The 56565-nt window shown below is 63.5% G+C and carries 50 protein-coding genes, 3 pseudogenes, 1 CRISPR repeat array and 1 riboswitch (2 of these 55 cut by a window edge); of the genes and pseudogenes, 22 read left to right on the forward strand and 31 right to left on the reverse strand.

Annotated elements, in window-relative coordinates:
• The 10 genes from G4D77_RS07345 to G4D77_RS07390 form a co-directional block, all read right to left on the reverse strand.
• Positions 1-973 carry the 5' portion of a porin gene (locus G4D77_RS07345; protein ID WP_154834983.1) on the reverse strand. It extends 83 nt beyond the left edge of the window, so 973 of the gene's 1056 nt are visible here — the first part of the coding sequence; the start codon lies at positions 971-973; its stop codon lies off the left edge, out of view.
• Between the two features lie 323 nt (positions 974-1296).
• Positions 1297-1644 (reverse strand): L-rhamnose mutarotase, encoded by a 348-nt coding sequence (locus G4D77_RS07350; protein WP_016453836.1) that lies wholly within the window; start codon positions 1642-1644, stop codon positions 1297-1299.
• Between the two features lie 16 nt (positions 1645-1660).
• The gene (locus G4D77_RS07355; RefSeq protein ID WP_154834985.1) at positions 1661-2437 is read right to left on the reverse strand and encodes an SDR family oxidoreductase; all 777 of its coding nucleotides are present in this window, start codon (positions 2435-2437) and stop codon (positions 1661-1663) included.
• Between the two features lie 16 nt (positions 2438-2453).
• The gene (locus G4D77_RS07360; RefSeq protein WP_046241208.1) at positions 2454-3365 is read right to left on the reverse strand and encodes an L-fucono-1,5-lactonase; all 912 of its coding nucleotides are present in this window, start codon (positions 3363-3365) and stop codon (positions 2454-2456) included.
• Positions 3366-3368: 3 nt separating this feature from the next.
• Entirely contained in the window at positions 3369-4646 is a 1278-nt protein-coding gene (locus G4D77_RS07365) for an L-fuconate dehydratase (RefSeq protein WP_154834987.1), read from the reverse strand.
• 7 nt (positions 4647-4653) lie between these two features.
• Positions 4654-5544: a fumarylacetoacetate hydrolase family protein gene (locus tag G4D77_RS07370; protein ID WP_026062466.1), complete on the reverse strand. Its 891-nt coding sequence runs from the start codon at positions 5542-5544 to the stop codon at positions 4654-4656.
• Between the two features lie 18 nt (positions 5545-5562).
• Positions 5563-6312 (reverse strand): SDR family oxidoreductase, encoded by a 750-nt coding sequence (locus G4D77_RS07375; RefSeq protein WP_026062467.1) that lies wholly within the window; start codon positions 6310-6312, stop codon positions 5563-5565.
• 53 nt (positions 6313-6365) lie between these two features.
• Positions 6366-7382: an ABC transporter permease gene (locus G4D77_RS07380; RefSeq protein ID WP_126311751.1), complete on the reverse strand. Its 1017-nt coding sequence runs from the start codon at positions 7380-7382 to the stop codon at positions 6366-6368.
• Positions 7372-8922 (reverse strand): sugar ABC transporter ATP-binding protein, encoded by a 1551-nt coding sequence (locus tag G4D77_RS07385; RefSeq protein WP_154834989.1) that lies wholly within the window; start codon positions 8920-8922, stop codon positions 7372-7374. The genes G4D77_RS07380 and G4D77_RS07385 overlap by 11 nt, the downstream gene beginning before the upstream one ends.
• Complete coding sequence (locus G4D77_RS07390) at positions 8919-9923, reverse strand: sugar ABC transporter substrate-binding protein (protein WP_052195859.1); 1005 nt, start codon at positions 9921-9923, stop codon at positions 8919-8921. The genes G4D77_RS07385 and G4D77_RS07390 overlap by 4 nt, the downstream gene beginning before the upstream one ends.
• 278 nt (positions 9924-10201) lie before the next feature.
• On the opposite strand from G4D77_RS07390, the gene G4D77_RS07395 reads away from it, so the two are divergent.
• Positions 10202-11002 carry an IclR family transcriptional regulator gene (locus G4D77_RS07395; protein ID WP_154834991.1) on the forward strand — a complete coding sequence of 267 codons (801 nt, stop codon included), beginning with the start codon at positions 10202-10204 and terminating at the stop codon, positions 11000-11002.
• A gap of 49 nt (positions 11003-11051) precedes the next feature.
• Positions 11052-13007: a CRISPR direct-repeat array (repeat unit 32 nt; unit sequence GTTTCAATCCACGCGCCCGCACGGGGCGCGAC).
• A 183-nt stretch (positions 13008-13190) separates the two neighbouring features.
• Here G4D77_RS07395 and cas2 read toward each other — a convergent pair.
• The 11 genes from cas2 to G4D77_RS07450 form a co-directional block, all read right to left on the reverse strand.
• Positions 13191-13481, reverse strand: coding sequence for a CRISPR-associated endonuclease Cas2 (cas2, locus tag G4D77_RS07400; RefSeq protein WP_209801165.1), 291 nt, complete (start codon positions 13479-13481; stop codon positions 13191-13193).
• A 103-nt stretch (positions 13482-13584) separates the two neighbouring features.
• Positions 13585-14625 (reverse strand): type I-C CRISPR-associated endonuclease Cas1c, encoded by a 1041-nt coding sequence (gene cas1c, locus G4D77_RS07405; RefSeq protein ID WP_154834993.1) that lies wholly within the window; start codon positions 14623-14625, stop codon positions 13585-13587.
• On the reverse strand, positions 14610-15266 hold the full coding sequence (cas4, locus tag G4D77_RS07410; RefSeq protein ID WP_034368863.1) for a CRISPR-associated protein Cas4: 657 nt from the start codon (positions 15264-15266) through the stop codon (positions 14610-14612). The genes cas1c and cas4 overlap by 16 nt, the downstream gene beginning before the upstream one ends.
• Positions 15267-15293: 27 nt before the next feature.
• Positions 15294-16175, reverse strand: coding sequence for a type I-C CRISPR-associated protein Cas7/Csd2 (gene cas7c / locus G4D77_RS07415; protein WP_046984057.1), 882 nt, complete (start codon positions 16173-16175; stop codon positions 15294-15296).
• Positions 16172-18004: a type I-C CRISPR-associated protein Cas8c/Csd1 gene (gene cas8c, locus G4D77_RS07420; protein ID WP_126311754.1), complete on the reverse strand. Its 1833-nt coding sequence runs from the start codon at positions 18002-18004 to the stop codon at positions 16172-16174. Before cas8c ends, cas7c begins: the two co-directional genes overlap by 4 nt.
• Positions 18001-18675: a type I-C CRISPR-associated protein Cas5c gene (gene cas5c, locus G4D77_RS07425; protein ID WP_154834995.1), complete on the reverse strand. Its 675-nt coding sequence runs from the start codon at positions 18673-18675 to the stop codon at positions 18001-18003. The genes cas8c and cas5c overlap by 4 nt, the downstream gene beginning before the upstream one ends.
• 41 nt (positions 18676-18716) lie before the next feature.
• Complete coding sequence (gene cas3, locus G4D77_RS07430) at positions 18717-20960, reverse strand: CRISPR-associated helicase Cas3' (RefSeq protein ID WP_154834996.1); 2244 nt, start codon at positions 20958-20960, stop codon at positions 18717-18719.
• A gap of 174 nt (positions 20961-21134) precedes the next feature.
• Positions 21135-23078, reverse strand: coding sequence for a phosphomethylpyrimidine synthase ThiC (thiC, locus tag G4D77_RS07435; RefSeq protein ID WP_034368871.1), 1944 nt, complete (start codon positions 23076-23078; stop codon positions 21135-21137).
• A 265-nt stretch (positions 23079-23343) separates the two neighbouring features.
• Positions 23344-23469, reverse strand: a riboswitch (TPP riboswitch).
• A gap of 63 nt (positions 23470-23532) precedes the next feature.
• A complete protein-coding gene (locus tag G4D77_RS07440; RefSeq protein ID WP_154834997.1) occupies positions 23533-24195 on the reverse strand; it encodes a nitroreductase in 663 nt (220 codons plus the stop codon).
• 62 nt (positions 24196-24257) lie between these two features.
• Positions 24258-25082 (reverse strand): serine O-acetyltransferase, encoded by an 825-nt coding sequence (gene cysE, locus G4D77_RS07445; protein ID WP_017407425.1) that lies wholly within the window; start codon positions 25080-25082, stop codon positions 24258-24260.
• Positions 25083-25117: 35 nt separating this feature from the next.
• Positions 25118-25927 (reverse strand): RNA methyltransferase, encoded by an 810-nt coding sequence (locus G4D77_RS07450; RefSeq protein WP_154834998.1) that lies wholly within the window; start codon positions 25925-25927, stop codon positions 25118-25120.
• Positions 25928-26143: 216 nt separating this feature from the next.
• On the opposite strand from G4D77_RS07450, the gene G4D77_RS07455 reads away from it, so the two are divergent.
• Positions 26144-27064, forward strand: coding sequence for an inositol monophosphatase family protein (locus G4D77_RS07455; protein WP_154834999.1), 921 nt, complete (start codon positions 26144-26146; stop codon positions 27062-27064).
• Positions 27065-27501: 437 nt separating this feature from the next.
• On the opposite strand, the gene fusA is transcribed toward G4D77_RS07455, so the two are convergent.
• Entirely contained in the window at positions 27502-29604 is a 2103-nt protein-coding gene (gene fusA, locus G4D77_RS07460) for an elongation factor G (RefSeq protein ID WP_154835000.1), read from the reverse strand.
• 345 nt (positions 29605-29949) lie between these two features.
• Here fusA and G4D77_RS07465 point away from each other — a divergent pair, with 345 nt between their 5' ends.
• A complete protein-coding gene (locus tag G4D77_RS07465; RefSeq protein WP_012204227.1) occupies positions 29950-30300 on the forward strand; it encodes an ArsR/SmtB family transcription factor in 351 nt (116 codons plus the stop codon).
• A gap of 37 nt (positions 30301-30337) precedes the next feature.
• Here G4D77_RS07465 and G4D77_RS07470 read toward each other — a convergent pair whose 3' ends face one another.
• Positions 30338-30748, reverse strand: coding sequence for a hypothetical protein (locus G4D77_RS07470; protein ID WP_154835001.1), 411 nt, complete (start codon positions 30746-30748; stop codon positions 30338-30340).
• A gap of 281 nt (positions 30749-31029) precedes the next feature.
• Between G4D77_RS07470 and G4D77_RS07475 the strand changes: the two genes are divergently transcribed.
• Genes G4D77_RS07475 through G4D77_RS07490 form a run of 4 tightly spaced genes read left to right on the forward strand, consistent with a single transcriptional unit; the run spans position 31030 to position 34795 of the window.
• A complete protein-coding gene (locus tag G4D77_RS07475) occupies positions 31030-31356 on the forward strand; it encodes a type II toxin-antitoxin system Phd/YefM family antitoxin (protein WP_154835002.1) in 327 nt (108 codons plus the stop codon).
• On the forward strand, positions 31349-31723 hold the full coding sequence (locus tag G4D77_RS07480) for a type II toxin-antitoxin system RelE/ParE family toxin (RefSeq protein ID WP_154835004.1): 375 nt from the start codon (positions 31349-31351) through the stop codon (positions 31721-31723). Before G4D77_RS07475 ends, G4D77_RS07480 begins: the two co-directional genes overlap by 8 nt.
• Before the next feature lie 25 nt (positions 31724-31748).
• Positions 31749-34526 carry a type I restriction endonuclease subunit R gene (locus tag G4D77_RS07485; protein WP_154835007.1) on the forward strand — a complete coding sequence of 926 codons (2778 nt, stop codon included), beginning with the start codon at positions 31749-31751 and terminating at the stop codon, positions 34524-34526.
• Positions 34523-34795 (forward strand): hypothetical protein, encoded by a 273-nt coding sequence (locus G4D77_RS07490; protein WP_154835009.1) that lies wholly within the window; start codon positions 34523-34525, stop codon positions 34793-34795. The genes G4D77_RS07485 and G4D77_RS07490 overlap by 4 nt, the downstream gene beginning before the upstream one ends.
• Here G4D77_RS07490 and G4D77_RS07495 read toward each other — a convergent pair.
• Positions 34761-35569, reverse strand: a protein-coding gene (locus G4D77_RS07495) for an IS5 family transposase (RefSeq protein WP_085930546.1) whose coding sequence is annotated in 2 segments (ribosomal slippage) — positions 34761-35239 and positions 35239-35569 — 810 coding nt in all. Because the reading frame shifts where the segments join, the coding sequence is not laid out codon by codon here. The two genes, G4D77_RS07490 and G4D77_RS07495, sit on opposite strands and share 35 nt — an antisense overlap.
• Before the next feature lie 45 nt (positions 35570-35614).
• Between G4D77_RS07495 and G4D77_RS07500 the strand changes: the two genes are divergently transcribed.
• The 6 genes from G4D77_RS07500 (at position 35615) to G4D77_RS07525 (ending at position 43473) form a co-directional block, all read left to right on the forward strand.
• Positions 35615-37144, forward strand: a complete 1530-nt coding sequence (locus tag G4D77_RS07500) for a restriction endonuclease subunit S (RefSeq protein ID WP_154835011.1) — start codon at positions 35615-35617, stop codon at positions 37142-37144.
• Between the two features lie 2 nt (positions 37145-37146).
• Positions 37147-38853 carry an AAA family ATPase gene (locus G4D77_RS07505; RefSeq protein ID WP_154835013.1) on the forward strand — a complete coding sequence of 569 codons (1707 nt, stop codon included), beginning with the start codon at positions 37147-37149 and terminating at the stop codon, positions 38851-38853.
• Positions 38850-39638, forward strand: a complete 789-nt coding sequence (locus G4D77_RS07510) for an HNH endonuclease family protein (protein WP_154835015.1) — start codon at positions 38850-38852, stop codon at positions 39636-39638. Before G4D77_RS07505 ends, G4D77_RS07510 begins: the two co-directional genes overlap by 4 nt.
• Positions 39635-41155, forward strand: coding sequence for a class I SAM-dependent DNA methyltransferase (locus G4D77_RS07515; RefSeq protein WP_154835017.1), 1521 nt, complete (start codon positions 39635-39637; stop codon positions 41153-41155). The genes G4D77_RS07510 and G4D77_RS07515 overlap by 4 nt, the downstream gene beginning before the upstream one ends.
• On the forward strand, positions 41152-42099 hold the full coding sequence (locus G4D77_RS07520) for a DUF5655 domain-containing protein (protein ID WP_213757936.1): 948 nt from the start codon (positions 41152-41154) through the stop codon (positions 42097-42099). Before G4D77_RS07515 ends, G4D77_RS07520 begins: the two co-directional genes overlap by 4 nt.
• A 249-nt stretch (positions 42100-42348) precedes the next feature.
• On the forward strand, positions 42349-43473 hold the full coding sequence (locus G4D77_RS07525) for a sterol desaturase family protein (RefSeq protein WP_213757937.1): 1125 nt from the start codon (positions 42349-42351) through the stop codon (positions 43471-43473).
• Here G4D77_RS07525 and G4D77_RS07530 read toward each other — a convergent pair.
• The 3 genes from G4D77_RS07530 to G4D77_RS07540 all read right to left on the reverse strand — a co-directional run bounded on the left by G4D77_RS07530 (position 43427) and on the right by G4D77_RS07540 (position 46886).
• On the reverse strand, positions 43427-44359 hold the full coding sequence (locus G4D77_RS07530; protein WP_154835019.1) for a LysR family transcriptional regulator: 933 nt from the start codon (positions 44357-44359) through the stop codon (positions 43427-43429). The two genes, G4D77_RS07525 and G4D77_RS07530, sit on opposite strands and share 47 nt — an antisense overlap.
• A gap of 44 nt (positions 44360-44403) precedes the next feature.
• Positions 44404-45177 (reverse strand): SDR family oxidoreductase, encoded by a 774-nt coding sequence (locus G4D77_RS07535; RefSeq protein WP_012204216.1) that lies wholly within the window; start codon positions 45175-45177, stop codon positions 44404-44406.
• Positions 45178-45641: 464 nt separating this feature from the next.
• Positions 45642-46886 (reverse strand): class I SAM-dependent methyltransferase, encoded by a 1245-nt coding sequence (locus G4D77_RS07540; RefSeq protein WP_154835023.1) that lies wholly within the window; start codon positions 46884-46886, stop codon positions 45642-45644.
• A gap of 366 nt (positions 46887-47252) precedes the next feature.
• On the opposite strand from G4D77_RS07540, the gene G4D77_RS07545 reads away from it, so the two are divergent.
• The 3 genes from G4D77_RS07545 to G4D77_RS07555 are packed head-to-tail and all read left to right on the forward strand — an operon-like array spanning position 47253 to position 50215.
• Complete coding sequence (locus G4D77_RS07545) at positions 47253-48080, forward strand: hypothetical protein (protein WP_154835025.1); 828 nt, start codon at positions 47253-47255, stop codon at positions 48078-48080.
• A 51-nt stretch (positions 48081-48131) separates the two neighbouring features.
• Positions 48132-49064: a DUF4349 domain-containing protein gene (locus tag G4D77_RS07550; RefSeq protein ID WP_016454707.1), complete on the forward strand. Its 933-nt coding sequence runs from the start codon at positions 48132-48134 to the stop codon at positions 49062-49064.
• Positions 49065-49117: 53 nt separating this feature from the next.
• Positions 49118-50215 carry a DNA glycosylase AlkZ-like family protein gene (locus G4D77_RS07555; RefSeq protein ID WP_154835028.1) on the forward strand — a complete coding sequence of 366 codons (1098 nt, stop codon included), beginning with the start codon at positions 49118-49120 and terminating at the stop codon, positions 50213-50215.
• Positions 50216-50460: 245 nt separating this feature from the next.
• Here the strand turns inward: G4D77_RS07555 and G4D77_RS07560 are convergent, their stop codons facing one another.
• Genes G4D77_RS07560 through G4D77_RS07570 form a run of 3 tightly spaced genes read right to left on the reverse strand, consistent with a single transcriptional unit; the run spans position 50461 to position 51717 of the window.
• The gene (locus G4D77_RS07560) at positions 50461-50976 is read right to left on the reverse strand and encodes a Bug family tripartite tricarboxylate transporter substrate binding protein (protein WP_317840758.1); all 516 of its coding nucleotides are present in this window, start codon (positions 50974-50976) and stop codon (positions 50461-50463) included.
• A 17-nt stretch (positions 50977-50993) separates the two neighbouring features.
• Entirely contained in the window at positions 50994-51200 is a 207-nt protein-coding gene (locus G4D77_RS07565; RefSeq protein ID WP_154835030.1) for an HU family DNA-binding protein, read from the reverse strand.
• Positions 51201-51255: 55 nt separating this feature from the next.
• Positions 51256-51717 carry a hypothetical protein gene (locus tag G4D77_RS07570; protein WP_154835032.1) on the reverse strand — a complete coding sequence of 154 codons (462 nt, stop codon included), beginning with the start codon at positions 51715-51717 and terminating at the stop codon, positions 51256-51258.
• Positions 51718-51837: 120 nt separating this feature from the next.
• Between G4D77_RS07570 and G4D77_RS07575 the strand changes: the two are divergent.
• From G4D77_RS07575 to G4D77_RS07585, 3 genes and pseudogenes are all read left to right on the forward strand, one after another.
• Positions 51838-52068 (forward strand): annotated as a pseudogene (locus G4D77_RS07575) (IS3 family transposase); the annotation flags it as partial.
• 251 nt (positions 52069-52319) lie between these two features.
• Entirely contained in the window at positions 52320-53264 is a 945-nt protein-coding gene (locus tag G4D77_RS07580; protein WP_154835034.1) for a hypothetical protein, read from the forward strand.
• Positions 53265-53282: 18 nt separating this feature from the next.
• Positions 53283-53702 (forward strand): hypothetical protein, encoded by a 420-nt coding sequence (locus G4D77_RS07585; protein ID WP_154835036.1) that lies wholly within the window; start codon positions 53283-53285, stop codon positions 53700-53702.
• Positions 53703-53743: 41 nt separating this feature from the next.
• Here G4D77_RS07585 and G4D77_RS07590 read toward each other — a convergent pair.
• A pseudogene (locus tag G4D77_RS07590) lies at positions 53744-53920 on the reverse strand (transposase); the annotation flags it as partial.
• Positions 53921-53988: 68 nt separating this feature from the next.
• Between G4D77_RS07590 and G4D77_RS30830 the strand changes: the two are divergent.
• The 3 genes and pseudogenes from G4D77_RS30830 to mutS all read left to right on the forward strand — a co-directional run.
• Positions 53989-54776: pseudogene (locus G4D77_RS30830) on the forward strand (IS3 family transposase); the annotation flags it as partial.
• 251 nt (positions 54777-55027) lie between these two features.
• Entirely contained in the window at positions 55028-55225 is a 198-nt protein-coding gene (locus tag G4D77_RS07605) for a hypothetical protein (RefSeq protein WP_154835042.1), read from the forward strand.
• Between the two features lie 319 nt (positions 55226-55544).
• Positions 55545-56565 carry the 5' end (the start) of a DNA mismatch repair protein MutS gene (mutS, locus tag G4D77_RS07610; RefSeq protein ID WP_046239765.1) on the forward strand. It continues 1568 nt past the right edge of the window, so the window shows 1021 of its 2589 coding nt (coding positions 1-1021); it begins with the start codon at positions 55545-55547; its stop codon lies off the right edge, out of view.

Below are 56565 nucleotides of genomic sequence, written 5' to 3' on the forward strand. Positions count from 1 at the left end.
AGTTCGCATTGCCGCCATTGCGCACATTGCCCACGCTGGCATACAGCAGCGTGCGCTTGGACAGCGCGTAGTCGGCGCCCGCCATGAACAGGTTGGCGCTGCCGCCGCCCTTGTTGACCGTGGTGCGGTAGCCCGCCCCGATCAGCGTCAGCGGGCCTGAGACGTTGTAGCGCGCGCCCATCCAGTACTGCCGCGCCTTGTTGGGCACGCCGGCCGCGCTGTCGGGCGCGGACAACTGCTCATAGCCCGCGAACAGCTTGAGCGCGGACAGCGTCACCGTGCCGCCAAGCGTCAGGTTGCGGGAGGTGGTGTAGAGATCGCTGAAGCGGCCATTGGCATCGCGGGCCACGTCGTAGATGGCGCGCAACTCGAACGTGGGCGCGGTATAGGACACCGACAGCGCATCCTTGCGCAGCCGCGATGCGCCCTGCGGCTGCTCGCCCAGGCCGGTCAGCGCCAGCACGCGCAGGCCGCCCCAGCTGGGCGTTTCGTAGGAAATCATGTTGTCATGCCCGCCCCAGTTGCGCCCCCGCACCAGCGTGGCCGAGCCGATGAACTGCTGGCCCGTGGGGTCCAGCGCCCAGTGCGCATCCGAGATCGACAGGTCCTTGCCCAGTTTCAGCGTACCCCAGCCGCTGCGCAGGCCCACGAAGGTGCGGCGGTTGAAGAACCCTGCGCCGTTGAACTTGGCATCGTCGATGCTGAAGCCCGACTCCAGCGTGAACAGCGCATGCAGCCCGCCGCCCAGGTCCTCCTCCCCCTTGAAACCCAGCATGCTCGTGCCCCACTGGTTGCCCACGGCCCGCCACAGATTGCCAGAGCCCCCCGTGGCCGGGTCGTACACATTGCTCTGGTAGTCCACCCCCGCGACCACACGCCCATAGAGCGTGACCGAACTCTGGGCCTGGGCCGCCAGGGCCGTGCCCAATGCAAGCGCGGCCAGGCCAGCGCTGCGGATCATGCGTTTATTCATCTCCCTCTCCTCCTTGACATTGCCAATTGGCGAAAATCCCCATGGCCGCAGCACGGCTGCCATGGGGAGCAGCTTGAAACCGGTCGCCAGCCCCTTTTCTTGTGCTTCTTGTTCTTGTGCTTCTTGTTATTGCGGGTGCATGCAGCCCCGTGGTTGCGATGCCCTGCAGGCTGCTTTCATGAATTCTCCGCAGGGATGGCGCCGGGCCTGAACGATTCATGCGCAGACCTATGCATTTGCGGCGCGGGCGCCCCGGTGTTTTCCCCTGGAAGGGGGTTGAGCGACGTTCGGGGATGGGGCATGGCCGACGGATGCTCAGTCGCTCACTCCTGCGCAGAATCCTCCAGCCGAAAAATGCAGGCCATGGGCGTCCACTTGTCTCCAGGTGGTGTCCACGGCGTGGGGGCCTGAAAGGCCCACATCAGGTCTTCCCATTCGCACAACTTCGGATCGGTGGCGGAGGCAAGGGCCATGGCTCGGGCGTCATGCACCGCGTCATCGGTTTCCATGACCATCACCATGCGCGTGCCAAGGCGGTGGATTTCCATGCCGGTGACGCCATGGCTACGCAGATGCGCCGCCACCTCCGGCCAGATCCGGTGATGCAGGGCTTCGTACCGGGCGATCAGCGCCGGGTCATCCCTGAGGTCGAGTGCAAGGCATTGGCGCATGGTGTCTCCATGGTGGTCAGGTCAGCGCGCGGTCCAGGTGGGTGTAGCCGCCATCGACGAACAGCCATTGCCCCGTGGTGTGCGATGCCCGCTCGGACAGAAGAAAGACGACCGTGTCCGCAATCTCCTCGGCCGCCGTCATGCGCCGGCCCAGCGGAATCCGGGCGCTGATCTGTTCCAGCTGGCGCCCGGGGTCGTCGAAGCGGCCCAGCCAGTGCAGGTACATCGGCGTCACCACCTCCGCGGGCACCACGGCATTGACGCGCACGCCATCGGCTGCCAGCGCGGCAGCCCATTCGCGCGTCAGCGAGAGCTGGGCCCCCTTGGCCGCGCAGTAGCCGCTGGCCTGGCCCTGCCCGGTCAGCGCGGTCTTGGACGAGATGTTGACGATGGAGCCACGGCTGGCCTTGAGGTGTGGCAGGCAATGGTGGGCCATGACGTAGTAGTGCACCAGGTTGGCCTGCAGCGAGCGCACGAAGGCGTCGCGCCCTGCCTCCAGGCCCACGCCGTCATTGATGCCCGCGTTGTTCACCAGGCCGTCGATGTGGCCGCAGTCCGCCGCAGCGCGGGCCACCATCTCTCCGCATGCCTGTTCATCGACCAGGTCGAAGCGGAAGTGGCGGGCCCGGGGCTGCAGCTCCATGAGCTGCGCCTCGAACCGCGCGCACATGGTGTCCTTGCCGCAGATCAGCGGAATCGCACCTTCACCGGCCAGCCGCAGCGAGATGGCCGCCCCGATGCCGCTGGCACCGCCCGTGACGATGAAGGTCTTGTCTTTCAGGTTCAGGTCCATGCTGCCTCCCATGTGGTCAGGTCATGCCTTGCGGATGCAGGCCGTAGCAGCGCGCGGCGGTGCCGCCCCACAGCGCCTCACGCTCGGAGGCCGACAGCCGCGACGACGCCCAGCCATCCACCAGCTCAAAGACCGTGGCGTATGGCGCGGCCAGCAGGCAGACCGGCCAGTCGGAGCCAAACATCAGCCGCTGCGGACCGAACACCTGCAAGGCCATATCTAGACAGCGCAGCAGGCAAGCCCTGCCTGCCCCGTCCAGCCCGGCGCGCCAGTCGGCCTCGGTCACTAGGCCCGAGAGCTTGCAGGCCACATGCGGCAGCGCGGCAAAACGCCCCAGCCGCGCCTGCCAGTGGCCGAATGCGGCCTGTTCCCGGGCCAGCACGGCCAGCGGGGGCTTGCCCAGATGGTCCAGCACCAGCCAGTGCGCGTCGTGCCGTGCGCAGAAGGCGGCAGCCGCCTCCATCTGGTGATGGAAGACGAGCAGGTCATACGCCCAGCCCTGGCGCTGCAACAAGGCCATGCCGCGCCCGAATGCGGCGCAGCCCAGAAAGGCTGCGGCATCGGGCTCGTCCTGCACCTGATGGCGCCAGCCGCACAGCCTCGGCTCGGCACGCCAGTCCTGCAGGCGCTCGCCCAGGCCCTCGCAGGTCAGGTCTTCCCACCCCACCACGCCGCGTATCCAGTCATTGCGCCGCGCCAGCTCCAGCAGGAACCGCGTCTCATCGACCGTGGCGCGCGCCTGCACGGCGATGGCGCCCGTGAAGCCGCAGGCAGACAGCTGGGGCAGGAGATGGCCGGGTGTGCGGTCCACCGCCAGGGCCCGCATGTCCGCGCCTATCCATGGATAGTCCCCGGCGCTGTAGCGCCAGAAATGCAGGTGTGCATCGATGCGCGGATGCAAAAGTGAATGGGAATGGGACAGGGCCATGGCTCAGGCCTGGAAGCGATACCTGGCCAGAGTTTCCGGCTTCATCGTGATGGAAAAGCCGGGCGCACCGGGAGGCATATAGGCCGCATTGCGCACCACGCAGGGATCCACGAAGTGCTCGTGCAGATGGTCCACGTACTCGATCACGCGCCCCTCACGCGTGCCGGACACGCAGACGAAATCGATCATGGACAGATGCTGCACATACTCGCAAAGGCCCACGCCCCCGGCATGCGGACACACGGGCAGACCGTACTTTGCGGCCAGCAGGAGTACCAGCAGCACCTCGTTGACCCCTCCCAGCCGGCAGGCGTCGATCTGCACCACGTCGATGGCACCACGCAGGATGAACTGCTTGAAGAGAATGCGGTTCTGGCACATCTCTCCAGAGGCGACCTGGACCGGGGCAACGGCTTCGCGCACCGCGCGGTGGCCCTCCACATCGTCAGGGCTGGTCGGCTCCTCGATGAACCAGGGCCTGGCAAAGGCCAACTCCCGCACCCAGCCGATGGCCTGCCCCACCTCCCAGGCCTGGTTGGCGTCGATCATCAGCTGGCGATCCGGCCCCAGCACCTCGCGCGCAATGGACACGCGCCGGATGTCGTCCTGCAGGCTGCGCCCCACCTTGAGCTTGACGTGGTTGAAGCCGCCGGCCACCGCCTCGCGGCACAGGCGGCGCAGCTTGTCGTCGTCATAGCCCAGCCAGCCGGCCGAGGTCGTGTAGCAGGGATAGCCCTCGCGCTCCAGCACGCCGATGCGCTCGGCCTTGCACGGCGACTGGCGATGCAGCAGCTCCAGCGCCTGGGCTTCGGTCAGGGCATCCGTCATGTAGCGGAAGTCCAGCGCGCGGACGAACTCCTCGGGCGTGAAATCGGCCACCAGGCGCCACAGCGGCTTGCCCTCGGCCTTGGCCCACAGGTCCCACACGGCATTGACCACGGCGCCGGTGGCCAGGTGCATCGCCCCCTTGTCCGGGCCGATCCAGCGCAACTGGCTGTCGGAGGTGATGTGGCGCCAGAAGCGTCCCATGTCCTGGCGGACCCAGTCGAGCTCCATGCCCTCCACCAGGTGGCGCATGGCCGCGATGGCAGCGCAGCAGACCTCGTTGCCGCGCCCGATGGTGAAGGTCAGCCCGTGCCCCTCAAGGCCGGGCGTGTCCGTCTCCAGGATCACATAGGCGGCGGAGTAGTCCGGGTCCGGGTTCATGGCGTCAGACCCATCCAGGTGCCTGGAGGTCGGAAAGCGCACATCGAGCACGCGCAGGGACAGGATTCGCGTCATGGTCTTCTCAGGCCTTGCCGGTTGTCGAGGGATTCGGTTGCACGCGAGCCGCCACCATGGTCTGGCGCTGCTCGCCCAGGCCGGCGATGCCCAGCCGCATGGCCTGCCCGGCACGCAGGTACATGGGCGGCTTCTGGCCCATGCCCACGCCCGGCGGCGTGCCGGTGGAGATCACATCGCCCGGTTGCAGGCTCATGAAGCGGCTCAGGTAGCTGACGAGAAAGGCCACGCCGAACACCATGGTGGCCGTGCTGCCGTCCTGCATGCGCCGGCCGTCCACATCCAGCCACATGCGCAGCGCCTGCGGATCGGGCACCTCGTCGGCCGTGACCAGCCAGGGCCCCAGCGGGCCGAAGCCGTCGCAGCCCTTGCCCTTGTCCCAGGTGCCGCCGCGCTCGAGCTGGTACTCGCGCTCGGAGATGTCGTTGACCACGCAATAGCCCGCCACGTGCCGCATGGCCCGGGCCTCGTCGATATGGCGCCCGCCCTGGCCTATGACCACGCCAAGCTCCACCTCCCAATCCGTCTTCACGGAGCCGGGCGGAATCTCGATGGCATCGTCCGGGCCGCAGATGGCACTGGTCCACTTGCCAAACACCACGGGCTCGGGCGGCACCTGCATGCCGGCCTCGGCCGCATGGTCCGAGTAGTTGAGGCCTATGCATACGAACTTGCCCACCCGCCCCACGCAGGGGCCCAGGCGCAGCGTGTGCTGCGGCACGCCTTCCACCAGGGGCAGCTGCAAGGGGTCCAGGGCGGCCAGTTGCGCCAGGCTGTCCGGCAGCAGCACAGGGCCGGCAATGTCGTCCACCACGCCCGAGAGGTCGCGCACACGCCCTTGCGCATCGAGCAGGCCCGGTCTTTCATGGCCCCTGGGGCCGTATCGCAGCAATTTCATGGTGCGCTCCTGTGCAGTTCAGTTGGACCAGCCGCCGTCGATCACGCTCAGCGTGCCGGTGACGAAGCGGGATTCATCGCTGGCGAGATAGGTGGCCAGCGCGGCGATTTCCTCGGGCCGACCCACCCGCCCCATGGGCTGGCGCGCCACGAAGGCCGCGCGCACCTGCTGCAGCGGCACGCCCTGCTGCCGGGCCTGGCCGGCGATGCGCGCCTGCAGCGACGGGGACTCCACCGTGCCAGGGCAGATGGCGTTGCAGCGTATTCCCTGCGTGACGAAGTCGGCCGCCACGGCCTTGGTCAGCCCGACCACGGCAGCCTTGGTGGCGCCATAGGCATGGCGAAGGGGCACGCCCTTCACGCTGGAGGCCGCGGACGACATGTTGATGATCGACCCGCCGCCCTGGGCCAGCATGGCAGGCAGCAGGGCGCGGATGATGCGGTGCATGGAGGTGACGTTGAGCTGCCACGCAAAGGCCCAGTCCTCGTCACTGCAGTCCAGAATGCTGCCGTGGTGCACGAAGCCCGCGCAGTTGAGCACTGCATCGAAAGCCCTCTCCTGCCCGGCCAGTGCCAGGATGTCTTGCGCATCGGTCACATCCAGCCGCCGCGTACGCAGGCCGTCCCGTCCCTCCAGTTCTGCCAGCGCATGCATGTCGATGTCGGTGGCCAGCACGCTGGCCCCCTCGCGGGCAAACATCAGCGCGCAGGCACGCCCTATGCCCTGCCCGGCTGCGGTGACGAGAATGTGTTTTCCGGCGAGTCTCATGGAGCCATTCCTTCCCTTGAAAAGCTTCTGCATGGGCGATTCGCGGGCCGCGCCTATTGCTGCTGCTCACCTGCGAGCCGGGCCAGCATCAGGGCGCCGAGGATGATGGCGCCGTAGATGGCCTGTATCCAGAACGATGGCACCTGGGCCAGCGTCAGCAGGTTCTGCACCACGCCCAGCAGCAGCACGCCGCACAGCGCACCCGACATGGAGCCCTTGCCGCCATCGAGCGAAATCCCGCCGATGACGGCCGCCGCGAACACCGTGAAAATCATCGAGCTGCCCTGGTTGGCATTGATCGCGCCCACATAGCCCGTGACCACCAGCCCGCCCACTGCGGCCAGCACACCGGCCAGCACGAAGACGCCCCAGGTAATACGGTCCACATTGATGCCCGCCGCGCGCGCCGCATGGGGGTTGCCGCCAATCGCATACAGCGCGCGGCCCAGCCGGTGGTGACGCAGCACCACGGCGGCCGTGCCAAACGCCAGCGCCGCCAGCCAGACCGACAGCGGCAGCCCCAGCAGCGTGGCCGTGGCCAGGGCGAAGAAAGGCTGCGGCATGTCGAACAGGGTGCCGCCCCTGGTCGCGCCCACGAGCAGGCCGCGCAGCACGATCAGCATCGCCAGCGTGACGATGAAGGCATTGAGCCGCAGCCTGACGACCAAAAGGCCATTGATAAAACCCGTGCATGCGCCCACGGCCGCGATGGCCAGCAGCCCCGCCGCCACCGGCCATTCCGTGCCAAAGCCTCCCGAGGCTGCAGGAATCACCAGCATGGCGCCCACCGCCGGCGCAATGCCCACCGTGGACTCCACCGACAGATCGAACTTGCCCGTGATGATGATCAGCGACTCCGCCAACACCACCAGCGCCAGGGCTGCCGAGGCCCCCAGGATGCTGACCAGGTTGGCCGGTGTCAGAAAGCTGGGGCTGGTCAAGGCTCCCAGCAAGAACAGCAGGGCCAGCGCAGGGACCAGCGCATAGTCGCGCAGCCGGTGCAGGGCGAGCCGCCGGGCGGCCGGCACGGGCACAGCCGTGTTCGGCGAGACGAAGGTTTCAGTGCGCATGCAGGCTCACTCCTTCCATGGAGGCAATCAGTTCACCGTCGTCCCAGCCTCTGGCGAGTTCGGCCACCACATGGCCATGGGACATCACCAGCACACGGTCGCAGATGCGCAGGTCGTCCAGCTCGCTGCTCGCCAGCAGCACGGCCCGGCCCTGCCGTCGCTCCTCCTCCACCACGGCCAGCAATGCCTGCCGGGACTTCACATCCACACCCGCAGTGGGATCGATGAGCACCAGCACATCGGGCTCGCTGGCCAGGGCGCGCGCCATCACCACCTTCTGCTGATTGCCGCCCGACAGGCCGGACACGGCCTGCTGCGGCCCGCTGGCCGCCACATCGAGTGCACGCATGGCCGACAACGCCGCGGCCTGCCTGCGCGATGGCGCGATGAACCCGAACCGGCCCAGCCTGTCCATGATGGTCATGGTCGCGTTCTCGGCGATGGACTGCCCCGGCACCAGGCCCTGGCGGTGCCTGTCCTGCGGCACGCAACCCACGCCGTGCGCCAGCGCGGCGCCTACATCGCCGGGCGGCAGCACGCGGCCCGACACCAGGATCCGGCCCGCCGTGGTGCGCCGCAGGCCCGCCACCGCCTCACCCACGGCCGTGCGCCCGCTGCTGGTGGAGCCTGTCAGCCCCACGATCTCGCCACGCCGCACCTGCAGGCTGACAGCCCCGAAACCCTTGCCGCACACCTGCTGCAGCGCCAGCACCACGGGGGCAACGCCCGTGCCCCCGCCTGCCGGGGGTGCGTGGGCGGCGCAAGACGCGCCGGCCAGGCTGTCCCGCTCGCCGGTCATGGCCTCGATCAGTGCCTGCCGGGGCAACTGCGCCACCGGCGCCGTCACCACATGGCGAGCATCGCGCAGCACGGTGACCGTCTGGCAAATCTCATAGATCTCCTGCAAGTGGTGCGAGATGAAGAGAAACGTGACGCCGCCTTGCTGCAGATCGTGCACGCGCCTGAGCAGCCGCCGCGTCTCGTCGTGGTCAAGCTGCGCCGTGGGTTCGTCCAGGATGATGAAGCGCGCGCCCAGCGACAGCGCCCGCGCGATCTCCACCAGTTGGCGGGCTTCCACCGTCAGATCCCGGGCCAGCGCATCCTCGTGCACATCGATCTGCCAGGCATCCAGCAAGGCCCTTGCCTCGCGCCGCAGCACGCGCCAGGAAATCCAGCCATGGCGCAGCGGCTGCCGGTTGATGAACAGGTTCTCGGCGACCGACAGCTCGCCGATGATGGTCGAATGCTGGTAGACACAGGCCACATGCTGGCGCCAGGCCATGCGGTCGGTCACCGCAGGCGCGGGCTGGCCGTTGAAGCGGATGCTTCCCGTGCCGGGCTGGTGCAGGCCGGTCAGCAAGGCGACCAAGGTGGACTTGCCTGCGCCGTTGCGGCCAGCCAGTGCATGCGACTCGCCCGGCATGACCGCCAGGCTCACATCGTGCAAGGCCGTCGTGGAGCCGAAACGCAAGCCGAGCCCACGCGCCTCCATCACCGGCGTGCCCGGTCTGCCAGCCATGAATCCGGGGGGCATCGTCATGGCTGGTTGGCCCACAGCGACTTGTCGTCCACGTTCTCGCGGGTCACCACGGGTGCGGGCAACTGGTCCTCCAGAATGCCGGGCGCCACCTCCACGATGCGGCTGCCATGCGGGGTGGGCCCGGGCTTGAACGACTGCCCTGCCAGCGCTGCCTTGATGTAGTACAGGCCGTACTTTGCGTAAAGATCGGCGGGCTGCGAGATGGTGGCGTCGATCTCGCCCCTGCGGATGGCATCCAGCTCCTGGGCGATGCCGTCGTTGCTGATCACCACGATGTGCCTCGGATCGCCGGCCGGATGCAGCAGCCCCCTGCGCCGCAGCGTCTGCAGCGTGGGCGCCAGATAGACGCCGCCTGCGTGCATGTAGATGCCCTTCAGGTCCGGATGCGCGGACAGCAGGCCGTCGAGCGCGGCGGCGGCGGCATCGGACTTCCAGGCCGCGGGAATCTCCAGCACCTGCAGCGCCGGGAAATCCTTCATGCAACTGCGGAAAGCCTCGGCCCGATCACGGCCGTTGACCGATGCCAGGTCGCCCATGATCTGCACCACCTTGCCCGCCTTCACCTGCGCGCCCAGGTACTGGCAGGACCGCGTGCCATAGGCGCGGTTGTCGGCACGCACCACCATCGCCACCTTGCCCCGGGTAGGCGCCACGTCCACCGCCACCACAGGAATCTTCCCCTGCTCGGCCAAGGCGAGCGCTCGACCAATGGCCGCCGAATCCAATGGCGCCACCACCAACCCCTTGGCGCCGAGGTTGATCAGATTGGCCACGTCGGTGATCTGCTGGGCCGGGTCCTGGTTGGAGTTCACCGGCGCCAGGATGTCGACCCCAAGGGCCTTGGCCATTTGCGGGAGGTAGCCGTTGTAGGCCTGCCAGAACGGCGAGGTCAGCAGTGGCAGGTTGACCCCGATCCTGCCTTGCGCCGGGCCAGGTTCCGCCGCTAGCGCCGGCCCCGCGCATGCCAGCGCCGCAACAGCGGCTGAGAACCGCCAAGCCATGCCGACCCGTTTGGCCGGTGCCTGGGAAACGCCATGCAGTGCTGCCATGGAACTGGCCTCCTCATGTGTGCCGGGACTCCGGCGGTGCGGCGGTGTGACGGGATCGCCTCTTGCCTATGACCAAAATGCCTTGGTTCGGCAAAATCATTCATCCATGAATTTATTATTTATGAATAAATTCAAACTCGGCACCTATGGTTTACCCAGAGCATTGCCCCGATGCGCAAGGCATCCTCCAAAACAGGATCAGTCCTATCCCGAACGTAAGATCTGCACGCATGAGCAAAGCACTGGACAACGCAGAAGACGGCGAGCGCTACCGCGCGCCGGCACTGGACAAGGGGCTGGACATCCTGGAGCTGCTGGCCGAGCACCCCGATGGACTGACGCGGGCCGAGATCGTCAAGGAACTGGGCCGGGGCCCCAGTGAGATCTACCGCATGCTCGAGCGGCTGGTGGCCCGGCAATATGTGATGCGCTCGGCCGGCGGCGACCGCCATGCGCTCAGCCTCAAGATGTTCGCGCTGGCGCACCGCCACCCACCCGTCAACCGCCTCGTGACCCAGGCGCTGCCCGTCATGGATGCCTATGCGCGGCAGGCCGAGCAGTCCTGCCACCTGGGCCTCTACGACCGTGGCAATGTCTTGATCGTGGCCCAGGTCCCCGGCCCCGGGAACTGGGGCCTGTCAATCAGGCTGGGCGCACGCGTCGGGCTGCTGGACACCGGGTCAGGCCATGTACTGCTGGCCTGCCAGACACCCGAACGCCGCGCGCAGATGCTGGCCGAGCACACGCCTTTGGAAGGCGAGGTGCCACTGCCCGAGGCGCAGTTGCACGACATGCTGGAACAGATACGCAGCACGGGCTACAGGCAGAGCGAAAGCCTGCAGTCCTATGGCGTGGTGGACATCTCCTGCCCCATCCTCGGGCCTGATGGCAATGCCATGGCTGTGCTCACATCTCCCTATATCCGGCGGATCGATGGGCATGCAGGTCCCTCGCTGGATGAGGCACGCGGGTACCTGCTGCAGGCAGTGGCTGGACTCTCTCTCAATGGCGGTCTGCGCGGCGAGGAGTGAGTCAGGCGATTCGTTTCAAATGCGTGGGGCGCTTTCTGTGGCGGCAGGGGTTTCAATCCACGCGGTCGGACGGGGCGCGACGAGCGTCAGGGCCTTGGTGATGCCCTGGCTGGCGCGGTTTCAATCCACGCGCCCGTACGGGGCGCGACCAGGCGCTCCAGCCCGAAGGCACAGGCCTCCTTATCGTTTCAATCCACGCGCCCGCACGGGGCGCGACCCACGCGGATGCGCGAAGACAGCTCATAGAGCCGGTTTCAATCCACGCGCCCGCACGGGGCGCGACAGCCCTCTACCGCTTCATCGCTCGCTATCTGGCGTTTCAATCCACGCGCCCGCACGGGGCGCGACGAAAGACGATGGCGACGAGCGCGGCGCGGCAAAGTTTCAATCCATGCGCCCGCACGGGGCGCGACTGGGCATCAAGGAACGCAATCTAACGCCAGCACAGTTTCAATCCACGCGCCCGCACGGGGCGCGACGCCGTGCTCCAGTTGGTATTGCATCGGGGCTCCAGTTTCAATCCACGCGCCCGCACGGGGCGCGACACCCGCTGATGAGCCGCATGCACAAGCCGGACCCGTTTCAATCCACGCGCCCGCACGGGGCGCGACCTCATGCCTGCGATCACTCGCGTGAGCACCGACATGTTTCAATCCACGCGCCCGCACGGGGCGCGACGCGAGGCGACAACCTGGACCACAAACGGCCGCAGGTTTCAATCCACGCGCCCGCACGGGGCGCGACAAGCCTCTCCAGCGCTCTGGCGGCGCTGAAATCGTTTCAATCCACGCGCCCGCACGGGGCGCGACGCGACAACCAGGCCGGCACCACCGTCGATGAGCTGTTTCAATCCACGCGCCCGCACGGGGCGCGACGAGGACCAACGCCACTTCATCGGTTTGCTGGCGCTGTTTCAATCCACGCGCCCGCACGGGGCGCGACGTTCGCTACGACTACACCAACCTTAAGTCGAAGCTGTTTCAATCCACGCGCCCGCACGGGGCGCGACTTACACAGGAGCCGGCATGCCCCCCTCGCACATCGTTTCAATCCACGCGCCCGCACGGGGCGCGACCTGCTGCAGGGCCTCGCGCATCTTGAGCACGCAGTTTCAATCCACGCGCCCGCACGGGGCGCGACGAGAAGGAGCTGGCGCGCGTCTGGACGATGGTGGAGTTTCAATCCACGCGCCCGCACGGGGCGCGACCCGAAACGATGGCGTAGGCGCCGCCCATCGGCAGGTTTCAATCCACGCGCCCGCACGGGGCGCGACCAGGCATGCGTGAAGAGGCGGTACGAATCCTCATCGTTTCAATCCACGCGCCCGCACGGGGCGCGACTCGATGCGCAGCCAGTCGCTGGCATCCTTTGGGCCGTTTCAATCCACGCGCCCGCACGGGGCGCGACGTCTGCTGCAGCGCAACCACCCCAGGGCGATCGGAGTTTCAATCCACGCGCCCGCACGGGGCGCGACATGACACCATCACGCTTACGGGGCTGTTTGTTCCCGTTTCAATCCACGCGCCCGCACGGGGCGCGACGCGTGGGCCGCGCGCCCGTATTTCGAGAGCGCGGTTTCAATCCACGCGCCCGCACGGGGCGCGACGACCCGGGCGCAGTCGTCCCGTGATGAGTTCAAGGTTTCAATCCACGCGCCCGCACGGGGCGCGACATCTACCGCCATGAGATCACCAGGTTGTACGACGAGTTTCAATCCACGCGCCCGCACGGGGCGCGACCATTGCGCCGCCCTCCCGCGATGGCTTTCCCATGTGTTTCAATCCACGCGCCCGCACGGGGCGCGACTCGAGGACATTGGCCCACCCGTCATCGCCGGCGCAGTTTCAATCCACGCGCCCGCACGGGGCGCGACCACGGATACCTGCAATTACGTCTTCTACAAGCAGTTTCAATCCACGCGCCCGCACGGGGCGCGACGCTCGATGTCGCTCGATCCATCGTCGGCCGTCGCTGTTTCAATCCACGCGCCCGCACGGGGCGCGACGGGGTACTTATAGAGCAATTTCACCGCTATGAAAAAAGCCAGGCTTCCGCGAACCAGGCGGCACTGTCATGCTGCGGAATCGGCGTTCAGCCAATCCCTCGCACACCCCCTTTTGAAAACAACAGCTTGCGCGGCCGCGAACCTCAAGGGCAGGCGGCGGTCACTTGGGGTTCGCGCGGAGGCTCAGAAGACGAGGGGGGCGTCGAGGTCCAGCACGGGCTTTGCGCCGATGTGTTCGACCTTGCTGCGCCAGTGTTGGCCCAGGTAGTAGAACCTGAGGCTGTCCTGGGCGGGGTCGATGATTTGCATCAGCCGCGCCTTGAGGGCGACCCATTGCGCGGCGTCCACTTCTATCTCGAAGACGGAGTATTGCGCGCGCTGGCCGAAGTCCCGGCAGGCCTTGGCGATGCGCCGCAGGCGGCGGGCTCCACCCGGGTCCTGGGTGCGGACGTCATAGCTCACCAGGACCATCATCGGCACACCTCATTTCTCATCGCCGGGCCGTCCCAAGATGAAAAAGCGGCTCCCTCGGGGGGCAGCGGACCTTGCGCAACAAAGGAAGCGTGGGGGCCATGTTTCATTTCCAAAGGAATGGCGGATAGGCATCGAGATCACCGCGCAGGTGGCGGGCCAGCAGTTGCGCCTGGATAAAGGGGAACAGTCCGATGGCGGCTTTTTCTTCGATGAAGGCGTGGCGCAGTTCTTCACGCTTGCGTTCCTGGTAGGCGGTCAGCACGGTCTTGCGTGATGCTTCGGTCAGCAGGACCGCTCCGTTGTCCATGGTCTGGAAGTCGCGCTCACCCAGTTGCTTGCGGTTGATCAGCGACAGCGCCAGCCGGTCCGCCAGCAGGGGGCGGAATTCCTCCACCAGGTCCAGCGCCAGGCTGGGGCGCCCAGGCCTGTCACGGTGCAGGAAGCCCACGGCGGGGTCCAGGCCCACGCTTTCGAGTGCTGAGCGGCAGTCGTGCGTGACGAGGGTGTAGAGAAAAGACAGCAAGGCATTGACCGCGTCGCGCGGTGGGCGCCGGCTGCGCCCCTGAAAGCGCATGGCGGGGCTGTCCACGCGAATGAGCATGTCGAACACGCCGAAATAGGCCTGCGCCGCCTCGCCCTCGTAGCCGCGCAGCATGTCCAGGCTGGTTTCTCCGGGCAGTTTGTCCGCAATGCGCCCCAGCCGCCTGTAGGCGTGCGTCAGTGCTGCCTCGGCCTCGGGCTCCAGCTTGTCGCCGTGGTCACGCAGTGCCCGGCCCAGGACCGCGCGCTGGTTGTGCAGCTTGCCCAGCAGGATGTTGTGGACGATGGCGGCGCAACGGCCCGGATCATCGCTGACCCGGTACTGCTGACGGCGCAGCAGCACGTTGCCGGAAACAGGCCCCTCCACCCGCGCAAGAAAGCGCCCGTTGGGCGTGAGAAAGCTGGTGCAGATGCCCTGCTCGGCGCAATAGCCCATCAGCGGTGGAGACACCAGCACGCGTCCGAAGCAGACCAGGCTCTCGAGCATGTGCACCGGCAGCCGGGCACGCTCACACTGCTCGACCTCCATCACGATGTTGGCACCGTCCTTGCGCAGCCAGGCGCCTTCGGTGGTCACGTACAGGGTGTTCAGTTGCCGTCGCATGGACCTTCTTCCATCTGCTGACCCCATTGCGCTGACAGCCAGGCATTGACACTCTGGGTGCGCCCCAACAGCCTGGGCTGGCACAGGTCCAGCAGCGAACAGGCATCGCACAGCCGGGGGCTGTAGCGCGCCGTTGGCGTGGTGCCCGAGTCCAGCATGGAGCGCACCGCGGCAATGGTGCCGCAGGTGAGCTGGCGCAGTTCGTTGTCGAAGCGCACATCGGTGCGCCTGCGGGCCTCACCGTAGTAAAGGGCGCCCGCCTCTACCGGCTGGCCCAGCATGGACTCCAGGCACAGCGCCTGGGCGCAGAGCTGGACTTCATCGGCACGGTGGGCCTTGGGCCGGCCGCGCTTGTACTCCACGGGAAACGCTCGCTCGCCCTGTGGGCCCTGGTGGAATTCCACCACGTCGGCAATGCCGGTGATGCCCAGGCGCGTATCGGCCAGCGGCATGGCCGTGACGGTGCGCACACCCTTGCGCCGCTCGGCCTTGGGCTTGTCGGCCTTTTCGTGCAGCAGCCGGCCTTCAGCCGTATGCCGGCTTTCGGCCCACAGTTGCTCGACATGGATGAGGGCGCATTGCCTTGGGCAGTACAGGTAGTGTTGCAATGCCGACAGGGCAATGGCGTCGTCTTCGCTCATGGTGCGTCGGCGGCTTTGCCACCCGTCTCAGATCAGTTCCCGCAGGGTCACGCCCGAAGGCACGGCCGCAGCGTCGATGTGCACACGGTAGTCAGCAAAGCGCCGGGGAGCGCCCGCATCGGCCGGCTGTGCGGACTCCACCTTGACGGCGTCAAACAGCACATGCGCAGGCGCGTTGCCCATGGCGCTTTCATGTTCGAAGACGATGAGTTTGCGCGCCGCCATCTCGCCGCGTGCGGCGGAGCGGTCATGCTCGAACATGTTGATCAGCGCGCGCCAGAACAGGTCCAGGTCCTCGTTGGAAAACCCGGTGCGCTCGGCCAGCTTGGCCGAGATGAAGCCATGGGCACGGTACAGGCCGTAGGGAATGATGTGCTTGCGGCCCATGGTGCGGTTGTCGCCACTCTGGGCTTCGGCCTCTTTTTCCGTGGTGACGGCCATGCGCGTGATGGAGATTTCCAGCGGCACCACGGGGTCGATGGAGGTGGCGAAGGCCATCTGTATGGGTCCGCGCACCTGGCCCGCATTGACGCCCGTGGTCATGACAGCGCCGAAGGTGCGGATGTCGAAGAAGTTGGCGCACATCCAGGCCGTGATCTCGCGGGCCTTGGCTTCGTCCTTGGGCAGTTTCTTGTCTTCGGGCTTGAGGCCGATGGCCTCGTAGGCCTTGCGGTGCTGTTGGTTCAGGATGGCCTTTTCCTGCATGTAGATGGCATGGCCAGGCGCATCTTCCTTGTCCAGGCTCACGAAGTTGCGGATCTTGCGCTTGAGGCAGACATCGGTGACCAGGCCTCGATTGGTCTCGGGGTCCAGGCGCGGCAGGTTGCCGGCATCGGGATCGCCATTGGGATTGCCATTGGTGATGTCGAACAGGTAGACGAATTCGTAGCGGTGGGCGATGGCGGTCATGCGGGATCTCCGTCAGTGCGGTCTTCGGTGGAATCGGTGCTGTCGTCGTTGGCGGCAGACTTGTTGAAGCGGCTTTGCGACTGGTGGTAGTAGCCGATGGCGAAACGGCCCTGGTCTTCGATGCGCAGGCTGCGGGGGAAGCTGTCGGTGAGGCCGCCGACAATCTCGCCAATGTCCTTTTCCAGCCCCACGGCAGCGCCCGGCCTGTCCTTGCGCAGGCGCCCCAGATGGTTTTGCGCATTGCGCAGCAGCATGGGAAATACCGATGCCGGCGTGGCCGAGGCCGCGCCGTAGTAGCGGTCGCGGATGGTCGCGTTGACCTGCCCGCCCAACGCCTGGCGCTGGGCACTTTCCAGCACGGCGAAAAGGCGGCCCAGCCGGTAGGCCGCGTTGGTGGATTCCTTGTCCAGACTCACGGGGATCTCCTCCTTGTCACTGTTGATTCCGAGGCGGCGCTCACGCGCCAGAATGCCTTTGCAGATACCCACGCGCAGCCCCGACAGATGGCCGTCGCTGCGCATGCGCATCAGCACGTTGGCCAGCAGGCTGCGCGGATAGGGGCGGCCGGTGAGCACGGCGCGCATGAACTCGCCCACGAGATTGCTCATGGCGTCATCCATCTTGGGCGCGCTGCCCTCACGGTGCGGTGCCGTGGCCAGCACCACGCGGTAAGCCGAGGGCGCGGTCTTCCAGGGCACAGGCTCCAGATGAAAGTCCTGCGCATGCTCCGCCAGGCGGCGCGCAAACAGGCCCAGCGTGCCGACCTCCCAGAAACGGATGGAGATGCGCGAGGCATTGGGCGCCAGGCCCAGCACGTACATTCGCGTGTCTTCCTCAAGCCTGGGGTCGATGTCGCTGAGCGGCCGGCCTTTCTGCACCTTCTCCAGTTCGATGCGGATGCGCGCGGTCTCCTGGTCGTCCGAGGGACGGTCATCGAGCAGGTCGGCCAGCAGCGACTCGGCCCGCACGGCCTGTTCGGCCTCCTGGCCATCTGCGGCCTCGGCCCAGAAGACGATGCTGGTATCACCGATCTGCAGGCGCTGGCGGTTGTGCTCGCCGCGCCGCAGCAGGTGGTTGAGCACGGTGGTGTAGGCAAAGGCGGCCTGCTCCGAGACAGGTGCGTTGTCGCCCTGGCTTTTGCCGTAGGAAGTGAATGACTCCTGGTTGAAGGAGACGATGGAGGCGCCGGAGCTCTGCGCACCGCTGACGCCCTTGATGACCGGGTGCAGGCGCGCCACGGGCAGGCTTTCGCCGCTCACAAGGCAGGTCGCCACCGACTCCTGACTGCTTTCTCCACCGTCGTCGCTGGCGAGCAGCCGGGCACGCAGGGCCTGAGCGGCCGGGCGTTCGTGCAGATAGGCCTTTTCGCCATCCATGCGGAACACCATGTTGGCATCGAGCATGTCCGGGGTGAAATGGGGCGCTTCGAATTGCTGCGGCGTCCAGGCATCGAGAAAGCCCAGCAAGGCCTTCAGGCCCGCGTCCTGCGTGCCGGCCAGATGCTCGCGGTGCAAGGCCTTGAAGGCTTCATGCTCCTTGTCCGCGCGCTTGCTGGTTGCGCTCACGCCCAGCACATAGCTGGTCTTGTCCCAGAGGAAGTTGGACTTGATGCCCACCGTTCTTTTCTCAGGCTGGGGCACGTTCATCACGCACGGCAGCGGCTTCTTGCCTGTGGTGTCTCGGATGTCGTTGACCTGCACCACACGGCCATCGGCGGCCAGCAGGATCTCGTAGCTGATCTTCTCGGGGCTGTAGCCAAAGGGCGCCAGGCCCTCCTCGCGGCGTTCCAGCAGCCGTTGGTAGTAGGTGGCAAGCGCCTGCAGGATCATGACTTGAGCTCCTCGCTGTGCCAGGGCGGCACGGCGATCACGCCACCGGACATGCTGGCGCGGAAAAAGCGCGGGGCCATGCCGTTGGCAAAGTCGATGTCGTGCAACATCCAGCCCAGGTCCCGCTCGGGCAGCAGGCTTTCGTGCGGCGTGGGCAATGCCTCGCCGTCTTCGAGCAGGCCGAAGTCCGCCGGAAACTCGCGCACGCCCAGGCAGGGCATCTGAAAGCACTGGCCCTTGCGCGCTCGGCGGTTGAAGATGTCCAGGTGCTTGCCCACCGAGTCGTCGGCGCCTGCCTTGGGCGTGAGCTCGAAATGCGCCTCGATCACATAGGCCACGTCGCGCAGCACCGTGGCTGCGCGCTGCTGACGATCCTGGTCCACATGCGTGACCAAGCCTTCCGTGGAGCCGGCCTTCATCGCCTTGGACACACTGGCCGGAGAGATCTTGCTGCCGACCTCGTTGCGCCGTATCGATTCAAAGCGGATCGGCTTCAGAACGTGGATGCGGTCTACGCTCCAACGTATGGCCGGCTTCCAGTGGATGGCCTCCAGAATGCCGCGCGCGGCCGAAGGCGTGATGACGTCGTAGCTGACGCGCTCACCCTTCATCTCGGGTCTGGTGAAGCAGGCTCGCTCACCCCAGACCTTCAGTTTCACTCCAAATCCCATGCCCTCTCCTCTCCTTCAGCGGCAAGACACCGTTGCCTGCGCTACCAGCACAAATGCTCGGTCTGGATCAGCGCGGGCTCATCCCAATGGATGCCATGGCGCGGGTCGTACAAGCCCTCGTGCGCCAGCACCATGAATTGATCACCCCATTTGCTTTCGGCCACCGGCACCACGGCCCCGGCCTTGCGCAGCGCATCAAAGCCTTGTCGCGGCAGTTGCACCAGGTAGGGCTGCAGGCTGCGCGCCAGGCCCACGCTGCCTTGCGCATGCTCCAGCGCCCGCAGCGCGTCCCTGGCCTTGTCGTCATACGGCACGATCACCGGTATCTGCACGCTGTCGATGAGCCGGAACTTCGCCGCCAGGGTTTCCATCGGCAGGCTGTCGAAGCGGCTTGCCGTCAGTTGCCCCAGCAGATCCGGCACATCCAGGGCCTGCGAGCCCTTTTGCCAGTACAGCAGCGAGAAGTAGCGCTGGATGGCCTCGGGGGCCAGAGGCTGCGCCTCGAACTGCCTGAGCACTTCTCGCGCCTTCTCCGCGTACTGCTTGAGTTCAGGTGGCGGTGCCCAATCCGGATTGCCCGGCAGAAACACCAGCACCTCGCTGGTATCCCTGGCGCGCCGTCCCTCCCGGTTGCAGCGGCCAGCGGCCTGGGCGATGGAGTCCAGGCCCGCCTCGGCACGCAGCACGGTGGGAAAGTCCACATCGACGCCGGCCTCGATCAAGCTCGTCGACACCAGCCGGCAGGGTTTGCCTTCCTTGAGCATCTGCCGCACTTCGGCCAGCACCTCGCTGCGGTGCCGGGCACACATCAGCGTGGTCAGATGGCGTGCGCCGGGCAGATCGGCCATGGCCTGGTAGACGGCCCGCGCATGGCGGCGGTTGTTGACGATGCACAGCACCTGTTCGCGCGAGCGCATGTGCCCGGCCAGCGCCTCGTCGTCCAGCACGCCCAGGTGCCGCACGCGCACGCGCTCCAGTTGCGTGAACAGCCGGTCCGGGTCGGGCGCCAATTCCCGCACTTCGTTCAGGCCGCCCTCGAAATCGGGCGCCACCAGTGCAGGCTGGGTCGCGGTGCATAGCACCACGCTCGCGCGGTAGTTGCGCGCCAGTTCGTCGATGGCCGCCACGCAGGGCCGCAGCAGCTTGAGGGGCATGGTCTGGGCCTCGTCCAGCACGACCACGCTGGCCGCGATGCGGTGCAGCTTGCGGCATTGCGATGGCCGGGCGGCAAACAGGCTTTCGAAGAACTGCACGGCCGTGGTGACGATGATGGGCGCGTCCCAGTTCTCCATGGCCAGCTGCAGCTTCTTCTGCGCCTGGTATTTTTCAGGGTCGTCGCGCGGCGGCTCGGTCTGCACGAAAGCGCTGTGGTGCTCCAGCACGGCGGCATCGCCCAGCGGGCCCAGGGCCCTGCGAAATACGGCGGCGTTCTGCTCGACGATGCTGGTGAACGGAATCACGAAGATCACTCGGCTCAGGCCATGGCGTATGGCGTGGTCCAGCGCGAAGGCCAGCGACGCCAGCGTCTTGCCCCCACCCGTGGGCACCGTCAGGGAAAACAGCCCCGGCGCCAGTTCCGCCTGCGCACGCACATGCTGCAGGATGCCTGAGCGGATGGGGTTGACGTCGCCCCCCGTCGGCAGACCTGCCAGGAAGTGATTGAGCTGCTCGCGCAAGGCCTGCAGGCTGGGGGCCGGCTCACCCGCGCTGCGATGATCGGGACGGCTTTCCGTCTTCAGATAAAAGCGCTCCGTATCGAGAAAATCGGCATCGACCAGGCATGAAAACATCATGCGTGTGAAAAATGCCAACTGGAAATTCTTGCGTTTGCCATCACAGGGCTTGAGATCGACCATTGGCAGCTTGGCGGGCAATGCGATGTCTCGCTTCCAGGCGGAATCGAGCGCCGGCAATTCATACCCGTCATCGAGCCGCTGGCGCAATGCGGATCTTTCCCCTTGTCCATCTCCATTGGCCAATCCCGCATGGTGCCCGGCAATGCCATAGGCCAGCAAATGGCCTATTCCGGGATAGTGTCTGGCCGCAATGCGCGCGCCCCAGGTGGAGTGGTCCACGCGCAGTGCGCCGCCTTGCAGCCGAAGTTGGTAGGGCTCGGTGTACTTGCCCAGGTCATGCAGCCAGCCCTGTATCTCAGCCAGCTCACCGGCACCGAAGGCCTGTGCGAACTGTCGAGCCAGTGTGCCCACACCCTTCAGATGATCCGGCAGGGATTGCCAATCGGCCTTTGAAACATTGGCTGTGGAATGCGCAAAGAAGTCACCCATAAGACAATTCAGATTCTTCCGTCTATTTCTCGGCAAAAACAGGAATAGTCCTAAGAAAAAACACCGCAGGCACCAAAAGCGCCTGCGGTGTTTATTTGACCAGTCCAAGGCTGGACCGACTATAGGGGAAATATCAGCCTACACGGCGCAATCCCGATCAGGAGTCAGCGGATTTCAACGCGCCGTCGTATCGCTGCTGGCCGCCACGATGGGGATATAGAACTCCCCGCCGGCACGGTTGAATTCCTCGGCCTTGGCCTGCATTCCTGCGGCAATGCCTTCCTGCTCGGCCACGCCCTTGGCAGCGGCGAATTCGCGCACTTCCTGGGTGATCTTCATGGAGCAGAACTTGGGGCCGCACATGGAGCAGAAGTGCGCCACCTTGGCGCTGTCCTTGGGCAGGGTTTCGTCGTGGTAGGCCTGGGCGGTGTCGGGGTCCAGGCCCAGGTTGAACTGGTCCTGCCAGCGGAAGTCGAAGCGGGCCTGGCTCAGCGCGTCGTCGCGGGCGCGGGCGCCGGGGTGGCCCTTGGCGACGTCGGCGGCGTGGGCGGCGATCTTGTACGCGATGATGCCCTGCTTGACGTCGTCGCGGTCGGGCAGGCCCAGGTGTTCCTTGGGCGTGACGTAGCACAGCATGGCGGTGCCGAACCAGCCGATCATGGCCGCGCCGATGGCGCTGGCGATGTGGTCGTAGCCGGGGGCGATGTCGATGGTCAGCGGGCCCAGGGTGTAGAACGGCGCCTCGTGGCAGTGCTTGAGCTGCTCGGTCATGTTGGCCTGGATCATGTGCATGGGCACGTGGCCGGGGCCTTCGATCATGGTCTGCACGTCGTGCTTCCAGGCCAGCTGGGTCAGCTCGCCCAGGGTCTGCAGTTCGGCGAACTGGGCTTCGTCATTGGCGTCCGAGGCGCTGCCGGGGCGCAGGCCGTCGCCCAGCGAGAAGCTGACGTCGTACTGCTTCATGATGTCGCAGATGTCCTCGAAGTGCTCGTACAGGAAGCTCTCGCGGTGGTGGGCCATGCACCACTTGGCCATGATGGAGCCCCCGCGCGAGACGATGCCCGTGCGGCGCTGGGCCGTGAGGTGGATGTAGGCCAGGCGCACGCCGGCATGGATGGTGAAGTAGTCCACGCCCTGCTCGGCCTGCTCGATCAGGGTGTCGCGGAAGATGGGCCAGGTCAGGTCCTCGGCAATGCCGCCCACTTTCTCCAGCGCCTGGTAGATGGGCACGGTGCCGATGGGCACGGGCGAGTTGCGGATGATCCAGTCGCGCGTGGTGTGGATGTTCTTGCCGGTGGACAGGTCCATCACGTTGTCCGCACCCCAGCGGATGGCCCAGACCAGCTTCTCGACCTCTTCCTCGATGCTGGAGGTGACGGCCGAGTTGCCGATGTTGGCGTTGATCTTGACCTTGAAGTTGCGCCCGATGGCCATGGGCTCGATCTCGGGGTGGTTGATGTTGGCCGGGATGATGGCGCGGCCGCGCGCCACTTCGTCGCGCACGAATTCGGGCGTGATGATCTTGGGGATGGCGGCGCCCAGACCGTTGCCGGCCAGGCGCGCCTCGCGCGCGGCGTCCTGCTGGTACTCGGCCATCCATTCGCGGCGGCCGTTCTCGCGCAGGGCCACGTATTCCATCTCGGGCGTGATGATGCCCTTGCGCGCGTAGTGCATCTGGGTGACGTTGCCACCGCTCTTGGCGCGGCGCGGCTGGCGCTGCAGCGATGCGGCCTCGGCCCGCAGGCGGGCCACGCGCTCGTCTTCCTCGCCGCGCTTGCCGCCGTCGTCCAGCGCCTGGCGCAGGCGGCCGGCGTAGTACTCGCTGTCGCCGCGCGACTCGATCCAGGCATTGCGCACGCCCGGCAGGCCGCTGCGCACATCGATGGCCACGGCCGGGTCGGTGTAGGGGCCCGAGGTGTCATAGACGCTGACCTGCTCGCCATTGGTCAGCTGGATATCGCGCACGGGCACGCTCAGGCCGGCATGCAGGCTGCCTTGCAGATAGCTCTTGGTGGAGGCGGGGAACGGCTTGCGCGACTGCGCCAGCAGGTCGGAAAAACGCTGTGCGTCGGGAGCTTCGCCGGCTGCGGGGGTGAAGATGGAATCGGGAGCGTTCATGTCGGGTTCCTTGCGTTCAAAGCGTCGATCAACAACGCTCCGGGAACCGGACACTCCTTGGGCTGTGCCAAAGGCCGCGCACCGGGCTATGCCAGTGTGGGCCTGCCAGGGCCGTATGGCCTTGGCCCCTGGTTGCCACGCACGCCAAGGCGCACGAGCAGCCTTGGTTGGCAAGGGTCGATGTGCGTTGGATGGTGGCCTGCCTGGCCGTTGCGGCCCTGCGTGTATCCGCCGTGGCGGACTTCCATCCTCTGACTTCGGCCCCGCTTCAGGGTCCCGCTCTTCTTCCGCCGGTATCAACCGGATCAAGTTCGTCGGGTTCGCCGCCTGGTCCATGCAGCGCATGGACCGGTTGGCATCTCAGTGCATCAGCACACCCCGGAGCAGAGCGCAGTATAGGGGATGGCAAGGCGCCCTCGCCCTGCGGGTTTGCCCAGGGGCCTGAAAGCCCTGCTCAGTCGAAGCCGCGCATCTGCGCCCATTCGGCCACCGGAGCGCGCGTGGCGCGCCAGCCGTTGATGGGGGCATCCTTGTCCTCGTAGCCCAGCGCAATGCCAAAGGCCACGTGGTAGCCCTCGGGCAGCGCCAGCGCCTGGGTCACGGCGTCGTTGTAGCGGCGCCAGAAGCCCTGGGCGCAGGTGGCCAGGCCATTGGCGCAGGCCAGCAGCATGAAGGACTGCAGGTAGATGCCCAGGTCCACCCATTGCGGCAGGCCCATGCGCTCGTCCACCACCACGATCAGGCCCACGGGCGCGCCGAAGAACTGGCCGTTGCGCGCCAGCTGCTCCAGCCGCGCGGGCTTGTCGTCGCGCGGAATGCCCAGCGACTGGTACAGCTCCTCGCCATTGGCAAAGCGCCGGCTGCGGTAGGGCTCCCAGAGGTTGGGCGGGTAGGACAGGCCGGGCTGGGCGTCCTGGGGCTCGGCTTCGGCAACGGCGGTCAGCAGCTGCTGCAGCGGCTCGCCCGTCAGCGCCAGCACGCGCCAGGGCTGCAGGTTGCCGCCCGAGGCCGCTTGTGCCGACTGTTCCATCAGGGAGCGCACCAGGGCCGCATCGGGCGACTGGGGCAGGAAGGCGCGCACGGAGCGGCGCGCATGCAAGGCCTGTTCAACGTTCATGCTGGTCGGAGTCTCCGGTCTTCTTGGGGGATCTTGGGGATCTTTGGTGATCTTGTGCAGGCCTACTTGCCCATGATCTGGTCGATCTTGTCCTTCTGGAAGGCCTGCGGGCGCTCGGACTCGCAGGGCACGCAGTCGCCCACCTTGCTGCCGGCCGAGAGCTTGGCAATCGCCTCCCACAGCAGCGCGATCTGCTGCTCATGCGCGGCCGCGCCATCGCTCAGGCCGCGCATGGCCTGGGCCACGGGGTCCATTTCCTGGGTGATGCCGTAGGCCGTGAACGGCTGGGGCGCGGCAGCCGACGGGACCTTGATGGACTCGGCCTTGGCCGATGCCAGGTCGTGCTCGGTCACATCGGCGCTGTGGCCGTTCTTGCTGGCGATGATGCGCGCCGGAATGCCCACGGCCGTGGCGCCTGCGGGCACGGGCTTGATGACCACGGCATTGCTGCCGATCTTGGCGCCGTCGCCCACCTCGAAGCCGCCCAGCACCTTGGCGCCCGCGCTGACCACCACATCTCGGCCCAGCGTGGGATGGCGCTTGGCGCCTTTGTACAGCGATGTGCCGCCCAGGGTCACGCCGTGGTAGATGGTGCAGCCGTCGCCGACCACGGCCGTCTCGCCGATGACGACGCCCATGCCGTGGTCGATGAAGACGCGCTCGCCGATGACGGCGCCGGGGTGGATCTCGATGCCGGTGAGCCAGCGGCCGATGTGCGAGATGAAGCGCCCCAGCCACTTGAGGCCATGGTTCCAGCACCAGTGCGCCGGGCGCTGCAGCCAGATCGCATGCAGACCCGGATAACAGGTGATGACCTCCCAGGTGCTGCGTGCCGCAGGGTCGCGGTCGAGGATGCACTGGATATCGGAGCGCAGGCGGTCAAGCATCTAGGGGCTGGTTATTGTTGACAAGACCGCTCAGTCTAGCGTTTCGCTGGGGTGCTCTGCAGCATGGCCTTCGCAACACCGCGCAGGATGTGGATTTCCTCGGCGGTCAGTTGCGAGCGGTTGAAAAGCTGGTTGAGGCGCGGCATCAGCTTCTTGGGCGCGGCCGGATCCAGAAAGCCGATATGCGCCAGCGCCTGCTCCCAATGGCCCAGCATGCCGGCCACCTGGGCCGCGTCGGCGCGCTGCGGCGCAGGCGTGTGCTCCACCACGGGAAAGCCGCCCAGCGCCTGGCGCCATTCGTAGGCCACCACCTGGATGGCTGCCCCCAGGTTCAGCGAGCCGAACTGCGGATTGGACGGAATCGACAGCGCCACATCGCTGCGGTAGACATCGTCGTTGCTCATGCCGAAGCGCTCGCAGCCGAACAGGAAGGCCACGCCCGACTGGTTGCAGCGCGGCGTGGGAGCCGGTGCCGACACGGATGCATCGGCGGTCGGCGCCGTTTCATCGGGCGCAGCCAGCACATCCAGCGCCCCGCTGAGCAGCAGCTCGAAATGCTGGCGCGGCGTGCGCGTGGGCGGGCCGAAGTCGCGCGGCGTCATGGCCGTGGCGCAGAGGTGGCTGATGCCGTCCAGCGCCTCCTCCAGCGTCTCGACCACGCGCGCATTGCCCAGCACGTCCAGCGCGCCGCTGGCCCGCTGGATGGTCTCTTCCTTGCGCAGCACGTTGGGCCAGCGCGGGCGCACCAGCACCAGGTCGTCAAAGCCCATGGTCTTCAAGGCGCGGGCGGCGGCGCCCACATTGCCGGCGTGGCTGGTTTCTATCAGTACGAATCGGGTTTTCATGGCGTCGCTGGCCTGCCGGCGCCGGCAGAGCCCCCAAGACGGGACAGGTTGCGCAGCACAAAACGGACAAGGCGGGTAAAATTGCGCGCTATTGTCGCCGCCCCGCATCGCCGGACGCGGCTTTTTCCGTTCTTACCCGCGTCAAACAGCCTGCTTTTGCCAGAGAGGACCGTCCTCTCCTTGCACAGCCGCTGCTCCGCCAACGCCTCACAATCTATGTCGACCAACCTGCATCCCATGCTCAACGTGGCCATCAAGGCCGCACGCGCCGCCGGCGCCATCATCAACCGCGCGGCTCTTGACGTGGAATCCGTGCGTGTCGCACAAAAGCAGGTCAACGACTTTGTGACCGAGGTGGACAAGGCGGCCGAGCAGGCCATCATCGAAACCTTGCTGGGCGCCTACCCGGGCCACGGCATCCTTGCCGAGGAATCGGGCAACGAGTTCGGCGCCAAGAACTCCGACTACGTCTGGATCATCGATCCGCTGGACGGCACCACCAACTTCATCCACGGCTTCCCCGTGTACTGCGTGAGCATTGCCCTGTCCTTCAAGGGCAAGGTGGAGCACGCCGTGGTGTACGACCCCTCGCGCAACGACCTGTTTACCGCCACGCGCGGCCGCGGTGCCTACCTGAATGACCGCCGCATCCGCGTGTCCAAGCGCATCCAGCTCAAGGACAGCCTGATCTCCACCGGCTTCCCCTTCCGCCGTGGCGACAACTTCAAGCAGTACATGAACATGCTGGGCGACGTGATGCAGGAAACCGCAGGCGTGCGCCGCCCCGGCGCCGCCGCGCTGGACCTGGCCTACGTGGCAGCCGGCTTTGCCGATGGCTTCTTTGAAAGCGGCCTGCAGATCTGGGACGTGGCCGCCGGCAGCCTGCTGGTGACCGAGGCCGGTGGCCTGGTCGGCAACTTCACGGGTGAGGCGGATTTCCTGGAGCAGAAGGAATGCCTGGCGGGCAATCCGCGCATCTATGGTGCGCTGGTCGGCATCGTTGGCAAGTACAGCAAGTTTGCTTCGGCTGGTGAGAAGGCGGGTGTGCGGCAGGCTTTGGCGGATTCTGGTGAGGCGGCTCCGGCTGCTGAGGCTGAGGCTGAGGCTGCTGAATCTGAGCAGCAGCCTGAGGCCTGATTTCGGCTTCTCCTGTCTCTCTTTAAAACAGCTCCTTCAAGGGGCTGTTTTTCATTGGGCCTTTGGATTTGGGTACTTTGTTTTTGACCCTGCCGGGGGGTTGCTTTTCGAGGCCGGGTCTCGGCCCGGCGGCCGACCTACCTTTCTTTGATTCGTCAAAGAAACGTAGGCCAAAGAAAGACGACCCGAATGTCCACGTCCCTTCGCTTCGCTGCGGGCAACCTGCGCCGGGCCGCCTGCGGGGTTCGCCGTGAAACTCACTTCGCGCTGCGCGCTACGTTCAAACAATCACGGCGAGTCAGATGACGAGGCAGTCCTGTCCTCCGGCAGGACTGCAACCCCGCAGGCGGCCCGACGCAGGCGTGGACATACGGGAGGGGTGAGAGGGGGCCACGGTCAGGGGCAGCATGCTGCCCACTGCACGTTTACCGCCTCTTTTACCTCGCGCGTGCGTTGATCACAGCCTCGGCCACGTTGCGCGGTGCTTCGGCGTAGTGCTTGAACTCCATGGAGTAGGTGGCACGGCCTTGCGTTTGCGAGCGCAGGGAGGTGGCGTAGCCGAACATTTCGGACAGGGGCACTTCGGCCTTGATGGACTTGCCGCCGCCGGCCATGTCGTCCATGCCCTGCACCATGCCGCGCCGCGAGGACAGGTCGCCCATGACGGTGCCGGCGTAGTCTTCGGGCGTCTCGACTTCCACGGCCATCATGGGCTCCAGGATGACGGGGCTGGCCTTCCTGGCCGCTTCCTTGAAGCCGAAGATGGCCGCCATCTTGAAGGCCATTTCGTTGGAGTCCACGTCGTGGTACGAGCCGAAGGTCAGCGTGACCTTGACGTCCACCACGGGGTAGCCGGCCAGCACGCCGCTGGTCAATGCCTCTACCACGCCCTTTTCCACCGCAGGGATGTACTCGCGCGGCACCACGCCGCCCTTGATGGCGTCTACGAACTCGAAGCCCTTGCCGGGTTCCTGCGGCTCCACCGTGAAGACCACGTGGCCGTACTGGCCCTTGCCGCCGGACTGGCGCACGAACTTGCCGTCCACGTCGGTGACTTTCTTGCGGATGGTCTCGCGGTAGGCCACCTGGGGCTTGCCCACGTTGGCTTCCACGTTGAACTCGCGCTTCATGCGGTCCACGATGATTTCCAGGTGCAGCTCGCCCATGCCGGCAATGATGGTCTGGCCCGATTCCTCATCGGTACGCACGCGGAAGGACGGGTCTTCGGCGGCCAGGCGCGACAGGGCAATGCCCATTTTTTCCTGGTCGGCCTTGGACTTGGGCTCCACGGCCTGGGCGATGACGGGCTCGGGGAAGACCATCTTCTCCAGCACGATGGGCGCGGACGGGTCGCACAGGGTCTCGCCCGTGGTCACGTCCTTCAGGCCCACGCAGGCGGCAATGTCGCCGGCGTGGATTTCATCGACCTCCAGGCGTTCGTTGGCATGCATCTGCACGATGCGGCCGATGCGCTCCTTCTTGTCCTTGACGGAGTTGAGCACGCTGTCGCCCTTGTTGAGCACGCCCGAGTAGACGCGCACAAAGGTGAGCTGGCCCACGAAGGGGTCGGTCATCAGCTTGAAGGCCAGGGCAGAGAACTTCTCGCTGTCATCGGCGTGGCGCACGATGATGGAGCCGTCTTCCGCATGGCCTTCCACGGGCGGCACTTCCAGCGGGGAAGGCATGAGCTCGACCACGGCGTCCAGCAGGCGCTGCACACCCTTGTTCTTGAAGGCCGAGCCGCACAGCATGGGCTGGATCTCGCCCGCAATGGTGCGCAGGCGCAGGCCGCGCAGGATGTCGGCCTCGGGCAGGTCGCCCTCTTCCAGGTAGCGGTTCATCAGGTCTTCGCTGGCCTCGGCAGCCGTCTCCACCATGGACTCGCGCCACTTCTTGGCGTCTGCCACCATGGCTGCGGGAATGTCCTGGTACTCGAACTTCATGCCCTGCGTGGCCTCGTCCCAGATGATGGCCTTCATCTTGAGCAGGTCCACCACGCCGGTGAACTGCTGCTCTGCGCCAATGGGCAGCACGATGGGCACGGGGTTGGCCTTGAGGCGGTCGATCATCATCTGCCGCACGCGCAGAAAATCCGCGCCCGTGCGGTCCATCTTGTTGACGAAGGCCAGGCGCGGCACCTTGTACTTGTTGGCCTGGCGCCAGACCGTCTCGGACTGCGGCTGCACGCCGCCAACGGCGTCATAGACCATCACGGCGCCGTCGAGCACGCGCATGGAGCGCTCCACTTCAATCGTGAAGTCCACGTGGCCCGGGGTGTCGATGATGTTGATGCGGTGCTGCTCAAAGCGGCCGTCCATGCCCTTCCAGAAGCAGGTCGTGGCCGCCGAGGTGATGGTGATGCCGCGCTCCTGCTCCTGCTCCATCCAGTCCATGATGGCGGCGCCTTCGTGCACCTCGCCCAGCTTGTGGCTCACCCCGGTGTAGAACAGGATGCGCTCGGTCGTGGTCGTCTTGCCGGCATCGATGTGCGCGGAGATACCAATGTTGCGATAGCGTTCTATGGGGGTATGGCGGGCCATGAAAGGACTCCTGGGTGCTGATAAGCGTTGATGCGTGGATCTGCCGTGGGCTCGGATTCTCGCGGGGGTTGAATGAGGGTTGATGACAATTTGAATGTACGAAGACAATCGTACTATCTTCCGCAACTTCTTGCAGAACGATTCATGTTTTCACCACGCCATGCCCCTGTCTGCCAGATAACTGCCCGCGCCACGCCGCATCAGCGACGTGCGGCATTGCTTCCATGGCACAGTGGCGCCCCATCGACAGGATTGCGACTTGCGCAAGAAGAAACGCCACCAGCGTTCTTCCACAGCGCGCAGCGCGTAGCTGCCACCTGTTTGCGTAAGTCCTGAGGACGATTCATGCTTGCCAACCACCCCGACCGCGAACAGATACGCCTGGAAAACCTGCTCAACGCCCTGGGCAACCCCCTGCGCCTGGCCGTGGTGCGCGCGCTGGCCGCAGGCCATGAGCGCGCCTGCGGCTCGCTCTTGCAGGGCCAGTCCAAATCCACCATGACCCACCACTGGCGCGTGCTGCGCGACAGCGGCGTAATCTGGCAGCGCCCGGACGGGCGCGAAAACCTGCTCTCCCTGCGCCGCGAAGACCTGGATGCGCGCTTCCCCGGCCTGCTGGACGCGCTGCTGCAGGCCCTGGCCGAAGACCCGCTCACCGAACAGGCCACGGCCGCCCACCTCAAACCCTGCCCCTGAAGCCCGGCCCCTGCAACGCAGGCGGCAGCCCTGCGCCCTACCCCTTCACGGCAAGCGCCACAGCAACGCCCTCATCCGCAAACCGCTTGGCCGCCTTGAGCAGATAGCTCACGGCATAGAGGATGGGGTCATCGGCCTCGTCGCCATTCAGATGGTCCACCACCTCAATGGCATAGCCCAGGTCCACCGCCGTGTCGTGCAGCAGGCCCAGCAACTCCTTGTCCTGCGGCTCCAGCGACTGCGCCTGATCTGCCTTGGCGTAGTAGATGCGCAGCAGGTCACGGCAGACGCAGTTGATGGCCGTGACCTTGTGGCGAGCGTGCAGCTCCAGCACTTCGAGGGCAGCGCCCAGGTGCAGGACGGCATCGATGGCCAAGTCGTCGAGGTTGGGTTGGGGAATGGCGGCGAAGGTTGGCTGCTCCGTCGAACCTGGTTGTGCGTGAGTCATGGCTCACAATTCTTGGTTCGCGGGGAGGATGGGGCCACGTTTTCTTTAACTCATGGCCGGGGGTGCAAACGATCACCGCAGGCTTCAAGAGCCATCGGCCATGGATGACATCTGTGCGCTGATGAAGCCATCGACGATGGGCAAATCACCGAACTGAGACGGCTGCTTGAGGCTACCTGCGACTTGGTATCTTTGAAGTAAGAGTAGCTCTACCTGCCGCTCCTACCGTAACGGCCTTCCGGTAAACTGCACAGAATTCTGCCAGCTTCTAGGAACCAGTAATGTCCATCTCCGCCCGTGATGTGGTGCCCTTCACCCAAGCGCGTTCCAACCTTTCTGAGCTGGCTGATCAGGTGAAAGCTGGCGCTGAAAAAATCATCACCAAGAACGGCGAGAGCTATGTGGCACTGATCGACGCGGACCGGCTCGACTACTACCACCGTCTGGAGCGCGAGCGCATTCACCTGCTATTGACTGATGACGCCCGCAGAGGTTTGGAGGACATCGTCGCAGGGCGCACCCAAGATGCCGAACAGGCCTTAGCAGCCCTTCAAAAGCGTCGCTCCCCTGCGCAGGCCGCAACTAAGACGATGAAGAGCCGTGGCTGAGGCTTTGTATCTCGTCGAGCTAACCGATAGCTTCTTGGCGCGACTCGACTCCATCGATGCCTTCCTGTCGGAGGCTGATGCCGCGTTCGCCTATGACGCTCTGCTTGCAGGCCTGCGCTCAACCGTGGTCCCGAACCTCGCACGCTTTCCGCTGATAGGGCGTCGATACCTCGACCAGCCACCGCAATCTGTCGAAGCGCTGGAACAACTGAGTAAGTTGCCTGCTGGCGCAGCAGATAGTCTGCGCGTTTACCTGCATGGCGACTACCTGATGCTCTATTCGGTGATGAATAAGGGGATGCACCTGTTATCTATTCGACATCACAGGCAACTGTCATTCGATTTTTCCGGTTTGTGGCCGGCATAAAAGAAGAAAACGGGAGTGATTAGGAATGACGCCAGAAGCAAAAGCACGGCAAAGCATTGATGCGCGGTTGATTTCGGCAGGCTGGGTTGTGCAAGACATGAAGCAGCTCAACCTGGGCGCGGCACGAGGTGTAGCCGTACGAGAGTACCCCACGGACACCGGACCAGCCGACTATGTGCTGTTCGTTGATCGGGAGCCCCGTGGCGTTATCGAGGCGAAGAAGGACACTGCTGGTGAGAACCTTACTGTTGCCGAAGCACAGACCGAGCGGTACGCAAACGCCAACCTGAAGTGGCGAAAAGATGGCCAGTCACTGCGCTTCCTGTTCGAGGCTACCGGGCAAATCATTCGCTTCACCGATGGAAAGGACCCGGTGCCGCGCTCGCGCGAGATCTTCCACTTCTTCAAGCCTGAGACGCTGGCCGCTTGGCTCGATCAGCCCAACACCCTGCGCCGCCGCTTGGCAGAGGTCATGCCTGAGCTTCCAGCGCAAAACTTGCGGGACTGCCAGATCAGCGCAGTCACCGGACTGGAGAAGTCACTGGCACAAAACAAGCCGCGCGCACTGGTGCACATGGCCACGGGTGCTGGCAAGACCTTCACCGCCATCACCTCGGTGTATCGACTGCTCAAGTACGGTGGCGCCAAACGCATCCTCTTTCTGGTCGACACGCGCAATCTGGGTAAGCAGGCTCATCAAGAGTTCATGGCCTACACGACAGCCGACGGTCGCGATTTCGCACGCGATTACAACGTTCAACGATTGGCCTCGTCCACCATCGACCAGGGCGCGCAGGTGTGCATCAGCACCATCCAGCGCATGTACTCCATCCTGAATGGCGAGCCCATCGACGAGTCTGCCGAGGATGTGTCTCTCAACGAAGTCCAGCAAACGAACAAACAGGAGAAGTTTGTGCGTTACAACCCGGCCGTGCCGGTGGAGACATTCGACGTCATCATCATCGATGAATGCCATCGCAGCATCTACAACCTGTGGAAACAGGTGCTGGACTACTTCGATGCATTCCTGATCGGTCTGACAGCCACCCCAGACAAACGCACGTTCGGCTTCTTCAACGAGAACATCGTGGCCGAGTACACCTATGAGCAATCGGTGGCCGATGGGGTCAACGTGGGCTACGACGTGTACGAGATCGAAACCGAAATCACCCAAAAGGGTGCCGAGCTCAAAGCCAAGGAATGGGTGGACCACCGCGACCGAGCCACCCGAAAGCGTCGCTGGGGTGAGACCGAAGAAGACACAGCGTACACCGGCAAGGAGCTCGACAGGTCCGTGGTCAATGTCAGCCAGATCCGGAAGGTGATCCAGGCCATGAAGACCGCCGTGGAAACGCAGATCTTCCCTGCGCGCAAGGAAGTACCAAAGACGCTGATTTTTGCCAAGACCGACAGCCACGCCGACGACATCATCAACATCGTGCGCGAGGTCTATGGACAGAGCAACGCATTCTGCAAGAAGGTGACCTATCGCGCGGAGGAAGACACTGACAGTATCCTCAGCAGCTTCCGCAACGACTACAACCCGCGCATTGCGGTGACGGTAGACATGATCGCCACCGGCACCGACGTGAAGCCTCTGGAGGTGTTGCTGTTCATGCGCGACGTGCGAAGCAAGGGCTACTACGAGCAGATGAAAGGTCGTGGCGTACGCAGCCTGGACGCTGATGGACTACAGCGCGTGAGCGGCAGCGCCGATGGAGCCAAAACACGCTTTGTGCTGATCGACGCAGTGGGGGTTGAAAAAAGCCTCAAGACTGAAAGCCGCCCGCTGGAAAAGAAGCCTGGCATACCTTTAAAGGACTTGCTGCAAGGTGTGGCGATGGGCAGCCGAGACGACGACACCGTGCTTAGTCTTGCCAACCGACTGGTGCGCTTGGCCAAGCAATTGGACGACAAGGCCAAAGCCCGCATTGAGAAGGCCAGTGGCGGCATACCCGTGGGCAAGCTAGGCAAGGCCTTGATTACGGCCTTGGATCCGGATGTCATCGTCCAGGCAGCCTTGGCAACAGCCAAAGCGAAAGGCATCACTCGGACGGAAGACACCCTGCTGCCGCAAGAAATCGAAGCCGCTCGCGCTGAGCAGGTTGCCGTAGCATGCGCCCCGTTCGATAAACCTGAGTTGCGTGACGAAATCGAGAACTCCAGGCGCGAGCGCGAGCAAATCATTGATCACATCAACTTGGATCAGGTCACCTTCAGCGGGTTTTCAGAGCAGGCGGAAACGCAGGCCAAAGCGGTTATCCAGAACTTTGCTGACTACATCAAGCAGCACAAAGATGAAATCGCTGCGCTGAGTTTTTTCTACGAGCAGCCCTATCAACGCCGGGCTCTCTCCTTCGACATGATCGAAGCTCTGAACGAGCACCTGAGCAAACCCCCGTTGATGTTGACCACTGAGCGCCTTTGGAGCGCCTATGCCCGCGTGCAGTCCAGCGCTGTGAAGGGGGCCGACCGCAAGCGTCAGCTGACCGATCTGGTGTCACTGGTTCGTTTTGCTCTGGGGATGGAGGGCGAACTCAAACCGTTTGCTGACGAGGTGGATAAACGCTTCCAAGCCTGGATCTTTCGACACAACGCCCAGCGCGGTACGGCTTTTACGGCAGAGCAAACTGAATGGTTGCGCTTGATGAAGGATCACATTGCCAGCAGTTGCAGCATCAATCGCGATGATTTTGATTACACCGAGTTGGCAGTTAAAGGCGGATTGCAGAAAGCCTGGGGCTTGTTTGGAAAAGAATTGGATATATTGATGAATGAAATGAATATGGAGTTGGTGGCGTGAGTGAATTGAAGCAACGTCCCCTTGCCACCCTCGGCGAATTGGCAGACGAGCCTGTAGAGCAAACTGGGCCGATAAGCGAATTTATTTATGTCGACATCAGCAGCATCGATCGTGAAACAAAAAAAATCACCGCAGCCAAGCCCATGACGCTGTTGCAGGCTCCGAGTCGGGCAAAACAGCATCTTCGCGCTGGCGACGTACTGGTTTCAATGACACGTCCCAATCTAAGACTGGCTAACACCACCGATCCACGAAGCGCGCGCAGATGATCGCTGCCGCCAATTTCAGCAGCGCTTCGTGGATATCCAGCCGTCGTTCAAAGCGGATTCGCAGCTTGCCAAAGCCTGCAAACCAGCTGTGCGTCCTCTCCACCACCCACCGGTGTTTGCCCAGCCGCTCGCTGCTCTCAATGCCTCGTCTGGCAATTCGGCCAATGATGCCCCGCTGCCTCAGGTGGGCTCGGCATCGCTTGAAGTCGTAGCCTTTGTCGGCGTGCAGCTTTGCCGGTCTTCTACGGGGACGTCCTGGCAGGCCAGCAATCGCAGGAATCGCGTCCACGCACCTCTCGAACATCTTGGAGTCGTGCCGGTTCGCGCCGCTGACCAAGATCACCAGCGGGATGCCTCTGGCATCTACGACGATGTGCCGCTTGGAGCCGAGCTTGCCTCTGTCCGTGGGGTTTGGGCCCGTTTCCTGGCCCCCCGGGGGCTTGGTACCGAGGAGCCATCAATGCTGGCCCGGCTCCAATCGATTTGGTCATGTTCACGCAAGCGAGTCAGCATGGCCTGGTGCAGCTGCTCCCAGACACCAGCGGCGTTCCAGTCGCGTAGGCGCCGCCAGCAAGTCATGCCGCTGCCGTAGCCCAGGGATTGGGGAAGGTCTTCCCATGGAATGCCTGTTTGCAGCACGAACAAGATGCCGTTGAGGGCGGCCTCATCGCTGACTGCGAGCTTGCGCGCACCGCCTTTGGCAGAAGGCACGAAGGCTGGGATCAGGGGTTGTAGCTGTCGCCACAGTTCTTTGCTAACGGGTCGTCTTGCCATGAGGGCAGCGAGCATAACTGCTCTGCGGGGGCCTGTGACGAAGTGGTGTTAGCCACTCTAAATGCAGTCGCACTCGTTCCCGAGCACCTTGATGGTGCAATCGGCTCTACAGGCTTTCATGTCCTCCGGTCACGCTGGCTGCGCCCAGATTTTTTATTTCGTCTGGTTCAATCGCAACGCTTTGTCGATGAAATGTCGGCACTCGTTCAAGGTGCTCTGTATCCCGCAGTACGATCGAAAGATATTGCTGGATTTACCTTTGCCTTCGAAACAGTCGCGCAGCAAAACCGTATCGCAGCCAAAGTCGAAGAACTGCTATGCGATCTCGATGCCGGTGTGGCCGAGCTAAAGGCCGCACAGAAGAAGTTGGCACAACACCGTCAGTCACTACTGAAATCCGCATTGGAAGGCGCACTCACCGCAGACTGGCGAAAAACCAACACCCCATCGGAAACTGGTTCACAACTTCTTGAACGAAGCCTCAACCAGCGCCGTACTCGGTGGGAAGCAAAGCACCTTACCAAATTCTCCAAACACGGCAAGAACCCACCCAAGGATTGGAAAAAAAAGTACCCCGAGCCGGTGCAGCCAGACACCACGGCTTTGCCAGAATTGCCGGAGGGGTGGGTGTGGGCCAGCTTGGACATGCTTGGTGAAATCACCTCTGGCGTCGCAAAGGGCAGCAAAATGGCTGCTGACGTCGAAGTACGTGAGGTTCCTTATCTGCGTGTAGCTAATGTTCAGCGCGGATTTCTGGATTTGTCAGAAGTGAAGACTATTCTGGCAACAGCCCACGACATTGCAGAACTAACCTTAAAGGACGGTGATGTTTTGTTCAACGAGGGAGGCGACCGCGACAAATTAGGGCGTGGTTGGGTTTGGCGCAATGAGGTTGCAGACTGTATCCACCAAAACCATGTTTTTCGGATGCGGCCGTACGTACCGGAGATACTGCCTGAGCTGATCTCGCACCATGGCAATATTTTTGGAAAAACGTGGTTTCAAAATGCGGGAAAGCAAACGACCAATCTCGCATCAATTAATATGACCATTTTGCGAATGTTCCCTGTTCCTCTGGGGCCAGCAGATGAACAGCGCGAGTTGCTGACACAACTTAGGCTGCAAATAGACCAGATTTTTCAGCAAGAGCAGGCCGTTGAGCTTAGTCTCAAACAGTCAATAGCCCAACGCCAAAATATTCTGCGCGCCGCCTTTGCTGGTGAATTAGTGCTACCAGATCCAAGCAACGAATCCGCCAGCGTACTGCTGAAACGCATTCGTGATGAGCGGTTGCAACGCGAGAAAGAGCCCAAAGCTCGCAAAACGAAACAACAAAAGAAAATCGCTACTGTGATGAGCCAATTGATCGATGTGCTCGCCGATGCGGGCGACTGGGTGCCTGCGCAAGAGGCCTTTCGCCGCTGTGGTGTGTCCAACGGTGCGCAAACGGAGCGTATAGAAGAACTCTACGCCGAGCTACGCAAGCTAGATAAAGCTGGCCGTCTGATGGTGGAGGCCGTGACCGATGAACAGGGCCACAAGCTATATGACAAGCTAAAACTTGTGGCAGACTAAGCATGCGTCTAGACAAGCTCACCATCGGCAGTGCCAAAGATAGCCGGTCGCACCAGTTTAAGAACTTGAAGAACGTCACTATCGACTTCGATCAAGATCACTGGGTTACGGTCGTAATTGGCTGGAACGGCACAGGCAAATCCAACGTACTGGAAGCGCTAGCTATAATCTTCCGCGATCTGATTGCTAAGAAGCGTATGCCTGCATTTGCCTTTCAGCTGGCCTATCGCATGGGCGCAGGCGAGAATTTACGGCGAATTCATATTGATGCTGACCCGGATCGGGAAAAAGAGCCTTTTACGATTCACGTTGCAAAGGCTACGCAGGATCATGGTGAAAACACCCTGAGCCTAGTCATTGAGGGCGAAGAGCCAGCATCGGTATTTCGTGGCGAAATCATTAAGCTTACTGCTTTCCTGAATGCCGATACCGAGTACCTGCCGCGCTATGTGTTCAGCTATTACTCGGGAGAAAGCCCGCGTATGCACGAGGTATTTCGCCCTTACCTCGAAAACTATGACAGCAAGCTGCGTAACGGCGAAGACCCTGGGCTGAAGCGCCTGTTTTATACCATGCCGGTGCACAGCCAGTTCGTATTGCTGGCTTTCATGATTAAGCAGTCTACCGAAGTCAGAGAGCTTCTCGAAAAAAATATGGGCATTGATCCTGATGAAGGGATCGAGTCAGTTCTCTTCGTTTTGAAACAGCCCGGCTGGAGCAAGAGACGTGGTAACAAGAAGATTGATACTGCGGGCGATGAAAGGTTTTGGGGGGCAAAAGGTGTTGTGCAGAAATTCCTGGATCGCCTTCAACGCATCTCACTCGCTCCAATTAAGATTAGGCGAGAAAAGCAGATTACGCTTTGGAACAAGGAGACAACAGAGTTCCAGTATTTTTACATTAAAGATATCGACGCTCTTCGGCAGCTAGTTGGAGAGCAACAGCCAGCGGAATTCTTCCGTGACCTAGAGAGCACTTATGTTTCGGAGTTGATCGAAGAGGTACGTATCCGTGTACGCCTGAAAAAAAACGACGGTTGCGTCACTTTTCGCGAACTAAGTGAAGGGGAGCAGCAGTTGCTTACAGTTTTGGGCCTGCTACGCTTTACGGCCGAGGACGAAAGCCTGTTTTTGCTAGATGAGCCGGACACGCATTTGAATCCGCGCTGGTGCGTGGACTACCTGAACTACCTGAAGTCTTTTGTCGGACAGAAAAGTGTAGGTCAAGACAACAGTCACATCGTGCTGACGACCCACAACCCTTTGGCCATCGCAGAGCTGGTAAAGGAGCAGGTGCAGATCCTGTATCGCGAAGCGGGTAGTCGAACAGTATGCGCCACAAATCCGGCCGTCGACCCGAAGGGCATGGGCTTTGCCGGCATCGTGACCAGCGATATGTTCGGCTTGGGCACCAGTCTGGACAAATCCACTAATACCGATCTGCTGGCACTACACCAGCTCTCCACTCAGCCGACTCCTCTAAACGACGCTGACCGGGCCAAACTGGTCGAAATCCGCACCCGCCTTGAAGGCTTGGATTTCAACTTTGCATCGAGGGATAGACTGGAGCAAGAGTATTTACGTGCCAGATTTGATCTGGCTGCCAACGGCGATATTAACGGAGCCATCGTCACACCTGAGAATAAACAGAAAGCACTTGATGTATTAGTGCAAAGCCTGCTGCACAGCTTAAAGGAGGACCAGGCTTGAGATTCATCCAGATTCCGTTGCCGCCCCATTTCCCGGCACGCTGGCTCACGGTTTACGTCGGGAGAGTTTCGAAAGTCAATGCGCTGGGCACTCATGACCTTCGATCTAAGTACATCAAGGAAAATGGCAGCTGGGGATTGCTCAAAATGTGGCTTGCCAATGCCAGCGGGCACAAATGCTGGTATTGCGAAGCGAAGAGCTCGCGCGCACCGTTTGATGTCGATCACTTCCGGCCCAAGTTGGGCATCACAGTTGATGGCGTGAAGCTTAAAGGCCATGATGGTTATCATTGGCTGGCTTATGAATGGTGGAATTTCCGACTGTCATGCCAACGATGCAATCGACCAGAAAATGACGAAATCAAAGTATTGCACGGAAAAGCCAATGATTTTCCCATTCGCGATGAGGCTCAGCGTTGCACATTGCCTGCGGGCGAACTGAGTGCGGAGCTGCCGAGATTTTTAGATCCATGTGCGCAAGCCGATTGCGAGCTACTTGCACATGGCGTAGACGGTGAAGTAAAGCCACTCTCCGCCAATGGAACCTGGGAATACCAACGCGCGCGATACACGATTGATCGACTTGGTCTAAACGAATGGAACACACCAGAAGTCAAAAAAAAATCATGGCGAGTTCTTGATGATTTGATTCGTCTTGCCGGCAATCAGCCTGCCGTGCTAAAGCACTTAGAAGAACATTTATCTACCGATCACGAATATTCAAGCTTCTTTCGGTCTGCCATTGGCACGCATCGAGACAAGGATTGGATTGAGGCCCTTTTATGAACACAAACACACTGGTCCAGAAAGTCTGGAATTTTTGCCACACCTTGCGCGATGACGGCGTTGGCTATGGCGATTACCTCGAGCAGCTCACGTACCTGCTGTTCCTGAAATTAGCCCACGAGTATGCGCAAGCTCCCTACAACCGCGATACGCACATCCCGAAAGGTTATGACTGGGCAAGCCTCACTTCCAAGGTAGGCGAGCCGCTGGAAGCTCATTACCTATCGACCTTACATAAGCTGGGCGAGCAGTCGGGCATGTTGGGCGCCATCTTCTTCAAGGCGCAAAACAAGATACAGGATCCAGCCAAGCTCAGCCGTCTGGTCCAGATGATCGATGCAGAAAACTGGATCAGCCTCGAAGCAGACGCCAAGGGTGACCTGTACGAAGGCTTGTTGCAGAAGAATGCGGAAGACACAAAAAGCGGTGCAGGTCAGTACTTCACGCCTCGCGCCATCATTCAGGCCATGGTGGCCTGCCTTCGGCCGCAACCTTTGAAGACGATTGCAGACCCTGCCTGCGGAACTGGCGGGTTCTTTTTGGTGGCCAATGAGTGGTTGTCGGGCACAGGTAAGTGGCTGGAGGACAATCGGGCGTGGATTGTCCGAGATCTGCATAAGCTCAACCCCAAACAGAAGCGTTTCTTGCGAGATGAGACATTCATTGGCAATGAGATCGTTCCGAACACCCGGCGTTTATGCTTGATGAACTTGTTCCTGCACAACATCGGTGAGCTGGATGGTCAGCCCGCCATTGACCGCTCAGATGCGCTGATCTCCGAGCCAAAGCACAAGGTCGATTACGTGTTGGCCAATCCGCCCTTCGGCAAGAAGAGCAGTATGACCATCACCAACGACGCTGGGGAGGAAGACAAAGACTCCCTAACCTATGAGCGTCAAGATTTCTGGGAAACCACTTCCAACAAGCAGCTCAACTTCTTGCAGCATATCGTTAGCATGTTGAAGGTGAACGGCAAGGCAGCTGTAGTACTACCTGACAACGTGCTGTTTGAAGGTGGCGCGGGAGAAAAGATCCGCCGCAAGCTGCTGGAGAACTGCGATGTGCATACCATCTTGCGCTTGCCTACCGGTATCTTCTATGCACAAGGTGTGAAGGCGAACGTGGTGTTCTTTGACAATGCGCCGAAAGATGGGCGTGTGCACACCAAAGGCATTTGGTTCTACGATCTGCGCACCAACAAGCACTTCACCCTGAAGACGCGCCAGTTGAAGCTGGACGATCTGCGTGACTTCGTCGCCTGCTACAACCCTGCAGATCGCCACTTGCGCAAGGCAACGGACCGATTCAAGTTTTTCAGCTACGAAGAACTTATTTCCCGCGACAAAGCCAGTCTGGATGTTTTCTGGCTGAAGGATGACAGTCTCGACAACCTCGATGACCTTCCTCCGCCGGATGTACTACAGCAAGAAATCATCGAGCACTTGGAGGCCGCTCTGGCGGCATTCCGCGACGTTGCAGCAAGCCTGCCGAGCTTTCCTCAGAAAGATGCGGAATGAGCGAGATCAATCTCTTTCGATTGGTTGATGGCAGCGCCACCAAGCTGCACGGCCATCAGTCCGACTTGGAGCGACCGCTTCAGAAGCTGATCGAGAGAAACCTTGAAACCATGCTGGGGATTCGATTTCTCGCTTCAGAGTACAGCACGGGTCGATTGCATGCGGGACGCATAGATTCGCTTGGACTGGACGAAAACAACTGCCCTGTCATTCTGGAGTACAAGCGGGCGGCACACGAGAATGTGATCAATCAAGGGCTTTTCTATCTGAACTGGCTGATGGATCACCAGGCAGACTTCAAATTCTTGGTGCTGGAGAAGTTCGGAAAAGCTGTATCTGAGGCAATTGACTGGCGTGCGCCACGGTTGGTGTGTATTGCTGCGGACTTCAACAGGTATGACGATCATGCCGTCCAGCAGATAGGGCGCAACATCGAGCTGATTCGATACAGAAAGTTCGGTGAAGAGCTTTTGCTACTTGAGCAAGCTAGCGTTTACGCCAACCAAGAGCGCCGAGGTACAAGTGCGAAAATCGCCCAACCATACAAACAAGATCCCGTTGTTATCACCACCCCAGCCAAAGCGGTTGGGCCAGACAAGTCCTATGCAGACCTATTACCAACGTTGTCAATAACTCTTACTGAGTTGCTGGCCACCATCGAGGACTACATTTTTTCTCTTGGTGACGATGTTCAACGTAAGGAGCTGAGGCTGTACGTTGCGTTCAAGAGGCTGAAGAACTTCTCGACGATCGTGCTGCAGAAGAATCGACTGTTGCTATACCTGCACCTGAACCCTAAACAGTCTGGCCCGCTGCCGCCGAACGCTCGTGATGTGAGTGATATTGGGCACTGGGGCACGGGCGACCTAGAGATCGCGATCGCAAACCAAACAGACTTGGATGCTGTGAAACCGCTCATCACGATGGCATACGAAGGGCGTTGACCAAAACGATTTGATCTGCCGTTCGCTTGACTAACCGCTTTATCTAAAAGAGCGTGTAGTTAAGCACATTTTTCGAGTGGCGGCCACCTCCGCGCAGCAGACGCCGGCAGCCGAGGCATGAACAGCATCAACGGGCCGAGTACAGCCCCGTCTACTTTCCCCATCCCCACACACTCCCTCCACACCCCCACCCCATAATCCCGCCCGCAACCCCCAGCCCTCCCCCGGCCCTTCTTGCAGGCACAAGACATGACTTCACTGACCGAGCTGTGGCAGGCAGCCATCACCTGGCTCGCCACCCACGCCGTAACCCCCGCCGTCCACTGGCTGGACATCGCCCACGCGGCCGGCGATCCGCGTGAGATTGCCGAGGCGGTGCTGATTGCCGGGCTGCAGCTGTTCCTGATCGCGGGTGTGATGCGGCCGCTGGAGAGCCTGTTTCCGGCCGAGCGCTGGAGCGACCGGCGCCTGACGACGGTGGACCGCAACTACACGCTGCTGATGCTACTGGGGCTGTTTCCGCTGTTCAGTTTTCTGGTGCTGATGCCGTTTGCCAGCATGCTGGGCGGCGGGCCGGCGGCCGAGGAGGCCACGGGGCTCAAGCATTGGGTGCCGTGGTTTGCGGACCATCCCGTGGCGCTGTTCCTGGTGTACTACGTGGTCTACGACCTGGTGTATTACTGGATGCACCGCGCCCAGCACGTGATTCCCTGGTGGTGGGCCATGCACAGCATGCACCACAGCCAGCGCCAGATGAGCTGCTGGAGCAATGACCGCAGCCACTACCTGGACGGCATGCTGCAGTCCTTCATCCTGGCCACGGTGGGGCTGGCGATGGGGGTGGAGCCTTCGGAGTTTGCGCTGCTGGGGCTGCTGAGCGAGCTGGTGCAGAACTTCTCGCACGCCAATGTGCGGCTGCGCCTGGGCTGGCTGGGCCGCGTGGGTGAGCGCGTGCTGGTGGGCCCGCTGTTCCACCGCCACCACCACATGCTGCGCGACCCCGAGCGGCCCACTCGCCACAACTGCAATTTTGGGCAGGTGCTGCCCTGGTGGGACATGCTGTTTGGCACGGCGCTGTACACCGACGAGCCCGTGCGCCCCACGGGCGTGAGCGATCCCGAGGTGGATGCCGACAACGAGCGCGGGCTGGTGGCCATGCAGTGGCATACGCTCAAGCGGTTCTGGGGGGCGTTTCGCCGGCGTGAGGGCTGGCGGCTGGGCGACGTGTCCTTCGGGCCCGGCTACCGGCCCATTCATGATGACGACGGGGCCCAGCACCACCCTGCGGCCGGGGCGGCTGCGGTGACTGGGGCGGCCGGGGTTGCGCCTACGGCTCCAGGTTCGGCCGCATCAGCGCCTCGAACCACTCGATGAAAACCGCCAGCCGGCGCGAGCGCTGGCGGCGGTGCGGGTACAGCAGGGCCACGGGCATGGGCGCTGCGCGGTGGGCAGGCAGCACTTCCACCAGCTCACCCGTGTCCAGCAGGTGCTGCACGTCATAGCGCGGGATCTGGATCAGCCCCAGGCCGGCGCGGCAGCAGGCGATGTAGCTTTCTGCATTGTTGGTCACCACGCGGCTGGGCACGGCCAGGGTCTGCGGCCCGTCTGCCCCATCCACCCCATCCACATCGCTCGCCCCACTCCATTCCCAGGGCAGTTCCCGCCCCGTGCGGGGCGAGGCATAGCCAACGCTCCAGTGGCCGTGCAGCAGGTCCTGCGGCTGCTCGGGCAGGCCGTGCTCGCGCAGGTAGGCGGGGCTGGCGCAGTTGATGAGGGCAATGCAGCCCTGCGGGCGCACGACCAGGCTGCTGTCGTGCAAGGTGCCCACGCGCACGGCGCAGTCCACGCCTTCCTGAACCAGGTCGATGGCGCGGTCTGACGAACCCAGCACCAGTTGCAGCCCGGGATGCCGGCGCATGAGCCCCGGCAGCGCGGGCGCCAGCAGGCGGCGCGCGATGCGGCTGGGCACGTCCACATGCAGCCGGCCCGTGGCCTGGCGCGTGCGGGCCTGGAACATCTGCTCCACGTCCTCGGCCTCTGACAGCAGCGGGCGCACACGCTCCAGCAACTGAGCACCATCGGCCGTCAGGCTGACCTGGCGCGTGGTGCGGTGCAGGAGTCTTGCGCCCACCTGCTCTTCCAACTGCTGCACGGCAGCGGACACCGTGGCGCGCGGCAGGTCCAGCGCATGGGCGGCCTTGATGAAGCTGCCCATCTCGGCCACCTGCATGAAGATCCGGTATCGGTCGAGTCGGTCCATGGCGTGCAGCATAGTCCCGGCCGGGAGCGGCCTACTGGGTGCTCCTACTTGGTGGTGTAGCCGCCGTTGATGAGGATGGTCTGCCCGGTGATCCACCAGCCATCGCTGACCAGGTGGCGGATGAAGGGCACCACGTCTTCGATATGCGTCAGCCCCGAAGGCGAAAACGGCGACAGCGCCGCCGCGCTCTTGTGATAGGCCACGGCGTCCGCGCCTTCCTGGCCGTAGAAGAACGGCGTGTCCATGGGCCCCGGCCCCACGGCCGTGACCGAGATGCCCCGCGCCCCGAACTCCTTGGCCGCCGCCCGCGTGAAATGCTCCACCGGCGCCTTGGTGCCCGCGTAGGAGGAATAGAACGGCGTGAACGCGCCCAGCAGCGAAGTCACCAGGGTCACGATCTTGCCGTGGTCGTTGACATGGCGCCCCGCCTCCTTGAGGAAGAAAAACGCCGACTTGCCGTTGACGGCGGCCATCTCGTCGTACTCCGCCTCGCTGATCTCCATCAGCGGCTTCTTGAGCACCTTGCCCACGGTGTTGATGGCAATGTCCGGCCGGCCCACGGCGTCCACGGCCTCTGCAAAAAGCCGCTCCACGGCGCCAGCGCGCGTCAGATCACCCTGCAGCGCCACGGCCTCTGCGCCCAGCGCACGCACTGCGGCCACCGTGGTCTCCGCCTCGGCCCGTGAAGACTCGCTGTTGTAGTGCACCACCACGGCCCGCGCGCCGTGCCCCGCCAGATCACGGGCAATCAGCCCGCCCAGATTCTTGGCGCCGCCTGCAATCAATGCCACCTTGCCGCGAATGGAATGGTCTGCCATGGAAACGCTCCTTGTGCTTGGATGAAGCACCCAGCTTAGGCAGCCAGCCCCCCGCGATAAACCGGCGCAGCCGGGATGGATCATCCAGAAAACCAGAACAATCGCGCCGATAGCTCTCTCCCCGCCCCCGCTCCCCCGCCCCCTCCCGTATGCCCGCGCCTGCGTCGTGGCGCTTGCGGGGTTGCAAGCCTGCCGAAGGACAGGCTTGCTTCGTGATCTGACTTGCCGCAGTTGTCTGAGCGGAGCGCGAAGCGCGCAGAGAGTTCTGCGGCAAACCCCGCAAGCGCCACGACGCAGGTTGCCCGCAGCGAAGCGGAGGGTCGCGGGCATTCGGGTCGCCTTCTTTGGCCCGGTTTCTTGGCGAGACAAGAAAGCGGGTCGGCCGCCGGGCCGAGACCCGGCCCCGAAAAAACACCCCCCGGCAGGGTCAAGAACAAGCTACACACCGCCCGTGTCCCAAGACATCAGGACAGCCCCCGCTCATACATATACCTCCGCGACCAAGCCAACGAAGCAGCCCCCTGCCCCGCCCTCCGACAAACAACCTGAAAGATAGACACGTCATCGTGCTCAAACGCATAAGCACACCCCGCCAAATACACCCTCCAAATCCGAAACCTCTCCTCCTCCACCAACGCCCGAATCTCCGGCACACAAGCCTCAAACCGCTCCAGCCACAACTGCAACGTGCGCACGTAATGCCGCCGCAGCCCCTCCACATCCAGCACCTCCAGCCCCCCACGCTGCATGGCCTCCAGCGCCAGGCTCAGGTGGGGCAGCTCGCCATCAGGAAACACATAGCGGTCAATGAACGCGCCGCCGCCCAGGGCCGTGGCGCCCACGTTGGCATCGGTGGAGGTGATGCCGTGGTTCAGCGCCAGCCCGTCATCGGCCAGCAGCTCGCGCATGTGCGCAAAGTACATGGGCAGGTTGCGGCGGCCCACATGCTCGAACATGCCGACGCTGGTGATGCGGTCGAAGCGCCCCTGCACGTCGCGGTAGTCCTGCAGGCGGATCTCGATGCGGTCGGCCAGGCCTGCGGCGCGCACGCGCTCGGTGGCCGCTTCGAACTGGTTGCGCGACAGGGTCACGCCCACGCAGTGCGCGCCAAAGTGCTGGGCCGCGCGCAGCACCAGGGCGCCCCAGCCGCAGCCGATGTCCAGCAGGCGCTGGCCGGGCTGCAGGCGGATCTTGGTGAGGATGTGGTCCAGCTTCTTGCGCTGGGCGGTGGCCAGGTCCTCGTCGCCGTTCTCGAAGTAGGCGCAGGAGTAGACCATGCCCTCGTCCAGCCAGAGCCGGTAGAAGTCGTCGGACACGTCGTAGTGGTACTGGATGGATTCGCGGTCCGTGCTGCGGCTGTGCCTGAAGCGCCTTGCCGCGCGCGCTGCAAGCGCCAGCCGCCCCGGCCCCTTGCCCGCGCCCTGGGTCTTGGACATGCGGCGCGCCAGCGCATAGCCGAAGTCGATGATGTCGGGCAGGCGCCCGTCGATGTCGATCTGGCCCTTCACATAGGCCTGGCCCAGGTGGTCCAGGCTGGGGTCCAGCAGCAGCGGCAGGGCCGAGGCGCTGCGCACGGTAAGCGTGACCCGCGGCTGCGCGAAGCGGCCGAAGTCGAACTGCTCGCCATTCCACAGCACCAGCCGCGCCGGCAGATCGGCCCGCGCACGCACGGCCTCGGCCCAGCGCCTGAGCTTCTTGTCCCAGAACATCTTGCATCTCCCCGGGGCTGGTGGCGCCCCCCTTTTGACATGACCCGCATGAACCGCATGAACCGCATGAAAAGCAAATGACGAGTCTTGCCGGTTCATGTGACGGCAAGACGTCAGCACGGCAGCCCGCGCCGGTAGCAGATCGATACAGACCCGATGGCGCCCACACCCCGCCAGCGGCCCGGCTTGGGGCACACTGGCCGGCGTTCCAACTGCCCCGGCGCGAAAGCGCCTGCGACAGACCCATGCAAGCCTTTGACCTGAGCATCGAACACTGCATCGAGCACCGCAACGAACAACGCAGCACTGGCGGCTATGGCCTGCCGGATTTCAGGAACCTGCCATCGAACTGGAGCCAGTGACGCCATGGCCATGACCCATACCCAGGCGCTGTCCAAGCTGGCAGCCGATACCCTGGTGCAGACCCTGGAGGAAGACGTGGCGCGCGTGATGGCGCGCACGTTTGCGCTGGGCCGGCACGATGCCGCTATCGCGGCCAACTACGGCGGCCACGCCCTGCCGCCCCTGCTGCGGCGCTGGAGCTGCGTGCTGCAGGCCGGTGATGCCAAGGCAACGGCCCTGTACCGGCACAAGACGGCGCTGGCCCTGCCCATCGTGCTGCACCGGAACGGCCTGGCCGACGCGGGCCTGAACGCGGCGGCGCGCACGGCCATCGATGTGCTCAATGCCGAGGTGGCGCTCAGCGATGACTTCTTTCGCAAGTCGGCGCAGATCCGCCAGGACTTCCTGGACACGCCGCCCGCGCCACCCAAACGCTCGCCGGGCCTGCCCGACAGCCTGACCTTCTACCGCGCGGCCGACGTGGTGGCCATGGAGCTGGACGGGCGCTTCCACGCCCTGTACGTGCACGGCTGCGCCCGGACCAACCAGAGCCCCATCGTCGAGTTCTATGACGCGGTGTTCGACCACCTGCCGCAGATGGCGGAGCTGGCCGACGTGCGCGCCCGGGGCCGGCGCTACAACGATGGCGTGGGGCGGGTGGCGCGGTTTTCCATATCGGGCCTGAAGTTCCTGCCCGACCCGGCCGGCCAGTTCACCCTAGTCAAGGCCTGCGTGGAGACGCCGCCGGACCCCGGCCATCTGCAAAAGGGCGACTGGCTCTACACGGTGTCCGACATCTTCGAGCTGCAGTCCGAGGTGGACACCATGTTCGGCCCCGGCGGCAAGCCCTGAGCCTTGATCCCTGGCAGCGCCCTGTTCTTGCCTGTTTTCAAGAGGAAATTCATGACGCATCCCCGGCCTTCCACTCTGCCCTCCCGCATGGCCTTGCCGGCCGTGCTGGCACTGGCTGCCACGCTGGCCCTTGCGGGCTGCAACCAGCGGCATGACACAGCAGCCCTGGAATCGGCACCCGCCCCCGCGCCCATGGCGGGCGGCGCCGGCATGAAGCAAGGCCGCGCCGCCACCGTGCAGGCCGAGGATGCGGCAGCAGCCGCACCAGAGACATCGGCGCAGGACGAGATGGCCCAGCGTTTCCTGGCCGTGCGCCAGGAGCTGAACGTGGAAGTGCCGCAGGCGCAGCTGGCCGATGCCTGGGGCCAGGTGCGCGACCTGTGTGCCACGCTGCGCTGCGAGCTGCTGTCGGCATCCCTTCTGCGCGAGACGCCCCAGCAGCCCGGCAACGCCATGCTGGAGATGCGCGTGGCGCCGGCCGATGTGCAGCGGCTGCTGGGCACGCTGGCCGGCGTGGCCACCATCGTGTCGCAGAACACCATCAGCGAGGACAAGACGGCCGAGGTGATCGACGTGGAGGCGCGCATCAGGAACCGCACCGAGTTCCGCGACAGCCTGCGCCTGATGCTGCGCGACACCACGACCAAGCGCACCATGTCCGACCTGCTGGAGATACAGCGCACGCTGTCGGACACGCAGGCCGAGCTGGACGCCATGGCCGCCCAGCGCAAGGTGCTGGAGCAGCAGACCAGCAAGCAGCACATACAGATCCAGTTCACGCCCACCCGCGCCCTGGTGCAGGGCGGCACCAGCTACAGCCCCATAGGCCGCGCGCTGCGCGATGCCGGCCATGTGCTGGGCGAGAGCATGGCCGCGCTGATCACCTTCGTGGCGGCCGTGCTGCCCTGGCTGGTGCTGGTGGTGCTGCCGCTGGGCTGGGTGCTGCGCGCGCTGTGGCGGCGCAGGCGTGCCAGGAAGGCCTGAGCGGCACAGCAGGATCAGGAAGTACGGCAGCCCTGCCGTGCTCCAATCAAGCCATGCCCACCGAACCGAGCCTTGACGACCTGCGCCGCCATGCCGTGGCGCGCACCCTGTTCACGCCGACCACCCTGCCTGCGGCCATACAGCGCCTGGGCTTTGTGCAGGCAGATCCGATTCGCGCCCCGGCCCGGGCGCAGGACCTGACGCTGCGCCACCGCGTCAAGGACTACCGCGCCGGCGACCTGGAACGCCGCTACGCGCGCCTGGCGATCGACGAGGACTGCCTGGTCAACTACGGCTTTCTGCCCAGCGAGCACCTGGCGCTGATGCACCCGCGCCAGGCACGCAAGGCCTGGGATGCCGAGACGCAGCGCAAGGCCGCCGAGGTGCTGGCCTTTGTGCGCGAGCGCGGCGCCGCGCATCCGCGCGAGGTGGAGCAGCATTTCTCGCACGGAAGCGTGAAGAACTACTGGGGCGGCTCGGGCAGCGCCAGCACGCAGTTGCTCGATGGCATGCACTATCGCGGCCTGCTGCGCGTCAAGCGCCGTGACAGCGGCACGCGCGTCTACGAGGCAATCGCTCACCCGCCTGCCGACGACAGCCCCGCCGCCAGCGCCCGGCGCGCCGCCGCGCTGATCGACCTGGTGGTGCGCAAGTACGCACCGCTGCCGGCCCCCAGCCTGACCTACCTGGTGCGCCTGCTGGGCTATGGCGCACCCCATCTGGCGCAACAGACCCAGGCAGCGCTGCGGCTGGCGCGCGAGCAGCTGGCCAGCTGCCGCATCGACGGAACTACCTGGTACTGGCCCGCCGACGAAAACCCACGCTCGCGCCGCCATGCCTTCGACGAGCGGCTGCGCCTGCTCGCGCCCTTCGATCCCGTGGTCTGGGACCGGCGCCGCTTCACGCTGCTCTGGGGCTGGACCTACAAGTTCGAGGCCTACACGCCACCGGCCCGGCGCCAGCTGGGCTACTACGCCCTGCCCATGCTCTGGCAGGGCCAGGTGATCGGCTGGGCCAACCTCCAGGCGCGCGATGGCCGGCTGGAGCCGTCATTCGGCTATGTGGCCGGCGCGGCGCCCGGCGATGCCGCCTTTCGCAGCGCGCTGGATGAGGAGCTGCAGCGCATGGAGCTGTTCCTGGCGCCGCGCTGAGATGCAGGCACTCGCCCCCTGCGCGCGGTGTACGTGATTGGGGGAACTGGTCAAGTTCACCCAGCTGACGCGCGAGACTGCACCGGACTGCACCGGCTTGACTGCACAGGCTACCTGGTGGACCGATACAGCGAACGCAGGGAGCGGGCGCGAGCGCTCCCCCGCCGACGAGCGGCCTTTCATGGTCTTTCGGCCATGCTGCAGCAGCACCCGTGCATCAAGGCCGGCAGGCCGCCGGACCGCCCTCAGTTCATGCGCGGCAGATTCGCTGCCTTGATGGCCGCGCCCATGGACTCATGGCCCTGGACCAGCTTCCTGCGGTATTCGGCGCCGGTGAGCGGCGCCGGGTCCACGCCGGCCGACTCGAAGATGCGCGCCACCTGGGGCCCCTCGGCGGCTGCCATGGCAATGCGCTCCAGCCTGTCGCGCAGGGCCGGGGGCACGCCCTTGGGGTAGGCCAGGCCGATCCAGGAGTCGATCTCCACGTCGTAGCCCTGCTCCCTGAGCGTGGGCACCTCGGGCAACTCCTTCCAGCGCATGGGGCTGGCGCTGGCCAGCAGGCGCATTTTTCCGGCCTTGACGTGCTGGACGATGTCCGAAGGGTTCTGCACGATGACCTCCACCTGCCCGCCGATCAGGCCGGCCACGGTCTCGGCGCCGGACTTGTAGTTGATCTCCTCGAACTTTCCGCCGGTCCTGCGCTTGGCAGCCTTGGGATCGACCACTGCCTTGAACTTGGCGCTGACCACGAACTTCGGCACCTTGGATGCATGGATCTTCAGTGCCGCGCCCGTGGAGGGTTCTTACCGGTGCGGGCGACGCGCTTGGCGGACTTGAGCGTGCCGAAGCCGACCAGTTGCACCGCATCGCCCTTCGTCACGGCGGTCTGGATAGTTTCTATCAGAGTGCCGAGCACGGCGTCGGCGGCTATCTTAGACAGGTCATTCTTGGTGGCCAGGATTTCAACGAGCTCTGCGCAGTTCATGATGTCAAGGTGAATGAAGTGCTGTAGACCGCTCTTTTTAGCCGAGCAAACATCTCTAGGAGTTCCAGATCGAAATCAAAGTCGCAATCACGGAGGATGACCATGCCATCCAACCAATGATGAAGCCAAGCACTGAAGCAAAGGGACGCAACCCACTCAGCTCATCCTTTTCCAGAGCAGCCAAGCGACGCAGTCCTTCATTTCGTGCATCCGAATCTGTAGCGAGCGCAGAAATTCTCTCCCTACTAGCAGCAAACTGTCGCGGGAAGGACCGTACGTCATGCCGGTACAGCAGTGAGTAGTTTGTACTGAACAGCACCAGCGCAGCCAGGAGCGCGGCAAGCCTTGGATAGCCTGGCGGCACCCCCCAGCAGCCCAAGACTGCCAAAAAGAGCCACACACCCTGATCTCTAAGAGCATGTCGATGTAATTCAATGCTACGAGCGATGGCCTCAATCTCGGCATCAATAGTTTCACCCAACCCAATGGGCCTGCGGGACGCCTTTGTCGTGTTCATTTTGATCCTTTCTTTGATCTGCTGTGCGTATAGACAGATCATCGGGCAACCAGCAATGCACCGCCGTCATCGATGGAATCGATCTCGGCAAGTGGGCTGCTTGGGCTGCTGACTAAGCAAGGCATCGTGTGCAGCATGAGCCGTGCTGGCGAAGTCTGGGACAACTCGGCAATGGAGAGCTTCTTCAGTAGCCTGAAGACGGAGCGCACGGCTCGCAAGGTCTACCGCTCGCGCAAGCAAGCGAAGGCAGATGTGTTCGATTACATCGAGCGGTTCTACAACCCGACGCGTCGGCACTCGACGCTTGGGTACATCAGTCCGATAAAGTTTGAAGAAGCTCGAGAAGCTTAGGTCTGTGTCTATGAGACCGGCAGCAGCCCACACCTCACAAGCGCCTTGATGACTTGGCTCGCCAAGCCGCATTAGTGGGCATACGCGCGCATCGGCGAAGGTGTCGCCGCAGAAAATTCCATTGGCATGGGTAAATCTGAACTGACCAGCCAGCATCTGGTAGCTATGGGGATTTACCACTATATCCTACTGATTGACACCATTCCTCTTATGTTAATAATTTAAATACAGACACCAATAAGGAAGCGCAAATGCGATTCGCTACTCATCTGATAGCTTTGCCTTTGGTTCTAGCCTTGCTAGGTGGCTGTGCAAACTTCGACACGATTCGCGCCTTCGCAAAAGATGGATCTGCCGTCGCAGCTGCGGCGAAGAAGGACGTGGACATCTACTCCACATCCTGCTCCTCCCTTAAGACCGAGGCGCGCATCCTTGCGTACGCCAAAGGCGAGGCGGTACCAAGCGTGAATGACAACGCATCGTGTCAGGCGGCCGTTGATGCCGCGCAGACCGTGGCAGCATCGATGTCCGTGCAACTTCTAATTAAATATCATGAGACTCTGAACGCATTGGCTGGAGACGAGAACTGGACGCTTTCCAAGGAGATTGAAGCCCTCGGCGCCTCTGTGAAGAACGTTAAGGTGGATGGGAAAGCACTGTCTTCGGCTGACGATCTCGACAAATATCAGAAGGCATTCACCGCCATAGCGGACCTATTGGTCTCGGCGCTCAGAGAACGAGAAGCAAAACGGCTCCTCCAACAGGAATTCGACTGGCCACGCGTTTTGCAACCATTGCGCTATTGGTATGGCGGCCCTGACGGCAAGACGACCTCCCTGTATTCAAACGCCTGCAGGATCATCAAGACGGACTGGATACTTGTTAAAAGCGAGCTCCTGGACTACACACGGTGCGAACGAAAACCGCAGGGCACGGCCATGCGTTGCGAGCCACTCACTGCCGGCACTAGGCTGGTAGCCAATGAGGAGAAAAGCAAATCAGTGGAAGCCTGTGCTCCTGGTCCCCAAAATGGGTTCCCCGAGGCTGCTGCGGCTCGGGTGAAGCTCATCGATAGCTGGCTTGAAGCCAACGATGAGCTTCGTCGAACAGCTTTTGAGCAGGACCCTCGCGTACTGCGAGCACGCCTCTCGACCCTGAAAGATCAAGTGGACGCGATCAAAGCGCCCCTTCAGTAGCCGCCTGGGAGATCAATCATGGCCACCGCCGAAACGCTGGATATCGTTGCAAGGGACCTCGAGCTCATCAATGCGTTGAGTAGCGCCGCTGAAAACCTTGCGATTCGATCAACAGTTGAAGGTATCTCTGCAGCCGAACGCGCAGCCCTGCGTAACAAGGCGAAGACCGCCAACGAGCAGGCCGGTGCTCTACTGACCAGGGGAACCGTCGAGATCTTTAGCGACCCGCCGGATGATGCGCTCAAGGAGATCAATGATGCCTTGATCAAAACGCAAGAAACCCTTGAGAGCATCAAAAAAGCAAAGAAAGCCATCGAATTCGTTGGCGCGCTCGTCGGGATCGCTGGAGCCATTCTGACCGGAGACTGGAAAGCCATTCTCAAGAGCCTGGATGCCTTGACCAAAAAGAAAGATGATGAAACTGCGAAGGCGAAATGACGCCAGTGACCACAAGGCCGGGTGGATTCAATCGGTCAATATCACCGGCTTAGAACGTGTTTTGCACTTCTAGTAGAGGCCAATATCTGAGCCGCTGCCGGCAGCATGAGCATGGCAAAGACCAGAAAGTGCAAGCCACTCAACACTTGCCGCAGCCTCTCATAGTCCCGCGATAGACGGCGAAACCTCGCCAGCCACCCGAAACTGCGCTCCACCACCTGACCTGCTCCCCATAGGGCGTACCAGTCGAAGGTTAGTAGAGTCCGTTTTCAGAGGAAGAGCGGACATGAAGAAGAGCAGATTCACCGACGAACAGATCATCGGTTTTATCAAGCAGGCCGAGGGTGGCATGCCCGTCAAGGAACTGTGTCGCCTGGGAGGTTTCAGCGATGCAACCTTCTACAAGTGGCACACCAAGTTCGGCGGCATGCAGGCCGGCGAGGCCACGCGGCTACGCGAGATCGAGAGCGAGAACGCCAGGCTCAAGAAGCCGCTGGCCGAGGCCCACCTGCACATCGAAGCGCTGACGGTGGGCTTCGGGGTAAAGCGCTGACCCCGCAGGCCAGGCGCGAGGTCGCTGCCAGGATGGTTCAGGGACTGTCCATCAGCGAGCGCCGCGCCTGTCGCTATGCGGGGTTGTCCAGAACCAGCTACCGGGAGCCGCCCAGCATGAACCAGTCCACGGCCAGCCTAAGCACGCGCATCGTCGAGTTGGCGCACGAGCGCCGGCGCTTTGGCTACCGGCGCATCCACGACCTGTTGAGCCTTGAAGGCCACCAAGTGAACCACAAACGCGTGTGGCGCCTGTACAAGCTGGCCAACCTGTCGGTGCGCAAGCGCCGCAAGGTCAAACGCCCCACTGGCGAGCGCCAGCCCCTGGCTGCCAGCCAGCACATCAATGACACCTGGAGCGCAGACTTCGTGATGGACGCACTAGCCAACGGCCGGCGCATCAAGTGCCTGACGGTGGTCGATGACTTCAGCCGCGAGTGCGTGGACATCGCAGTGGACCACGGCATGGGTGGCGAGTACGTCGTGCGCTTGCTGGACCAGGCAGCGCAGTTCCGCGGCTACTGGAACACGCCTTTGAATTTGCAGACCGGCTGTTCGGGGCCTACAACGAGCTTCCCCACTCCTTGGACGACCTGCGTTTCCTGGCCAGCTTTGCTGCAGCCAAGGAGGCTGGCAACGGTATCAATACATTCGGCAGCCAGGCAGATACAGCATCACCAGTCACAGCGGCATCGCCGTTGCTTGGAAGCGGCCACCGGGCCAGTGAGTTGCTCATTCGTTGCTCGTTCGACATCGAGGCAGCAGCCCACGCCGTGACAGCGCTGGGAGATCAGATCACGGAACCGGAGCAGATTCAGATCGCCTCGCTGATTCGCTGCTATGGCGCACGCATCGCGAAACTCAACAGTGTTCTGATGAGCTATCTCACCGGGGACGAAGTGATCACCCTGGCGGATACGCAGCACGCCCTGTACCAAGGAGCCAAGCAGTTGCCAGAAGGAGCCCTGTGACGACGTACGGCGGAAATGATCCCTTGGATTGAGCGCAGCGCATTTGTGTGCCGCGATCTACGCCCCCTTGGCGCGGCGTCCAACCTCGGGTAGTCAATAATGTGACCTTTGCCCGCCACCACGCCCCACACGATGGATACGGCCCAAGGCGGGCAGTACGACACAAGAACATTCGCGCCTTCCTGCGGCCCCGCGCCATCCAGGCAGGCCTTGCCCGGCACCTTCGCGCCGCTGCAACCTGTTGATTCCCAAGCCAATGAGCGACCTCTCGCAAAGCACACAGCCCTCTCCGGCCCCTGATCTGTCGGCGCACACGCCCATGATGCAGCAGTACCTGGGCATCAAGATCAACTACCCCGACACGCTGGTTTTCTACCGCATGGGGGATTTCTACGAGCTGTTCTTCGGGGATGCGGAGAAGGTGGCGCGGCTGCTGGACATTACGCTGACCACGCGCGGGCAGACGGCGGGGCAGCCGATTCCCATGGCGGGCGTGCCCTTCCATGCGCTGGAGAACTACCTGGGCCGGCTGATCAAGCTGGGCGAGTCGGTGGCGATCTGCGAGCAGGTGGGCGAGGTGGGCGCCGCCAAGGGCCCGGTGGAGCGCAAGGTGGTGCGCGTGGTGACGCCGGGCACGCTGACCGACAGTGAGCTGCTGTCGGACAAGAGCGAAGCGATCTTGCTGTCCCTGCACACGGCCGGGCGCCAGCGCTGCGGCCTGGCCTGGATGGCGGTGACGCAGGGGCGCATCCATCTGGCCGAATGCTCCCACGACGAGCTGGGCGCCTGGATTTCACGCATTGCGCCCAGCGAGCTGATCTACAGCGCGGGCGTGACCGAGCGTTTCGAGCAAAGCCTGTTCGCGCTGCGCCATGGCGGCTCCATTGCCTGCCCGCTGTCGCCGCGGCCCGACTGGCAGTTCGACGGCGGCCTGGGCGAGCGCAAGCTGCTGGAGCTGCTGGGCGCCGCCAGCCTCAAGGCCTGGGAGGCCGAGGATCTGCCGCTGGCCCATGGCGCCAGCGCCGCCCTGTTGTCGTATGCGGAGCACACGCAGGGCCGCAGCCTGTCGCACATCCACGCTCTGCAGGTGCAGCGCGACGATGAGCTGATTGCGCTGCCGCTGGCCACGCGCCGCAACCTGGAGCTGGTCAAGACGCTGCGCGGCGAGGATTCGCCCACATTGTTCTCTCTGCTGGACACCTGCATGACGGGCATGGGCAGCCGCCTGCTCAAGGCCTGGCTGCTGGAGCCGCGCCGCGACCGCACGCAGGCCATGGCGCGGCTGGAGGCCACGCGGGCGCTGCAGGGCGCCAGCGCAGGCGGCATGGCCGCGCCCTGGC

The sequence above is a fragment of the Delftia sp. WY8 genome, assembly GCF_018437695.1.
GTDB lineage: Bacteria > Pseudomonadota > Gammaproteobacteria > Burkholderiales > Burkholderiaceae_C > Comamonas > Comamonas tsuruhatensis.

What these genes read in the sequence shown, in the direction of transcription:
- G4D77_RS07485 (WP_154835007.1), top strand. Translation starts at nt 31,749, where the DNA reads ATGACGCCAGAAGCAAAAGCACGGCAAAGCATTGATGCGCGGTTGATT.
- G4D77_RS07530 (WP_154835019.1), bottom strand. Translation starts at nt 44,359, where the DNA reads ATGGACCGACTCGACCGATACCGGATCTTCATGCAGGTGGCCGAGATG.
- G4D77_RS07520 (WP_213757936.1), top strand. Translation starts at nt 41,152, where the DNA reads ATGAGCGAGATCAATCTCTTTCGATTGGTTGATGGCAGCGCCACCAAG.
- G4D77_RS07395 (WP_154834991.1), top strand. Translation starts at nt 10,202, where the DNA reads ATGAGCAAAGCACTGGACAACGCAGAAGACGGCGAGCGCTACCGCGCG.
- G4D77_RS07545 (WP_154835025.1), top strand. Translation starts at nt 47,253, where the DNA reads ATGGCCATGACCCATACCCAGGCGCTGTCCAAGCTGGCAGCCGATACC.
- G4D77_RS07475 (WP_154835002.1), top strand. Translation starts at nt 31,030, where the DNA reads ATGTCCATCTCCGCCCGTGATGTGGTGCCCTTCACCCAAGCGCGTTCC.
- G4D77_RS07385 (WP_154834989.1), bottom strand. Translation starts at nt 8,922, where the DNA reads ATGACGATGCCCCCCGGATTCATGGCTGGCAGACCGGGCACGCCGGTG.
- G4D77_RS07585 (WP_154835036.1), top strand. Translation starts at nt 53,283, where the DNA reads ATGGCCACCGCCGAAACGCTGGATATCGTTGCAAGGGACCTCGAGCTC.
- G4D77_RS07465 (WP_012204227.1), top strand. Translation starts at nt 29,950, where the DNA reads ATGCTTGCCAACCACCCCGACCGCGAACAGATACGCCTGGAAAACCTG.
- G4D77_RS07555 (WP_154835028.1), top strand. Translation starts at nt 49,118, where the DNA reads ATGCCCACCGAACCGAGCCTTGACGACCTGCGCCGCCATGCCGTGGCG.
- G4D77_RS07450 (WP_154834998.1), bottom strand. Translation starts at nt 25,927, where the DNA reads ATGAAAACCCGATTCGTACTGATAGAAACCAGCCACGCCGGCAATGTG.
- G4D77_RS07515 (WP_154835017.1), top strand. Translation starts at nt 39,635, where the DNA reads ATGAACACAAACACACTGGTCCAGAAAGTCTGGAATTTTTGCCACACC.
- cas1c (WP_154834993.1), bottom strand. Translation starts at nt 14,625, where the DNA reads ATGCGACGGCAACTGAACACCCTGTACGTGACCACCGAAGGCGCCTGG.
- G4D77_RS07380 (WP_126311751.1), bottom strand. Translation starts at nt 7,382, where the DNA reads ATGCGCACTGAAACCTTCGTCTCGCCGAACACGGCTGTGCCCGTGCCG.
- fusA (WP_154835000.1), bottom strand. Translation starts at nt 29,604, where the DNA reads ATGGCCCGCCATACCCCCATAGAACGCTATCGCAACATTGGTATCTCC.
- cysE (WP_017407425.1), bottom strand. Translation starts at nt 25,082, where the DNA reads ATGCTTGACCGCCTGCGCTCCGATATCCAGTGCATCCTCGACCGCGAC.
- G4D77_RS07570 (WP_154835032.1), bottom strand. Translation starts at nt 51,717, where the DNA reads ATGAACACGACAAAGGCGTCCCGCAGGCCCATTGGGTTGGGTGAAACT.
- G4D77_RS07440 (WP_154834997.1), bottom strand. Translation starts at nt 24,195, where the DNA reads ATGAACGTTGAACAGGCCTTGCATGCGCGCCGCTCCGTGCGCGCCTTC.
- G4D77_RS07470 (WP_154835001.1), bottom strand. Translation starts at nt 30,748, where the DNA reads ATGACTCACGCACAACCAGGTTCGACGGAGCAGCCAACCTTCGCCGCC.
- G4D77_RS07505 (WP_154835013.1), top strand. Translation starts at nt 37,147, where the DNA reads ATGCGTCTAGACAAGCTCACCATCGGCAGTGCCAAAGATAGCCGGTCG.
- G4D77_RS07565 (WP_154835030.1), bottom strand. Translation starts at nt 51,200, where the DNA reads ATGAACTGCGCAGAGCTCGTTGAAATCCTGGCCACCAAGAATGACCTG.
- G4D77_RS07525 (WP_213757937.1), top strand. Translation starts at nt 42,349, where the DNA reads ATGACTTCACTGACCGAGCTGTGGCAGGCAGCCATCACCTGGCTCGCC.
- G4D77_RS07355 (WP_154834985.1), bottom strand. Translation starts at nt 2,437, where the DNA reads ATGGACCTGAACCTGAAAGACAAGACCTTCATCGTCACGGGCGGTGCC.
- G4D77_RS07550 (WP_016454707.1), top strand. Translation starts at nt 48,132, where the DNA reads ATGACGCATCCCCGGCCTTCCACTCTGCCCTCCCGCATGGCCTTGCCG.
- G4D77_RS07370 (WP_026062466.1), bottom strand. Translation starts at nt 5,544, where the DNA reads ATGAAATTGCTGCGATACGGCCCCAGGGGCCATGAAAGACCGGGCCTG.
- thiC (WP_034368871.1), bottom strand. Translation starts at nt 23,078, where the DNA reads ATGAACGCTCCCGATTCCATCTTCACCCCCGCAGCCGGCGAAGCTCCC.
- cas8c (WP_126311754.1), bottom strand. Translation starts at nt 18,004, where the DNA reads ATGATCCTGCAGGCGCTTGCCACCTACTACCAACGGCTGCTGGAACGC.
- G4D77_RS07360 (WP_046241208.1), bottom strand. Translation starts at nt 3,365, where the DNA reads ATGGCCCTGTCCCATTCCCATTCACTTTTGCATCCGCGCATCGATGCA.
- G4D77_RS07375 (WP_026062467.1), bottom strand. Translation starts at nt 6,312, where the DNA reads ATGAGACTCGCCGGAAAACACATTCTCGTCACCGCAGCCGGGCAGGGC.
- G4D77_RS07535 (WP_012204216.1), bottom strand. Translation starts at nt 45,177, where the DNA reads ATGGCAGACCATTCCATTCGCGGCAAGGTGGCATTGATTGCAGGCGGC.
- G4D77_RS07540 (WP_154835023.1), bottom strand. Translation starts at nt 46,886, where the DNA reads ATGTTCTGGGACAAGAAGCTCAGGCGCTGGGCCGAGGCCGTGCGTGCG.
- G4D77_RS07455 (WP_154834999.1), top strand. Translation starts at nt 26,144, where the DNA reads ATGTCGACCAACCTGCATCCCATGCTCAACGTGGCCATCAAGGCCGCA.
- cas7c (WP_046984057.1), bottom strand. Translation starts at nt 16,175, where the DNA reads ATGACCGCCATCGCCCACCGCTACGAATTCGTCTACCTGTTCGACATC.
- G4D77_RS07365 (WP_154834987.1), bottom strand. Translation starts at nt 4,646, where the DNA reads ATGACGCGAATCCTGTCCCTGCGCGTGCTCGATGTGCGCTTTCCGACC.
- cas5c (WP_154834995.1), bottom strand. Translation starts at nt 18,675, where the DNA reads ATGGGATTTGGAGTGAAACTGAAGGTCTGGGGTGAGCGAGCCTGCTTC.
- cas4 (WP_034368863.1), bottom strand. Translation starts at nt 15,266, where the DNA reads ATGAGCGAAGACGACGCCATTGCCCTGTCGGCATTGCAACACTACCTG.
- cas2 (WP_209801165.1), bottom strand. Translation starts at nt 13,481, where the DNA reads ATGATGGTCCTGGTGAGCTATGACGTCCGCACCCAGGACCCGGGTGGA.
- G4D77_RS07350 (WP_016453836.1), bottom strand. Translation starts at nt 1,644, where the DNA reads ATGCGCCAATGCCTTGCACTCGACCTCAGGGATGACCCGGCGCTGATC.
- G4D77_RS07390 (WP_052195859.1), bottom strand. Translation starts at nt 9,923, where the DNA reads ATGGCTTGGCGGTTCTCAGCCGCTGTTGCGGCGCTGGCATGCGCGGGG.
- cas3 (WP_154834996.1), bottom strand. Translation starts at nt 20,960, where the DNA reads ATGGGTGACTTCTTTGCGCATTCCACAGCCAATGTTTCAAAGGCCGAT.
- G4D77_RS07580 (WP_154835034.1), top strand. Translation starts at nt 52,320, where the DNA reads ATGCGATTCGCTACTCATCTGATAGCTTTGCCTTTGGTTCTAGCCTTG.